The 57,671-nt window shown below is 40.4% G+C and carries 49 protein-coding genes and 1 other RNA gene (1 of these 50 running past the window's edge); 14 read left to right on the forward strand and 36 right to left on the reverse strand.

Features of this window, described 5'->3' with window-relative positions:
* Positions 1-50 precede the first annotated feature (50 nt).
* The 6 genes from J5X91_RS11440 to J5X91_RS11465 all read right to left on the reverse strand — a co-directional run bounded on the left by J5X91_RS11440 (position 51) and on the right by J5X91_RS11465 (position 7,520).
* Positions 51-2,570, reverse strand: a complete 2,520-nt coding sequence (locus J5X91_RS11440; RefSeq protein ID WP_208834896.1) for a hypothetical protein — start codon at positions 2,568-2,570, stop codon at positions 51-53.
* A 262-nt stretch (positions 2,571-2,832) separates the two neighbouring features.
* Positions 2,833-3,834 (reverse strand): TniB family NTP-binding protein, encoded by a 1,002-nt coding sequence (locus J5X91_RS11445; protein ID WP_208834897.1) that lies wholly within the window; start codon positions 3,832-3,834, stop codon positions 2,833-2,835.
* 2 nt (positions 3,835-3,836) lie between these two features.
* On the reverse strand, positions 3,837-5,660 hold the full coding sequence (locus J5X91_RS11450; RefSeq protein WP_208834898.1) for a Mu transposase C-terminal domain-containing protein: 1,824 nt from the start codon (positions 5,658-5,660) through the stop codon (positions 3,837-3,839).
* Entirely contained in the window at positions 5,653-6,282 is a 630-nt protein-coding gene (locus J5X91_RS11455) for a TnsA endonuclease N-terminal domain-containing protein (RefSeq protein ID WP_087530673.1), read from the reverse strand. The genes J5X91_RS11450 and J5X91_RS11455 overlap by 8 nt, the downstream gene beginning before the upstream one ends.
* A gap of 133 nt (positions 6,283-6,415) precedes the next feature.
* An RNA gene (gene ffs / locus J5X91_RS11460) (signal recognition particle sRNA small type) lies at positions 6,416-6,512 on the reverse strand.
* 138 nt (positions 6,513-6,650) lie between these two features.
* A complete protein-coding gene (locus J5X91_RS11465; RefSeq protein ID WP_086999367.1) occupies positions 6,651-7,520 on the reverse strand; it encodes a DUF3014 domain-containing protein in 870 nt (289 codons plus the stop codon).
* 172 nt (positions 7,521-7,692) lie between these two features.
* Between J5X91_RS11465 and J5X91_RS11470 the strand changes: the two genes are divergently transcribed.
* A complete protein-coding gene (locus J5X91_RS11470) occupies positions 7,693-8,838 on the forward strand; it encodes a patatin-like phospholipase family protein (RefSeq protein ID WP_208834899.1) in 1,146 nt (381 codons plus the stop codon).
* 38 nt (positions 8,839-8,876) lie between these two features.
* On the opposite strand, the gene J5X91_RS11475 is transcribed toward J5X91_RS11470, so the two are convergent.
* Positions 8,877-10,850, reverse strand: a complete 1,974-nt coding sequence (locus tag J5X91_RS11475; RefSeq protein WP_208834900.1) for a cation:proton antiporter — start codon at positions 10,848-10,850, stop codon at positions 8,877-8,879.
* 129 nt (positions 10,851-10,979) lie between these two features.
* Here J5X91_RS11475 and J5X91_RS11480 point away from each other — a divergent pair, with 129 nt between their 5' ends.
* Positions 10,980-11,876: a GGDEF domain-containing protein gene (locus J5X91_RS11480; protein ID WP_179807549.1), complete on the forward strand. Its 897-nt coding sequence runs from the start codon at positions 10,980-10,982 to the stop codon at positions 11,874-11,876.
* Positions 11,877-11,966: 90 nt separating this feature from the next.
* Here J5X91_RS11480 and J5X91_RS11485 read toward each other — a convergent pair whose 3' ends face one another.
* From J5X91_RS11485 to lpxB, 6 genes are all read right to left on the reverse strand, one after another.
* The gene (locus J5X91_RS11485) at positions 11,967-12,317 is read right to left on the reverse strand and encodes a hypothetical protein (protein WP_086995281.1); all 351 of its coding nucleotides are present in this window, start codon (positions 12,315-12,317) and stop codon (positions 11,967-11,969) included.
* Positions 12,317-13,624, reverse strand: a complete 1,308-nt coding sequence (tilS, locus tag J5X91_RS11490) for a tRNA lysidine(34) synthetase TilS (RefSeq protein ID WP_208834901.1) — start codon at positions 13,622-13,624, stop codon at positions 12,317-12,319. Before tilS ends, J5X91_RS11485 begins: the two co-directional genes overlap by 1 nt.
* 138 nt (positions 13,625-13,762) lie before the next feature.
* A complete protein-coding gene (gene accA / locus J5X91_RS11495; protein WP_011328672.1) occupies positions 13,763-14,722 on the reverse strand; it encodes an acetyl-CoA carboxylase carboxyl transferase subunit alpha in 960 nt (319 codons plus the stop codon).
* A gap of 16 nt (positions 14,723-14,738) precedes the next feature.
* Complete coding sequence (gene dnaE, locus J5X91_RS11500; protein WP_011328673.1) at positions 14,739-18,230, reverse strand: DNA polymerase III subunit alpha; 3,492 nt, start codon at positions 18,228-18,230, stop codon at positions 14,739-14,741.
* Positions 18,231-18,232: 2 nt separating this feature from the next.
* Positions 18,233-18,835, reverse strand: coding sequence for a ribonuclease HII (rnhB, locus tag J5X91_RS11505; RefSeq protein ID WP_011328674.1), 603 nt, complete (start codon positions 18,833-18,835; stop codon positions 18,233-18,235).
* A complete protein-coding gene (lpxB, locus tag J5X91_RS11510; protein ID WP_011328675.1) occupies positions 18,825-19,982 on the reverse strand; it encodes a lipid-A-disaccharide synthase in 1,158 nt (385 codons plus the stop codon). Before lpxB ends, rnhB begins: the two co-directional genes overlap by 11 nt.
* Positions 19,983-20,317: 335 nt before the next feature.
* Here lpxB and J5X91_RS11515 point away from each other — a divergent pair, with 335 nt between their 5' ends.
* Genes J5X91_RS11515 through cydC form a run of 5 tightly spaced genes read left to right on the forward strand, consistent with a single transcriptional unit; the run spans position 20,318 to position 26,717 of the window.
* Positions 20,318-21,901, forward strand: coding sequence for a cytochrome ubiquinol oxidase subunit I (locus tag J5X91_RS11515; protein ID WP_011328676.1), 1,584 nt, complete (start codon positions 20,318-20,320; stop codon positions 21,899-21,901).
* Entirely contained in the window at positions 21,898-23,037 is a 1,140-nt protein-coding gene (cydB, locus tag J5X91_RS11520; protein ID WP_011328677.1) for a cytochrome d ubiquinol oxidase subunit II, read from the forward strand. The genes J5X91_RS11515 and cydB overlap by 4 nt, the downstream gene beginning before the upstream one ends.
* Before the next feature lie 12 nt (positions 23,038-23,049).
* A complete protein-coding gene (gene cydX, locus J5X91_RS11525; RefSeq protein WP_011328678.1) occupies positions 23,050-23,214 on the forward strand; it encodes a cytochrome bd-I oxidase subunit CydX in 165 nt (54 codons plus the stop codon).
* Positions 23,204-24,985, forward strand: coding sequence for a thiol reductant ABC exporter subunit CydD (cydD, locus tag J5X91_RS11530; protein WP_208834902.1), 1,782 nt, complete (start codon positions 23,204-23,206; stop codon positions 24,983-24,985). Before cydX ends, cydD begins: the two co-directional genes overlap by 11 nt.
* Positions 24,978-26,717 carry a thiol reductant ABC exporter subunit CydC gene (gene cydC / locus J5X91_RS11535; RefSeq protein ID WP_192531573.1) on the forward strand — a complete coding sequence of 580 codons (1,740 nt, stop codon included), beginning with the start codon at positions 24,978-24,980 and terminating at the stop codon, positions 26,715-26,717. The genes cydD and cydC overlap by 8 nt, the downstream gene beginning before the upstream one ends.
* On the opposite strand, the gene J5X91_RS11540 is transcribed toward cydC, so the two are convergent.
* The 14 genes from J5X91_RS11540 to rpsB form a co-directional block, all read right to left on the reverse strand.
* Positions 26,714-27,103 carry a septal ring lytic transglycosylase RlpA family protein gene (locus J5X91_RS11540; RefSeq protein WP_089368555.1) on the reverse strand — a complete coding sequence of 130 codons (390 nt, stop codon included), beginning with the start codon at positions 27,101-27,103 and terminating at the stop codon, positions 26,714-26,716. The genes cydC and J5X91_RS11540 overlap by 4 nt on opposite strands.
* A 153-nt stretch (positions 27,104-27,256) precedes the next feature.
* Positions 27,257-28,027: an acyl-ACP--UDP-N-acetylglucosamine O-acyltransferase gene (lpxA, locus tag J5X91_RS11545; protein ID WP_011328682.1), complete on the reverse strand. Its 771-nt coding sequence runs from the start codon at positions 28,025-28,027 to the stop codon at positions 27,257-27,259.
* Positions 28,028-28,029: 2 nt separating this feature from the next.
* On the reverse strand, positions 28,030-28,482 hold the full coding sequence (gene fabZ / locus J5X91_RS11550; protein WP_011328683.1) for a 3-hydroxyacyl-ACP dehydratase FabZ: 453 nt from the start codon (positions 28,480-28,482) through the stop codon (positions 28,030-28,032).
* A gap of 27 nt (positions 28,483-28,509) precedes the next feature.
* Positions 28,510-29,532, reverse strand: coding sequence for a UDP-3-O-(3-hydroxymyristoyl)glucosamine N-acyltransferase (gene lpxD / locus J5X91_RS11555; protein WP_086995295.1), 1,023 nt, complete (start codon positions 29,530-29,532; stop codon positions 28,510-28,512).
* Between the two features lie 7 nt (positions 29,533-29,539).
* A complete protein-coding gene (locus J5X91_RS11560; RefSeq protein WP_041454497.1) occupies positions 29,540-30,058 on the reverse strand; it encodes an OmpH family outer membrane protein in 519 nt (172 codons plus the stop codon).
* Between the two features lie 11 nt (positions 30,059-30,069).
* Positions 30,070-32,541: an outer membrane protein assembly factor BamA gene (gene bamA / locus J5X91_RS11565; RefSeq protein WP_011328686.1), complete on the reverse strand. Its 2,472-nt coding sequence runs from the start codon at positions 32,539-32,541 to the stop codon at positions 30,070-30,072.
* A gap of 96 nt (positions 32,542-32,637) precedes the next feature.
* Positions 32,638-33,996, reverse strand: a complete 1,359-nt coding sequence (gene rseP / locus J5X91_RS11570) for a sigma E protease regulator RseP (protein WP_192531577.1) — start codon at positions 33,994-33,996, stop codon at positions 32,638-32,640.
* Between the two features lies 1 nt (position 33,997).
* Complete coding sequence (gene ispC / locus J5X91_RS11575) at positions 33,998-35,203, reverse strand: 1-deoxy-D-xylulose-5-phosphate reductoisomerase (protein WP_208834903.1); 1,206 nt, start codon at positions 35,201-35,203, stop codon at positions 33,998-34,000.
* Positions 35,200-36,066 (reverse strand): phosphatidate cytidylyltransferase, encoded by an 867-nt coding sequence (locus J5X91_RS11580; protein WP_011328689.1) that lies wholly within the window; start codon positions 36,064-36,066, stop codon positions 35,200-35,202. The genes ispC and J5X91_RS11580 overlap by 4 nt, the downstream gene beginning before the upstream one ends.
* Before the next feature lie 20 nt (positions 36,067-36,086).
* Positions 36,087-36,866, reverse strand: a complete 780-nt coding sequence (locus tag J5X91_RS11585) for an isoprenyl transferase (protein WP_011328690.1) — start codon at positions 36,864-36,866, stop codon at positions 36,087-36,089.
* Positions 36,867-37,031: 165 nt separating this feature from the next.
* A complete protein-coding gene (gene frr, locus J5X91_RS11590) occupies positions 37,032-37,589 on the reverse strand; it encodes a ribosome recycling factor (RefSeq protein WP_041454498.1) in 558 nt (185 codons plus the stop codon).
* Between the two features lie 14 nt (positions 37,590-37,603).
* Positions 37,604-38,353, reverse strand: coding sequence for a UMP kinase (gene pyrH / locus J5X91_RS11595; protein ID WP_011328692.1), 750 nt, complete (start codon positions 38,351-38,353; stop codon positions 37,604-37,606).
* 157 nt (positions 38,354-38,510) lie between these two features.
* Positions 38,511-39,362: a translation elongation factor Ts gene (gene tsf, locus J5X91_RS11600; protein ID WP_011328693.1), complete on the reverse strand. Its 852-nt coding sequence runs from the start codon at positions 39,360-39,362 to the stop codon at positions 38,511-38,513.
* Positions 39,363-39,465: 103 nt separating this feature from the next.
* Entirely contained in the window at positions 39,466-40,194 is a 729-nt protein-coding gene (gene rpsB, locus J5X91_RS11605; RefSeq protein WP_011328694.1) for a 30S ribosomal protein S2, read from the reverse strand.
* A gap of 271 nt (positions 40,195-40,465) precedes the next feature.
* Between rpsB and map the strand changes: the two genes are divergently transcribed.
* The 3 genes from map to dapD all read left to right on the forward strand — a co-directional run bounded on the left by map (position 40,466) and on the right by dapD (position 44,774).
* Complete coding sequence (gene map / locus J5X91_RS11610) at positions 40,466-41,251, forward strand: type I methionyl aminopeptidase (protein WP_058373790.1); 786 nt, start codon at positions 40,466-40,468, stop codon at positions 41,249-41,251.
* 64 nt (positions 41,252-41,315) lie between these two features.
* Positions 41,316-43,934, forward strand: a complete 2,619-nt coding sequence (gene glnD / locus J5X91_RS11615; RefSeq protein ID WP_208834904.1) for a [protein-PII] uridylyltransferase — start codon at positions 41,316-41,318, stop codon at positions 43,932-43,934.
* A 9-nt stretch (positions 43,935-43,943) separates the two neighbouring features.
* Positions 43,944-44,774 (forward strand): 2,3,4,5-tetrahydropyridine-2,6-dicarboxylate N-succinyltransferase, encoded by an 831-nt coding sequence (dapD, locus tag J5X91_RS11620; protein ID WP_011328697.1) that lies wholly within the window; start codon positions 43,944-43,946, stop codon positions 44,772-44,774.
* Between the two features lie 141 nt (positions 44,775-44,915).
* Here dapD and J5X91_RS11625 read toward each other — a convergent pair whose 3' ends face one another.
* Entirely contained in the window at positions 44,916-45,491 is a 576-nt protein-coding gene (locus tag J5X91_RS11625; protein ID WP_208834905.1) for a hypothetical protein, read from the reverse strand.
* A 199-nt stretch (positions 45,492-45,690) separates the two neighbouring features.
* Here J5X91_RS11625 and J5X91_RS11630 point away from each other — a divergent pair, with 199 nt between their 5' ends.
* Positions 45,691-47,718 carry a BCCT family transporter gene (locus J5X91_RS11630; RefSeq protein WP_086997940.1) on the forward strand — a complete coding sequence of 676 codons (2,028 nt, stop codon included), beginning with the start codon at positions 45,691-45,693 and terminating at the stop codon, positions 47,716-47,718.
* Positions 47,719-47,975: 257 nt separating this feature from the next.
* Here the strand turns inward: J5X91_RS11630 and J5X91_RS11635 are convergent, their stop codons facing one another.
* The 8 genes from J5X91_RS11635 to pspA form a co-directional block, all read right to left on the reverse strand.
* The gene (locus tag J5X91_RS11635) at positions 47,976-48,320 is read right to left on the reverse strand and encodes a 4a-hydroxytetrahydrobiopterin dehydratase (protein ID WP_011328700.1); all 345 of its coding nucleotides are present in this window, start codon (positions 48,318-48,320) and stop codon (positions 47,976-47,978) included.
* A 39-nt stretch (positions 48,321-48,359) separates the two neighbouring features.
* The gene (phhA, locus tag J5X91_RS11640) at positions 48,360-49,157 is read right to left on the reverse strand and encodes a phenylalanine 4-monooxygenase (protein WP_208834906.1); all 798 of its coding nucleotides are present in this window, start codon (positions 49,155-49,157) and stop codon (positions 48,360-48,362) included.
* A gap of 238 nt (positions 49,158-49,395) precedes the next feature.
* Positions 49,396-50,577 carry a methionine gamma-lyase gene (gene megL, locus J5X91_RS11645; protein ID WP_011328702.1) on the reverse strand — a complete coding sequence of 394 codons (1,182 nt, stop codon included), beginning with the start codon at positions 50,575-50,577 and terminating at the stop codon, positions 49,396-49,398.
* A 157-nt stretch (positions 50,578-50,734) separates the two neighbouring features.
* Positions 50,735-51,760: a YcjF family protein gene (locus tag J5X91_RS11650; RefSeq protein WP_208834907.1), complete on the reverse strand. Its 1,026-nt coding sequence runs from the start codon at positions 51,758-51,760 to the stop codon at positions 50,735-50,737.
* On the reverse strand, positions 51,757-53,178 hold the full coding sequence (locus J5X91_RS11655; RefSeq protein WP_086997937.1) for a YcjX family protein: 1,422 nt from the start codon (positions 53,176-53,178) through the stop codon (positions 51,757-51,759). The genes J5X91_RS11650 and J5X91_RS11655 overlap by 4 nt, the downstream gene beginning before the upstream one ends.
* Before the next feature lie 63 nt (positions 53,179-53,241).
* Positions 53,242-53,643 (reverse strand): envelope stress response membrane protein PspC, encoded by a 402-nt coding sequence (gene pspC / locus J5X91_RS11660; protein ID WP_011328705.1) that lies wholly within the window; start codon positions 53,641-53,643, stop codon positions 53,242-53,244.
* On the reverse strand, positions 53,640-53,873 hold the full coding sequence (gene pspB, locus J5X91_RS11665) for an envelope stress response membrane protein PspB (protein ID WP_011328706.1): 234 nt from the start codon (positions 53,871-53,873) through the stop codon (positions 53,640-53,642). Before pspB ends, pspC begins: the two co-directional genes overlap by 4 nt.
* A gap of 85 nt (positions 53,874-53,958) precedes the next feature.
* Positions 53,959-54,618, reverse strand: a complete 660-nt coding sequence (gene pspA / locus J5X91_RS11670) for a phage shock protein PspA (protein WP_041454499.1) — start codon at positions 54,616-54,618, stop codon at positions 53,959-53,961.
* A 185-nt stretch (positions 54,619-54,803) separates the two neighbouring features.
* Between pspA and pspF the strand changes: the two genes are divergently transcribed.
* The 3 genes in view from pspF to J5X91_RS11685 are tightly spaced (at most 48 nt apart) and all read left to right on the forward strand, a layout consistent with a single transcriptional unit that may run on beyond the window.
* Complete coding sequence (gene pspF, locus J5X91_RS11675) at positions 54,804-55,889, forward strand: phage shock protein operon transcriptional activator (RefSeq protein ID WP_208834908.1); 1,086 nt, start codon at positions 54,804-54,806, stop codon at positions 55,887-55,889.
* 48 nt (positions 55,890-55,937) lie between these two features.
* Complete coding sequence (locus J5X91_RS11680; RefSeq protein WP_011328709.1) at positions 55,938-57,545, forward strand: ABC transporter substrate-binding protein; 1,608 nt, start codon at positions 55,938-55,940, stop codon at positions 57,543-57,545.
* Positions 57,545-57,671: the beginning of an ABC transporter permease gene (locus tag J5X91_RS11685; protein WP_011328710.1), read on the forward strand. It continues 908 nt past the right edge of the window; the window shows 127 of its 1,035 coding nt (coding positions 1-127); it begins with the start codon at positions 57,545-57,547; its stop codon lies off the right edge, out of view. The genes J5X91_RS11680 and J5X91_RS11685 overlap by 1 nt, the downstream gene beginning before the upstream one ends.

The following is a 57,671-nucleotide window of genomic DNA, read 5'->3' on the forward strand; positions in this document are numbered from 1 at the left end:
TGCAAGCCTAGCCCTTGAGTTATTATTCAAAAATCAGCTGCCTGATATATTCATTTCAGATGAGGCTGAATAGTTACAAATTTATTAAATAAAACTCTTCCAACTATCCTTTTATCTTTCATTTCCTTTAAAGTTATAGCCTTAAGAAGTAGGTTTAGTGTTATTTCATCTTCAGCCCAGTTTGCATCAACAGATTCAAATAAACTTCTATACCAACTTATCGTTTCAGGAGTCCACTCTCTGAGCTTTGCCGCAATATCTGTATTTAACTTGTTTGAAGAAAAGCCCGTCATTAAAATATTAATCAAAGCACTTTTATGTTGATCGTATTCACAACTTTGAATAGTTTCATATTGATTATTTGCAATCTTTCTCGCCACAACAGCAGGGCATTTATTATCACCAAATGCTATCTCAGCGAGCAAGGTTTCTTTTCGCATTATCTCATATGGCTCACAGTCCAAACCATCAATAAAGCTAACAAGCTCCTCAGTCTCTGATGGTCTATCCAATAACATCACAAAACCCAAGAAAACCTCACGCCATTGATTATCAAAGATATACTTTTTTAAGTTAGCTTCTCTTTCTTTGAAAGATTGAGTAAAAAGATAATTGGCAGTTAAGAACTCTTGAAGGGCTCGATGAAAATACCCAATTTCGTTTGGGCTCTTCTTAATTAACAAGCCTATCTCTGACTCACCAATGTTAATAAAAGATTCTGCATACCTATTAGCCTCCCTCTTACTAAATCCAAATTCCTTATTTTCATCTGAGAGGAATTCACCAATCAATTTTTGAGCGACTGAAAGCTCGATACTCCCATGAGGGAACTTAACATGCATCATGAAAGCTAAATATGAAAAAATACTTATTAACTCTGATTCATTAAAAGTGTTTACATCATCTAATACTTGCGCGGCAGTTTTACGCCTTTTAGGTTGTACTTTAATTAAATCGTTTATTAATTCTCTGTAAACACTAAACCTCGAATGAGGCAATGAAATGCTTTTAGATTTCAAATGAATAAGCATATAAAGCAAAAGAGGTATTGTTGCTAATTCTGATAGATCTTGGCTCGCTAAAATCTCACTAGACAACTCATGTGACTGCTTCTTTAATTCAAATTCGAAAGATGGATCTTTAATACCTAATTGATGTGTTAACCTATACTTTATACAGTTATTTAATAACTCTTCTTGTTGTTTATCTGATAATCCCTCTAAATATGCTGCTGACCAATTAAGTCCTTCTGGGCTAAGCTTCTCTACACCAGACGGTCTGCTTGAAATAATTGATGATGCATTTTTTTCAGTTAAAAAAACCGATAACTTATTGATACAAATAAGAGCAGACTGCTCACTTTTCCACTCATCAATACCATCGACAACCAAGAAGAGACGATTATCACTTATTGCTGTTTTTATAAGAGGCCACAAATCATTTCTATCCATACTAGAAAACCAGGATTCGAGACACCTTGTAAGACTCGAATCCGGGTTATTAACCAAGTAATTAGACCAATACCCAAAAGGCAACCATACTGGTATTAATAAATTTTTACTTTTTATAAAATTATGATTTTTAATTTCAACTTGTTCAAGAAGACCCAAAACTATATATTTTAGTAATGCACTTTTACCAGAACCAGGTCCCCCAACAACCAATGAATTACTCTCAGTTCCTAACCAATCTAAAGCAGGCATTACATTTTGAATACTAGTTACATTATCCGTACTCATTAAGCTATTTTCATTTAAGCTTTCCAAATCTGTATCGATATCATCTATAAAATCATAGGGTGATGAACTTAGATTACTCTTAGCTGAATATGAGTCTTCAAAATTTTCAAAAGTAAAATTTAAGTTAATGTTAGGCGGAATATAACGCTCTACAAATTTCGGGGTTGTGTTTTCTCCAGAAAGATTTCTTAAGCTGCTTTCATGGCTTTCAAATAACGTACAGTAAAACCGACCAAGCTTTGCACGATATTCACTTATTTGATGGGGTTCTAATCTACTTTTTAAATTTTCTAAAAAGTATTCTCCACAAAATAGTCTAGTCCATTCTTTGCCAAAAAAATCGTAGACGACTTTTGGCATTTCTTTTAATTCATTAGACAACTTAATTTTATCTAAGATGTGAAGTTCAATTCCAAGCTCTTTTAGTTTTGCTCTTTGAATTTCAATCTCATCACTGATTTTTTTTTCACTTAAGTCAGTGGAAGTGCAAATATAAAAATGATTAGTTTTATTAATCCATTCACCTGCTATAAAAGTACTTATAGCAGCTTTTAAGTTTGCAACAGTATACGTTTTATACCGTTTACACTGGTATACAGAATACTCAACTTCAGAGTGAACTCTTGCAAATAAATCTATCCCTTCTTGTTTTTGGCCTGCTTTACCATATAGATGGCAATGTTCAACACTTTTAACTTGCTCTACAAACCTTAAAATAAGACGTTCAAAGTTTTCCCACGTTAACGAATTAAATGGTAGTTCCTGTAATTGACTTTGTACGGGGGGCTCAATGCCATTTGGTATGGTATATAGATATTCAGGTATCGACATAAAAATTTATCTTCCTATTTTGCAGTCCATTGCTGAAGCATTAAATCTATAAACTCTTTAACACCTAATCAGCAAATATTGTCGATAATCAGCGAAGGCTGACTCGAGCAAGTGATCCCAACAATATGATTTCAGTAGAATTCGCTTAGATTCACTCCAGTTCATCATACATGATAAATTCCCACTATTAACACCAATGCGACATTTAAAATTAATCTTTTCAAGCTATTAATCAAGTATAAAACTATTATGCCAGTTAGACCTATTTCCTCAACAACTGACTAATCGGCATCCGGTCAGTAAACTTAGTCGCTATAAACGGATCTTCATCTTGGGCGCTTTCAGGTTTGTATAGTGAATAGCGCTCGACTTCGCTTGCTGTGATTTCTGAAACCGGCAAGGTAAATAGGTTTGATACATCAGGAAACAGTACTTCAAATGCTTTAATCAAGTGTTTGGTCGTGAGAGTTTTTGCATTATCCATTAATGCATAAAGTACGGCATCATCTAAAAAGTATTTGAGTGTTCTAAAGCAGCCTTTTGAAAGTGAGAACAAAGCAAATACTGTAGCTTGATCACTTAAGTTTGGCTTTTCGGTAAATGGCATTCGGTTGGCTAAGCCAATTATTAACTGCACAAAATGCTTTGGGTTTTCTGACAACTTAAAATAAGGCAGCTGCCGCCTTACTAATAAACGCGATGACCACTGAGGCTCGTCTGCTATTTTTTCTGCCCACGGCATACCTACCAATACAATTGATACACCCGCTTCGTCGTTAATATATTTTAATCGGTTGGCAATCTCGCGGCGCTTTTTACCTTGGTTGTGCTCAATTAGCTCTTGAAACTCATCAATAATTATAAGCTCTGTGCCACACGTTTTTAGGCATTTTATTAATGATGTCGTTAACCGAGTACCGTTTACTCGCAGTTTCCGCTCTGTACTACCTACTTGCCCTAAGTCTTTGAGTAGTTCAGCTAAAGTAGACTCTAATGTCGGATTGCTAGGTATGCGGCTGACTAATACAGGGTGATTCATAATACCATTAATAAATTGCGGTAAATGGCGTTCTTTATACTGTTTTATTAGTGCTGTTTTACCTGTGCCTGTATCGCCATTTAAAAGCATACAAGGCTTTTCACCTGTTAGCCCTTTACCAAGTCTTAATCTATCGAAGTCGTTAAATACAGTAGTTATTATTGGGTATTCGATAAATACATCGCGAAATTCATTAAGCTTTTCTTTTTGTTTATCGGTCAGCATAATTAAAATCCATCTAGATCTGAGATAAAGTCATCCCAACTATCAGCTGGCTGCTCTTTAGGTGTAACCTTTTTGGGTTCTACTGGCTCGCTCTGAGCTATTGATTTTTGTGAGTCACTATTTACATTTTGATGTTTAGCTAACGCTTTACCACCTTTTACTTTTGAGCTTCTTGGCGCATTTTTTAACTCTTCAAACTCATTTTGAATTTTATTATGAATAAACATGCGCGCTTTAGCTAAGCCTACATTATCGATAGAGCCAGAAATAAAATCACGATGAATGCGTATATTTATTTTATGCTGATTCAAACTTAAATTTTGGGTATAACCGTTTGGATCTATGCATGGCACTTTTATGTAATGCTCTAGCTTATCGAGGTAAACGTATATATAAGAAATATCATCGGGGTTTAATTTAATTAAAACTTCTTGAGATACTTTATGGCTAAACTGCTTTCTATAGTTCGCCAGTTCAGTACTGTCGTAGCTTAGGTTTTCTAGCCGTATCCCACCTTTACGAAGCACCCTATGGTTTGAAATACTGAGTACAACATCTAGTTGCTGAAGATCAGCATCACTTAGCATTGTTGGTGGTAACGTACTAAAGCCTTGCTCCCATAGTTGGCTAGGTATGTACTTAAAGCGGCTGTCGGCATCTTGATGGTAAACGTCTACTACCCATTTATGAAATAACTGCATAAAGGTTGTAAAACGCATGATTGCATCTTTTTTGGGATTGTATTCATGCTTTTGTAAAATGTTAGAAAAGGTTTTGCCTGGGATCGGATCTAGTAACTCAGTGTTAATAGTGCCAAACATACGTTCTACAAAAGGTTTAAGCCAAGGCTTCTTCGTTGGGTTATATTGAATGTTAACTCCAATTTCACAAACAGCAAGCTCAAGATTGTTACCCCAAAACTCTCTTCCATTATCAGTAACGAGCGTTTCAATTTTACCTGCACACTTCCACTCATTTACCGTATCAGGGTATAGCTTTGCCACTTCACTTTTAGGTTTCATGGCATTCATCATCGCTCGCCTTACTGCATCATAACAGGGTTCGCTGAAGCTAAAGTAGTAGCCAACAATACAATGGCTATATACATCTACTAACATGGTGAGTGTTGGCCGACCAAGCGGGATATGTAGCTCATCATCTAATAAAATAAGATCAAGCGGTGTATGGTCAATTTCAACTTTTTCGAGTACTCGGGTTGGCCGTGTATGCCCTTCTACTTTATTAAACGCAATATCAGCAAGGCGCTTACCATAACGAGCAACCATAACGTCGTATTGCGGTAAATTATCGATTCTATTTTTAAATGCTTTGTATGTTAGAGGCTTTAAAACACTGCCTAAAACACTGTCGTTTTCAATAACAACTAAGTCTGCATAATACTTATAAGCCGAAGCCACCGATGGTTTTTCTTTTACTAAGTAACGCTCAAGTGCCTTTTCAAAAAACTTATCGGTGGCGGTCTCGCGCTCCCTGTTCCCTTTTTTTTGGTGGCTTGGTATTAGCGCCATGATATTTTTATCTGCATTTGTATAAGCGCTATACCATCGTGCGGCGGTTCTCCAGCTGGGCTTTTTTTCTCCCTCAACTTCGGGCATTACTTTTAATAAAGGCTCAAGATTTTTTTGTGTCCAACCGCCTTGAATATTAGCCTCAAGCCATTGAATATATTTAAGCTTAGCGAATGTTGTTATTTTTATTTTTTCAGGAAGGGCTTGTAAATCTTTGGCATAATTTTGAGGTAGTTTGGCCTCTACTTTTGGTAATGGCTGATTAAATTCATCATCAAACAAACCATCTTTAAACATTGTTAGACCAAATCGCTGTTTCTATTGATATCTCATTTGTAGTTAAATCGGCAAATAACTGCCCTAATGATAATAAGCGTAACACCGTAGCAAGTAGCTCACCGGCAGTTACTTTTAAAAAGTTAACTAACTGGCCCACTTTAATAGAGCCGTATTGCTTAACAAGTTCTAGCACCGATGCTTGCAGCTCTGTTAAAGACTGAAAACCAGAGTAGCGATGCAAAAGCTTTAAGTTATTGAGTGTTGGGTATACACGGATTTGCTTATCAGTAACCAGTATTAAATCGCGTCCATCTTGCTTAGCGATGGCTTGCTTTTCAATAAAACGTGCACGAAAGTCTTCATCGGCAATTTTGCTTTGTGGTTTTACTTCGATAAATTTTTGCGTGCCGTCTGTGTGGATAAGTAAAAAGTCAGGCGTGTAACGACAAATACGGTTATCAAACTGATATTCGTAACCGAGTGGTTGTGCTTCAAATGCGGCTATTGATGGTGAAAATTCAAAATGGAAACAAGCATCAAACTCTAAAGAGGATTCAACTAAACAGGTAGATTTATTTTTTTGACTAGCAAATTTATGGAGGTTTTTAACACGGGAGTGTTTGAGTTTTCTTCTGTACATGTGAGTCAACCATCTAACCATTTGGTTAAATACTAGACTATGCCACCTTATACTTCCAATTTATGCCATCTTTTAGTACAAATATGTCAACTTATACTTCAAACAACATAAATTAAAATAGTTTGGGTGGCAGTCTTACCAGCCACATCTCGGCACACACGTCACAAACTGTGGCTGCTCCCTTCCGGGCCTGACCAGGTTCGCCTGCTAGTGTTGCGAGAGGACCAATAAGACTACCATTGAGGGCCTTGGTTGGCGCGGGAAGGATTATCTCTACTTTTGCTACGTTATTCAAGGGATAATCGAAAAAGAAAGTGCGATTGCATACTTCATATACAATCGCGGCCTTTTAAACTGTTTTATGTTTACTATTTGCTCTCTAACTGCGCTTTAATATTACGCAGTGCCGCTTTTACTTTTTTCATGTTCTCTGGGCCCATACGTAAAAGCTGTTTTTGTGCAGCGGGTAATTGCTCCCACTCTGCAAATGCATATTGGTAGGTTACTGAATCGCGCAGTAATGGTAAGTTACCTTCTGGCTCTGGTGTATCGAGTAATAAGTCGATTGCATCTTCAAGCGTTTGCGTAAACTCATTATCGCCGTAACCAATTTCTGTATAGGCATTATTAATAAGCGGTTTATATTCTTCAAATAAACGCACGGCTTGGGCGGCGCTCATACTAGTAAATATTTTTACATACGGGGTGTAACGTTCATAACTATTAGGATCGATAGTTAAAATATCACCTTCTGTGACACTAAATTTTTCTTCTGGCTTTATTACTGGTGTATGTTTTGTAGCAACTTTGCCCTTTGCTAAATTATCAACAAACACGACACCACGGCGAATAACATCATCGGTAATCATTAGCTCCATTACCGAATCACTTAAGTATTCATCCATTTTTGCCACAACGACTGCATCACTTTCATCAAGTGGTGGTAATTGCACGGCTGCTGGCTCGGCATCACGCTGCGCTGGCATTTCATAATCTTGCGGTTTATCTGGCAATACTGATGGAACATCTAAAACAGGATCATTCTCTGGCTTTAACTCCATCATAGGCTGCTCTACTGGTGCTGGCTCAACCTCAGTAAGCACTTCTGCTTCGTTGCTTGGCTTAAGCAATACAAATGCAGCGGCGCATACGAGTACCACTAAAATAATAATGGCAAAAAGTAGATTGTTATTAGGTGGACGTTTTTGAACATCTGACGCTGATGGTTTATCTGACATACGAACTCCATTAAAATTAAAATGCAATATCACTTAGAGTATTCTAAATGAGTTTAATTCATAGCTTACAGTAAATAATATTAAAAGCAGCTAAGGTATCCTTTGATTCTTCTAGCTTAAAGACTTAAAGTAAATAAATAAAGTAAAGACGTAGAACAGTTTAGTCCCTTATATGAAAATCAAGCAAGTTGATCCTAACAAACCCAAAGTTGCCCTTCTATTAACAGGAGGTGGCGCACGCGCTGCTTATCAAGTAGGCGTACTTAAAGCATTAGCTCATAGCATGCCTAGAACAGCGCCTCTGCCATTTAGAGTAATAAATGGTACATCTGCTGGGGCTATAAACTCTGCGGCGCTAGCTTGCTATGCCTCCTGCGCGCACTTAGCAGTTAGAAAGCTCGAGTCTGTATGGAAGAACTTTTCTACTTCTATGGTGTATAAAAGTGATTTTTTAAGTGTATTTGGTCATATTACTCGTAATATTTTAACCAGTTTTCAGTCAGAACATATAAATCATCCGCCTGCGAGTTTATTAAACAATCGGCCACTGCGTAAATTATTAAACGAAATATTAGATTTACATCGCATTGAACGCAATTTACATCACAATTACTTAGAAGCGCTTTCGATTACCGCCTCTAGTTATACTACTGGTGATTCGGTGGCGTTTTATCAATCTAATACACGCCTACCATGGCAACGCGCTAAACGTGAGGGCCGCGCTACGCGTATTAATGTTGAGCATTTAATGGCTTCGAGCGCCATTCCTATGGTGTTTCCTAGTGTAAATATTTATAACCATTACTTTGGTGATGGCTCTATACATCAGTTATCGCCTCTAAGCCCATCAATACATTTAGGCGCTGAAAAAATATTCATTATTGGTGTTGAGCAGCCTAAAGAGTTACATCCTGTGGGTTACTCAGCTCATTACCCTGGGCTGTCTTCGGTTGCAGGGCATTTACTCGACAGCGTGTTTACCGACACTATGCAATCTGACTTAGAACGGCTAGAGCGAATTAACCGCACCTTAGGCTTGCTGCCAGCTCGCGATAAACACCAAGAACTTAAGCGCATAGAAACTTGCGTGATCAACCCATCACAAAACTTTAATGCTATTGCCGAGCAGTACTACGACGATATGCCATGGGCAATTAAAGTGTTGCTTAGGATCATAGGGGTTAAAAAACATTCGCAATCGAGTTTAACCAGCTATTTATTATTTGAAAAACGTTATACTCAACATTTAATACAAATTGGTTATGAGGATGGCATGAAAAAGCTGCCTGAAATACGTAAGTTCTTAGAGCTAGATTAGGGCGCTGATGCATGCTCGCCCTGCATCATCTAAGTAACTTACTCAATACCATCAAATAAATAATGCTCTACTCGCTCTACGCGCCTTGGTTTACCTTGCAGTATTAAAATATCGTTGGCTAGTAATATAGTGTGATCTGATGGGTTCTCTATTTCATTATTCTGTCGGCGCAGTGCTTTTATAGACACTTTTCGTTTTGCTAAATTAAGCGCCGCAATACTTTTATTAACCGCAAAAGCTTTATCGGGTAGCGCTATTACATGCAAGTATTCAAGGCGTTCATGCGCGCCTTCGTCTACATCAAGGTACTCACCGGTAAAAAAGCGTTGCAATAATTGATAACGGTTATGCCTTTCGATGCTAACACGGCGAATAATACGGCTCATTGGTACCCCCGACATAGACAAAACATGCGAAACCAACATTAAGCTAGCTTCAAGGGTTTCTGGCACAACTTCGGTAACCCCCAGTTCTTTTAAACGCTCCAGCTGACTGTCGTCTTTGGTTCTTATTAGTATTTTTACCTCTGGGGCAACTTGCTTGATTGCATCTATTACTATTTGCGTTTGCTCAAACTCAGTAAAGGTAATAATGACTAAACGTGCTCGTTCTACTCCCGCACATTTTAAAATATCTTTTTGTTTAACATGGCCAAATAATATAGGCTCACCAGCCGCTTTACCTTCTTGAACTAAAATTGGATTACTTTCTATTGCTATATAATCAATGGCTTCTGGTTTTAAAAAACGTGCAACCGTTTGCCCCACCCGTGAAAAGCCACAAATAATGACATGATCACTATACAGTGTGCTGCTTTTAGGTTCACTTTCCCACGCTTGGCTTGCACGATCTAGCACGCCAATACGCTTTAAAATAAAAGGTGTTTTATCAATTAAAAAGGGCGTAAGCGCCATAGAAAGCACCCCTAAAGCAATTAAAAACGATACTTGCTGATTAGTTAGTAACTGATGCTGAGCGCCTAGCGCTATAAGTACAAAACCAAACTCCCCCATTTGCCATAGCATAAATGCACATGCTAGCGCGTCTTGTTTTCGCTCGCCCATTAGCTGAGCACTTATTGCCATTACCGCTATTTTTAATACTAATAACCCAACTAATGCGCCAATAATAAGTAAGCTATTATTAAGCACATACATTACATTGAGCTGCATGCCGACAGTGACAAAAAACAACCCCATTAAAATATCTCTAAATGGCCTTATATCTGCCTCAAGCTGATGCCGATAATGGCTTTCTCCTAGCATCATGCCTGCTAAAAAAGCGCCCAGTGCCATAGATAAACCAAATGAGTAGGTGAGTAAGGCAGCAAATAAAGCCACCAGCAAAGTGGTAAGCATAAATAGCTCGTCGGTACGTACTAACGCAATTTCATTAAATACTTTAGGCAAAATCCATTTACCTATAGCCCAAAGTAGTAAACAAACAAACGCCCCTTTCGTGAGTGCTACTGCTAACGCCCAGCTAATACTTTGCGATCCGGTAGCGGCTAATAAAGGTAAAATAATCAGTAAAGGCACAACCGCAATGTCTTGCAATAAAAGCACTCCAATGGCGAGCTGCCCACGGCGTTTATTTAACTCTCCGTTTTCTTTTAATAGCTTTACAACCACAGCAGTTGAGGACAGCATCATAATAACGCCAATTGTAAAACTGGTGAGCAAACTAAAGTTTAAGCAATATAAAATCACAATAAGCACTGTACTGGTTACTACAACCTGCAATGATCCTAAGCCAAATACTATATTGCGCATTGCCATTAGGCGTGAAATAGAAAACTCGAGCCCCAAACTAAATAATAAAAATACTATACCTAGTTCAGCTACTAAATCCATTTCGTGAGTTTGCGTCATCCAGCCAACACTGTGACTACCCGCTAAAACCCCTGTTGCTAAATAAGCCAATATAGGAGGTAGCCCTACGCGCTTAAAAATCCATACAAATAAGACAGCAGCGACCAATAAAGTAAAAATTTGAGTATTAATATTTTGCAAATATTACCTCGTTACTTATAAAAACAGCCATGCTTAACTATAGCAATCACCAATTTATCGGCCAGTTTTTAAATGTGGCATAAAATTCGCTTGGTATTATAAGATCATATACTCGGGGGAAATAAATCAATGGAAAATGTGCATATATTGACACAACGTATTGCTGGACGCGGAGAGTTTTTGCCGTTTTCGGCTGAGCATTATCGTAAAAATGAACCGGCAGCAACGCAAGAGCTAGCTGCAAAATTACAAACCAGTTTAATACTCGAAGATATATTAGCTATTTATGCAAAATTTGCAAAACAACTGCTAAATTTTTCAGGTATACAGTTCAAGTCTGCGCTAGGTACAGTGCAAACACCTGATTGCGATATTGATACGCTTTCTTATACTTTTGATTTAATTGTCGAAAATGATAATTTAGGGCAACTAATATACTTTAGTAAATATCCGCTGAGTGTTGCCATAGAACAAAAACTACAATATTTTCATAGTGCGCTGCTCTACCCTTTACGTAATGCGATAATGTATAACCGGGTATTAAAACTTGCCACAAAAGATGCATTAACGGGACTAAGCAATAGAAGTCAATTTAATGACACCTTACTGCAAAAGCTTGAAAACTGCCGCCGTTACCAGCGCCCATTTAGTTTAATGTTGCTTGATTTAGACAGTTTTAAACAAGTAAACGATAACTTTGGTCATAAAGTGGGTGACGATGTACTTAAAGAGTTTGCCTTAGTACTTAATGGCTCTATTCGAGGCACTGACTCTGTATTTAGATTTGGTGGCGATGAATTTGCAATACTAATTGAAGATCCTGAGTTTACTACTAATAAAGTAATAGCTGAGCGCATTATGCAACGCGTTAAAAACTCAAAGATAATGGCGCAGTACTTAGTTACTACCAGTATTGGCTTTACTTTAGCGAGTAGCCAAGACACCGAAAACGATGTTTTTTCGCGAGCTGATAAAGGTTTATATAAAGCCAAAGCAGCGGGACGAAATTGCGCCAAAGCATATTAAGTACAGCAATTAATATTGTTGTAAATAAAAAAGCCTAGCTTCCCCCGCTAGGCTTTTTTATTGCTGCCTAAGTAGTTTTAATAAGTCTACCTACTTAGGCAACCACTTTGCCGATAAAAACTTATACATAACCAACGCAATGCAAAAACCAAAAAAGAAACCACTGAGTAAATTAAGTAATGCAGCAATGCTAGCAAGTGGCGTAAATAACACTAACAACAGCGGTACACTCACTCCTAAAATAAAAAACAGCCCACCTTTACCTAACCAATAAGCCAGTAAAATACTAGCGCACACTATTCCACCCGCTATAGCGCAGCCTAATGTCACTATATCAAGCGTTAAAAAATAATTAGCAAGCACAGCAATAACCGCTGTAATTAGCATACCTTGTGGTGCTTTATTTACTAACGATAAGCCTACATGCGGCTCCTTACTCATTATTTACACTCCCAATAAATACCGTTTTCATCACTATGGTTAGCACTTATAAAATAGCCTACCACTTGTACTAGGTCATCATTATAAAAAATTAACGGCACATTAGCACGCAGCCAAGGAGCCACTTTTGCATCTTTAAACCAATGCTTGAGCGTATTACTTCCTGGTTTTTTTAAAGGTTTGATGCGCGCACTATTACAATTAAAACGCACGCTTACTTGCTCATCTGCAGTTGGCGCTCTGACTCCTACGCCACTGTGTTTTTTTAGTAAGCGACCATCGGCAAGCTTTAGCTCACTGCGAGTAATTAGTGTGTTGTTTAATATTTGCGTACTTGGTACAACAAAATATAAATGCCCTTGATGGCGGCGTATTTGTCCATCACTAAGCTCAATAAGCATTTGTGCATCGGTTTTAGCTGCAATAGCCTGATTAATTATTTGCTCCAGCTGCTTTTGCGATGGTAATACATGAGTAAATAGCTCTAGCCATGCACGTACTACATTGGCTGTTCTAATCGGAGTAAATTTGGCAATAGCACTTATATTTAACGCCTGCTGAGAATTAACGCATTGCGTTAAATCAATGTGAGTATATTCGTTGAGTAAAGCGTGTTGCTGCTGCAGTAAACTAATACTGCGAGCGGTACATTGTTCAAAACCTTTAAAGCGCGCTGCTAATATTGGCACAACTTGCTGGCGCATAAAGTTACGCTCAAAGCGCTCATCAGTATTAGAATCATCGGTAACATGGTTAAGTGCATATTGCGCCGCAAAGGCTTCTATATCACTGCGTTTTACCGCTAACAGCGGCCTGAAACATAATCGGCCGCTGGTTAAAGTGCGCTCGCGCTGCATTGCACCTAAACCTTTTAAACCCGAGCCACGTTTTAAGCGCAGTAAAAAGGTTTCTATTTGGTCGTTTAAATGTTGCCCAAGTAAAATAATGCTGCCATGTGGGCTTAGCTCATCTAATGCTTGGTAACGAGCATCGCGCGCTTGCGCCTCTAGGCTCGTGCGTGACTGCTGCTCTATATTTACTTTAGCCGTTTGAAATGGCACATTTAGCTCATTGCACAGGGTTTGACAAAAAACCTGCCAGTCGTCGGCATACTGGCTCAAACCATGGTGTATATAAATAGCAGAAACTTGCAGTGCAGGATCCTGCACTCGTAAAGCATGCATTAAATGCAGTAACACCACAGAATCAACGCCACCAGAAAGTGCCACAGTAAACACCCTATGACCTTGCTCAATATATTGACCCAATGATTGTTTTACTTGTTGATAAATAAGCGATGTGTGCATTAATTTAACCTGAGCTCCAGATAATTTAGCCAATAATTTTAAAATACTAAGTTTTAGGTACTTGATTTTAGCCATTTTAAAACAAAAAAACCGCATAAGCGGCTTTTTTAAATATTTATTGCTAATTATTAAAAGAATTTAAGAGCAATAACCAAACGACATTAAGCGTTTGTAGCGCTGATCAAGCATCTCTTCAAGCGAAAGTGCTTGTAGGTCGGCTAAGTCACGCTTTAATCGCACTTTTAAATTACGTGCCATAGCATCATAATTACGGTGCGCTCCACCTAATGGCTCATCTACTAAGTTGTTAATTAGATCTAACTCTTTAACTCGCTTAGCAGTTACACCCATAGCTTCAGCTGCAAGTGGGGCTTTATCGGCGCTTTTCCATAAAATAGACGCACACCCTTCAGGAGAAATTACTGAGTAAGTACTGTATTGCAACATGTTAACACGATCGCCAACACCAATTGCTAACGCACCACCCGATCCACCTTCACCAATAACCGTACAAATAGTTGGCACTTTTAAAGAGGCCATTACTTTAAGGTTACGGGCGATAGCTTCTGACTGGCCACGCTCTTCAGCACCCACACCAGGATAAGCTCCAGGGGTGTCGATAAAGGTCATAATTGGCATTTTAAAACGCTCAGCCATTTCCATCAAGCGCAATGCTTTACGGTATCCTTCAGGCTTTGGCATACCAAAGTTACGTTTAATTTTTTCAGCGGTACCACGGCCTTTTTGTTGGCCAATAACCATTACTGGTTCGCCATCTAAACGCGCTATACCACCTAAAATTGCCGGATCATTAGCAAAAGTACGATCACCTGCAAACTCGTCAAACTCCGTAAAAATACGCTCGATATAATCTCGAGTATAAGGACGCAACGGATGACGTGCCAGCTGTGATACTTGCCAAGCGCCAAGTTCAGAGAATATTTTCTCTTTTAATCGGTCGCTTTTCTCTTTTAGCTTGCTGACTTCCTCTTCTAATTCAAGGTCTAATTCGCCAGCGCGGCTTACATTTTGTAATTCTTCAATTTTCACTTCTAATTCTGCAATCGGAAGCTCAAAATCAAGATAATTGAGGCTCATGCTCTAAACTACCTAATTAGTTAAATTCTAGTTCTACATCTTGCGCTGCCATTAGCGATAACTTATGAATTAAGTCGTCACTTGGCGTAACACACCATTCGATCCCTAGGGTTAATTGCGCCAATGCATCTGGGCGTTGGTAATAAACCTTGATCGGACACGTTCCCATTTTATATGGTTCGAGTACTTTTTGTAATTTATCGAAGAAACCTGCCTCGACTTGCACCATGTTCAGCGTCATTTTAATCGCTTTAATACGTTTTTCACGCGCTTGAGCAATGGTGTTTATTTCTCTGGCGGTCATTGTAATACCACCAGAGAAGTTATCAAAGCTGACCTGTCCAGATATCACCAAAATATTATTAACTTGGAGCATATCTTGGTATTTTTCAAACTCATCTGAATATAAGCGTACATCAATCCGGGCGCTCTTGTCATCTAAAGTTATTAATGCCCACCTATTTCCTTTTTTATTAATAAGCACTCTGGCCGAAATTACAAGCCCTGCAGCTGTAGATACTACATCGCGATTAGTAGGCTGTAAATCGACCAATTTACCACTGGTATAATATTTTAGCTCGCGGCGATATTGATTTATTGGATGACCAGTTAAATAAAGACCAAGGGTTTCTTTTTCGCCATCGAGCCATTCGTTATCGGTGAGTCCTGTGGCTTTAATAAAGGCTTGCTCTACTTCATCGGGTTCAGTGGCTAATAAGCCAAATAAATCACTTTGTCCTAATAACTCTGCTTTATTGTGCTGATCGGCGGCGCGCATGGCACTTTTTAAGCTTGCCAATAACGTGGCGCGCCCTGATTGAGTTTTTTCAGGGCCTAGCTGATCAAGTGCCCCTGAATAAATAAGTTTTTCGGTTACACGTTTATTTAACCGTTTTAAATCAACACGGGCACAAAAATCAAATAAATCTTTAAATGGTCCGCCCTTAGCGCGTGCTTCTAAAATAGCCTCTACAGGTGCTTCACCTACTCCTTTAATAGCACCAATACCGTAAACAATTTCGCCTTGCAGGTTTACAGTAAATTTGAACTCGCCTGCATTCACATCAGGCGGGAGCAAGGTGAGTTTCATGTTTTCACATTCATCCACCAAAATAACTATTTTGTCGGTATTATCCATATCGGCCGACATTACCGCAGCCATAAACTCTGCTGGATGATGGGTTTTCATCCACAGTGTTTGATACGACACTAATGCATACGCAGCGGAGTGCGATTTATTAAAACCATAACCTGCGAACTTTTCTACCAGATCGAAGATCTTAATTGCTAGTTCGCCGTCAATGCCGTTATTTCGCGCACCATCTTCAAATGTTGAACGTTGTTTTGCCATTTCTTCGGGCTTTTTCTTACCCATAGCACGGCGCAGCATATCGGCGCCGCCTAGTGTATAGCCTGCTAATACTTGGGCTATTTGCATTACTTGTTCTTGATACAAAATAATGCCGTAGGTTGGCTCTAAAATAGGTTTTAAGCTTTCGTGCTGATACTGCGCATCGGGGTATGAGATTTCTTCGCGGCCTAATTTTCGGTCGATAAAGTTATCTACCATGCCCGATTGCAGCGGACCGGGTCGAAACAAGGCTACTAAAGCAATCATATCTTCAAAGCTGTCGGGCTTTAAGCGCCTTACTAAGTCTTTCATGCCCCGTGATTCTAGCTGAAACACCGCAGTCGTTTCGGCGCGCAGTAGTAACTCAATACTCTTTTTATCATCCAACGGAATAGTATTAATATCTACTGGTTCTTTACCGGTGCGCGCTAAGCGCTCGTTGGTCATGTCGAGCGCCCACTGCAATATAGTCAGCGTTCGTAAGCCTAAAAAGTCAAACTTAACTAAACCGGCAGTTTCTACATCGTTTTTATCAAACTGAGTAACCGGAAACTTACCTTCGTCATCGCAATAAAGAGCAGCAAAGTCGGTAATTGTGGTGGGCGATATTACTACCCCACCCGCATGTTTACCGGCGTTACGTGTACACCCTTCGAGAATACGACACATGTCGATTAAATCTTTTACTTCATTGTCGCCATCGTAGGCTTCTTGCAAGCGTGGCTCTATATCAAATGCCTTGGCAAGTGTCATCCCAGGATCGCCTGGGATCATTTTTGAAATACGATCAACAAAACCGTACGGGTGACCTAGCACTCGGCCAACATCGCGTATTACCGCTTTTGCCGCCATGGTTCCAAAGGTAATAATTTGCGATACCGCGTTACGCCCATACAAGGCCGATACATGATCAATCACCTCATCGCGCCTATCCATACAAAAATCGACGTCGAAGTCGGGCATTGAAATACGTTCTGGGTTCAAAAACCGCTCAAACAGCAAGTCAAATTCCAATGGATCAAGGTCGGTAATTTTAAGCGCGTAGGCTACCAGTGATCCTGCACCTGACCCACGCCCAGGGCCAACTGGAATATTGTTATCTTTGCTCCACTGAATAAATTCCATTACGATTAAGAAATAACCTGGGAATCCCATTTCGTTAATTACACCAAGCTCTATATCTAGACGCTCATCGTATTCAACGCGTTTTTCTTTACGCTCTTGCTCATCAGGAAATAAAAACTGCAATCGCTCTTCAAGACCGTCTTGTGACACCTTAACTAAAAAGTCTTCAATTTTAAGTGAGCCGGTCGGATAATCTGGCAAAAAGTAAGTGCCAAGCTGCACCGTTACATTACAGCGTTTGGCTATTTCTACGGTGTTTTGTAATGCCTCTGGAATGTCGCTAAATAACTCAGCCATTTGCTCTGGCGTTTTTAAGTATTGCTCTTCTGAAAATCGTTTAGGGCGGCGTTTATCATCCAGTGTATAACCATCAAAAATAGCCACGCGAATTTCGTGTGCTTCAAAGTTTTCTGGTTTTAAAAACACCACTTCGTTAGTGGCCACAACGGGTAATTGCTCTTTAGCAGCAAGCTCTACCGCCATATGTAAGTAATCTTCTTCAAGCGGTCGATTAGTTCGAACCAGCTCAAGGTAGTAGTTATCACTAAAATGCTGTTTATAAAAGCTAACAACCGATTCAATAACACTCGGGTTATTTTTTAATAACGCTTTACCTAAATCGCCGTCTTTTGCACCAGAGAGTATTATTAACCCGGCTTTAAGTTCTATTAGCCAATCACGATCAATCACCGGGCGATGAAATACATGCCCGCGCTGATATGCTTTAGATATTAATAAAGTGAGGTTTTTATAACCTTGATTGTCTTTTGCTAAAATAGTAATGCGGCTTGGCTCGTTTTCAAACTCAGGGCTGCGTAGCCAAAAGTCAGCACCCACTATAGGTTTTATACCTGTGCTGTGGGCTGTTTCGTAAAAGCGCACTAAGCCACATAAGTTCATTTGGTCGGTAATAGCAATTGCCGGCATTTGTAGCTCTTGTGCTTTGGCTACAATTGGCTTGGTTTTGGCAAGGCCATCAACCATCGAAAAATCAGAGTGAACTCTTAAGTGAACAAAATCTGGAGCTGCCATGTTTACGCCTCACCTTTGGCTTGCGCTAATACACGTTGCACTGGTTTAAAGCTTTTACGATGCTCCTTTATTGCGCCATATTGCTCAAGTGCTGCAAAATGCGCTTTGGTTGGATAGCCTTTATGCCCTGCAAAACCATATTCTGGGTGGCGTTTATCTAGCTCTACCATTTCGTTGTCGCGCGCTACTTTAGCTAAAATAGAAGCGGCTGAAATTTCGGCTACTAAGCTGTCGCCTTTTACTATTGCTTGCGCTGGCATGGTTAACTTAGGTAGGCGGTTGCCATCTATAAATACAAATTCAGGTTGCGTGCTTAGCCCCTCTACTGCGCGAGTCATGGCAAGCATAGTGGCGTGCAGAATATTTAGTTCATCAATCTCTGTTGGGCTGCAACGACCATACGCGTAACACAATGCTTTTTCTTGAATTTCAATGGCAAGCGCTTGGCGTTTTTTATCCGTTAATTTTTTTGAATCTGCTAAACCTGCAATAGGCTTTGAGGGATCTAAAATAACGGCAGCAGTAACTACGTCGCCAACAAGGGGGCCACGCCCTACTTCGTCAACACCGGCAATAAGGGCTACATTGGGTCGTTCAATTTGCATTTATTAACTCCGCTACAGCATTGGCTGCTTGTTCGCTGGCATTTAACCTAATTTTTTTGTGGATCGCTAAAAAGCGTGCTTTTAATGCTTGGTTATCGGTATTTAGCATAGGCGTAAGTGCTTGCGTTAAATTAGCTACATTGCACTCACTTTGCAAAAACTCGGGTACGAGTTCTTCATCGGCCAATAAATTCGGCAATGAAAAATACTTTATATTAAAGGTAAATAAGGTTTTAAAAATCCAATAGCTCAGTGGTTTAATTTTATAACCCACTACCATGGGCTTTTTATACAGCATGCCCTCAAGCGTGGCAGTACCCGACGCTAATAAAATAGCATCGGCTGCTTGCATAGCTTGTTTTGATTGTCCATCCAGCAAACTAATTTTAAGCGTTGGCGCAGTAGCATTTAAAATTTCAGTAAACTGCGCTTTGCGTTTGGCGTTAACCAATGGCACCACAATTTTAAGTGCTGGGTTTTGCGCTTGTAACTGCACGGCTGTTTTAATATAGGTTTCGCTTAATAAGCCTACTTCTGAGCCGCGACTACCAGGTAGCAGGGCAAGTACTTTATCATCTGGGCTTAAACCTAGCTCTTTGCGGGCTTTGCTATCGTCGTGCTCAAGCGCTATATCGTCTGCTAATGTGTGCCCTACAAATGTACAAGGTACTTGGTGCTTGTCGTAAAATTCTTTTTCAAACGGTAATAATGCAAGCACTAAGTTAGTAGCAGCACTTATGGTATGAATGCGTTTTTCTCGCCATGCCCAAACCGAGGGGCTTACGTATTGTACTGTTTTTATTCCGGCGTCTTTAAGTGGCTTTTCTACGCGCAAGTTAAAATCGGGCGCATCTATGCCAATAAATACATCAGGTGGGTTATCAATAAAATGTTGCACCAGTTGTTTACGTATTTTAAGTAAGCGTGGTAGGCGCCCTAATACTTCAACCAACCCCATTACCGACAATTCATCCATGTCGTAAAGCGTGTTACAGCCTTGCGCCTGCATTTTAGGGCCCGCTATACCTTCAAAAATCGCATCGGGAAAATGCTTTTTAAGTGCTTTAATTAAGCCTTCACCTAAAATATCGCCCGACAGTTCACCTGCCACAATACCAATTCGTAGTTGTTTTTGATCTTTATTCATTTGATTTTTTCACACGTAAACTAGGGCCTGTTTGCCTTTATGGGTTAACAGACTCTGGGCGTTAATTGAACCTAGTTTACCGCGTTTTCGTATTGGATTAAATGCTTAAAACTAAGTGCTTAAATTTGCTAAAAATAGCCCAGGTACTGTATGCTTTTGATACTGATTAAGCACTAACCGCTTATATTGAGTTTTACTAATATAAATATTGACTTCAAATGGTCAAAAGTAAATACTAACGAAACTTTCAGTAATTACTGAAACCTTATAAAACCAACGCACCCGTCAAATTATTGCTTTGTGCTGTAACTACATCACATATTTAGGAGCTAAACATGATAGATGAAACCTTTGTGGATCTATCGCGATTGCAGTTCGCTGTTACCGCCCTCTTTCACTTCTTATTTGTACCTTTAACTATAGGTATGACTTGGATCTTAGTTATTATGGAATCGGTTTACGTTATGACCGGTCGTGAAATTTATCGCGATATGACTAAGTTTTGGGGGAAATTGTTTGGTATTAACTTTGCAATTGGTGTGGCTACGGGTCTTACCATGGAGTTTGAGTTTGGTACCAACTGGTCTTATTACTCCCATTACGTAGGTGATGTTTTTGGGGCTCCATTAGCAATTGAAGGGTTAATGGCATTCTTTTTAGAATCAACTTTTGTGGGGATGTTCTTTTTAGGTTGGGACCGGCTCTCTAAACGCCAGCACTTAGGTGCTACCTTTTTAATGGCAATTGGTACTAACATGTCGGCGTTATGGATTTTAATTGCCAACGGCTGGATGCAAAACCCAGTAGGTGCCGAGTTTAATTACCAAACCATGCGCATGGAAATGACCAGCTTTGCAGAGCTGGTATTTAACCCTGTAGCACAGGTTAAATTTATTCATACCGTATCTGCAGGTTATGTTGCTGCATCTATGTTTGTGCTCGGTATTAGTGGTTATTATATTTTAAAAGGACGCGACTTAGCCTTTGCTAAACGCTCGTTTTCAGTCGCCTCTGGCTTTGGTTTAGCCTCTATTTTTTGTGTTATTTTGCTCGGCGATGAATCGGGTTATGAAGTAGGCGAAGTGCAAAAAGTAAAACTGGCCACCATTGAAGCAGAATGGCATACCGAAGAAGCTCCAGCAGCGTTTACACTTATAGGTTTCCCAGATTCAGAAAAGCAGGTAACTCACGGCGCTGTAAAAATCCCGTATGCATTAGGGCTTATTGCAACTCGCTCGCTCGATGAGCAAGTGACCGGTATTAACGATCTAGAAAAACAACACGAAGTGCGAATTCGTAACGGTATGATTGCGTACGAATACCTAGTAAAACTGCGCGCTGGTGATGACACGCCTGAAAACGTCGCTAAATTTAACACCCTAAAAGACGATTTAGGCTACGGCCTATTACTGAAGCGTTATACATCTGATGTAGTAGATGCCACAGAAGAGCAAATTCAAAAAGCAGTTAAAGACTCTTTTCCTAAAGTGGGCCCAATGTTTTGGTCTTTTCGTATTATGGTTGGCTGTGGCGTATTAATGTTGGGTGTGTTTATTCTTGCTTTTTACTATAACGCGCAGCGAGTTATTGAGCAAAAACGTTGGCTGTTATGGGCTACTGTTTTAAGTATTCCACTGCCGTGGATAGCCATTGAATTTGGTTGGATTGTGGCCGAATATGGTCGCCAGCCTTGGGCTATTTCTGAAATATTACCAACCTTTTTAGCAACTTCTACGCTAACGGTAAACGATATTTTAATTAGCTTAACTGGGTTTATTGTATTTTATACCGGCTTAGCCATTGTTGAAGGTTGGTTAATGCTACGCTTTATTAAGCAAGGCCCAAGCTCACTACATACCGGTAAGTATCACTTTGAACTACCTAATAACACCACTGAAGGTAGAGGAGAGCAATCATGATTTTTGATTATGAAACATTAAAAATGCTGTGGTGGTTGATCATAGGCATACTGCTAATTGGCTTTGCAATTACCGACGGCATGGATATGGGCGTTGCTATGCTGCTGCGCCTAGTGGGTAAAACTGATTCAGAGCGCCGCACCGTTATTAATACTATTGGCCCGCATTGGGATGGCAACCAAGTATGGTTTATTACCGCCGGTGGTGCACTATTTGCCGCGTGGCCTATGGTATATGCAGCGGCTTTTTCAGGCTTTTATTTTGCTATGATGCTGGTATTGTTTGCATTATTTTTTAGACCACTTGGGTTTGATTACCGCAGTAAAGTAGATTCAAAACGCTGGCGTAATAACTGGGACTGGGGCCTATTTGCTGGCAGTGCCATTCCTGCATTAGTATTTGGTGTGGCCTTTGGTAACCTCTTTTTAGGTGTGCCTTTTAGCATTGATAATTTTTTACGAGTAAGTTACCAAGGTTCGTTTTTTGCACTACTTAACCCATTTGCACTGTTAGTAGGTGTAATTAGTATTACTATGTTAATAGCTCATGCAGGTATGTGGCTACAATTGCGTACTGCTAGCTTAGTTGCAGAGCGCTCAGGGCAATATGGTCGTTATGCACTTATTCTATTTATTGTGCTATTTGCAGCAGCTGGTTTTTGGGTTGCTAATTTAACGGGTTATCAAATTGTATCTATGCCGGATACACAAAGCCATGCCGACCCACTGGCAAAAGTAGTTACAACTGCGCAAGGGGCTTGGCTAACTAATTACAGTGAGCGCCCTTGGACTATGACCTTCCCTATTTTAGCGTTTGCAATGGCACTCAGTGCATTGTTGTTCTCTAAATTAAATAAGCCCGCATTAGGGCTTGCTTCAACTAGCTTAATGTTAATAGGCATTATTATGACGGCAGGCGTATCACTGTTCCCCTTTATTATGCCATCGAGTAATAACCCAAATATTAGTTTAACTATTTGGGATGCGGTGTCGAGCCATATGACGCTTAACGTTATGTTTGTTGCCGTAGTTATTTTTGTGCCAATTATTTTATCTTACACCACCTGGTGTTACGTAAAAATGTGGCGCCGCGTTACGGTAGAAGAAATAGAAAACAACCCTCACGGTAGCTACTAAGGAGACTAAACTATGTGGTATTTCGCTTGGATTTTAGGTGTACTTTTAGCCTGTACCTTAGGTGTAATAAATGTAATGTGGTATGAGTTTCAGCAAAATAAAGACAGTATTGCTGATGACGAGCAAGTAATGCATGATTTATTAAAAGAGACTAACACAACTAAAAATGACGACTAACACCCGCCCTGATCGCGCGCAACAGCAGTCTTTGCGCGCTTTTTTAAAGCGTCAAAGTAAACCCGCTGCAATGCTATTAAAGCTAAGCATTGCACTGGGTACTGTTAACGCATTACTCATGATTGCAGGTGCTTATTTACTTGCTCAAGCTATTCATAATGTAATTTTTGAACAGTATAGTTTGGCTGAAATCACCTACTTATTATGGCCTTTGGCCGGTATTATTTTACTGCGCGCGGTATTTTTAACACTAAGTGAACGCTTTAGCGCTTATGCTGCACTTAAAATAAAGTCGGCAATGCGCCAAACCCTACTTAATAAGCTCAGCCTGCTTGGGCCAAGCTATGTAGAGCAACATGGCCAAGGTGCTACCCTCAATACATTGCACAATGGTGTAGAAGCGCTACACGATTATTATGCTAAGTACCTACCTGGCGTTGCCTACAGTGCGCTTATTCCGCTGGCTATATTAATCGTTATTTTTCCGACAGATTACAAAGCTGGGCTAATATTTTTATTAACTGCGCCCCTTATTCCTTTTTTTATGATTTTAGTTGGCTCAAAAGCCGAAGCGCTTAATCAACAACGTTGGCAACAACTGGCGGTATTAGGAAATTACTTTTTTGATCGCGTACAAGGGCTTACCCAACTTAAACTATTTAACGCCACTCGCTTAGAGCTAAAACAAATTGCTAAAATATCTGATGACTTTAGACACGCAACACTTAGCGTATTAAAAATTGCTTTTTTATCATCATTTGCATTGGAATTTTTGGCAACCATTAGTGTGGCATTAGTAGCGGTTATTATTGGTTTTAGATTGTTTTTTGGCACACTTGATTTTGCCACTGGTTTTGTGGTTTTACTGTTAGCGCCTGAATTTTATTTGCCGCTGCGTCAATTAGGCAGCCACTATCATGCGCGCTTGCAAGGTATAAGTGCCGCCGCCGACATGCTAATAATTTTAAATGCCCCATTGCCTGAGCAACAAAGCGAACACACTACTGACAAAATTAGCGCTACTATTAGCTCAATTACAGTTAATAACCTTAGCTTTACCTACCCAAATAGTGACGAAGGAATAAAAAATATAAACTTATCTCTACCCAACAAAGGGTTAATTGCCGTTGTTGGTGCCAGTGGCTCGGGTAAAAGTACCCTGTTTGATTGTTTATTGGGGTTTCACCCCGAGGTCATTAAGCATATAAGTATTAATCAGCAAATTTTAAGTACTGCACATATTGGGCAATTACAAAGCCACATTGCGTGGATACCGCAATCAGCCACGTTATTTTACGACACTATTGCTGCCAATATTAAATTAGCAAAGCCTAATGCAACGCAACAAGAGCTTGAGCTTGAGCATGCAGCAAAGCAAGCAGGCGCTTTGGGCTTTATAAAGGCACTGCCTGATGGTTTTAATACTTTAATTGGCGAGCAAGGTGAGGGACTTTCTGGTGGTCAAAAGCAACGCATTGCCCTTGCGCGTGCTTTTATAAAACAAGCACCTATATTGGTACTTGACGAACCTACTGCGCACCTTGATAGCGAAACCGAACAAGTTATTCAACATGCTATAGCTGATTATGCAAAAAATAATTTAGTGCTAGTTATTGCCCATCGGCTCAATACAGTCAAAAATGCTGAGCAACTTATTGTAATGCACAATGGCAAAATAGCTCAGCAAGGTTGCTTTAATAGCTTAGCGGCTGAAGATGGTGAGTTTGCCACTTTACTGCAAACAGCACAGCAAGGAGCAGTTCATGCATAATTTTATTCGCTTACTAAAACTGTGCCGTCCTCACTACAAAGCTATGTTGTTGGGTACCTTTTTAGCCACAATTACAGTACTTGCTAATGTGGGGTTACTGGCTATATCGGGCTGGTTTTTAGCCTCAATGGCGGCAGCCGGTATTGCCGGTACACAAATGAATTACTTTACTCCAGCAGGTACTATTCGCTTTTTAGCGATTGTACGCACCGCATCACGGTATGGGGAACGCTTAGTAACTCACAATGCTACGTTTTTAATGCTAAGTGAAATTCGCGTTAGTGTGTTCTCTACCCTCAGTAAACTCAATAATGTTGACTTAGCAATGAGCCGCAGCGCCGATTTAGTTAATCGGCTCCAAAACGATGTAGACGCGCTAGATAAGTTTTACTTAAACGTATTATTACCTATGTTAGTTGCGCTATTAAGCGTGCCTATTATTATGCTGTTTATGTCGGCATACAACGCCGATGTCGCACTTATTTGTTTTACTGGCATTGTTCTGATTGGCGTCGTTTTACCCGCTTTTCTTAGCGCTAAATTAAATAAAAACAGCCACAAAGAAACACAGTTAAGTGCACAGCTGCGCTCTGAGCTTTCCGACACTTTATCCGGCCTTAGAGAACTAAGTATTTACCAAGCTCGGGAGCAGCAAATTGCTAAGTGCGATGATTTAAGCGAGCAGTATAATCAGCAACTGTTTATTCGCCACAAGGCGCTGGCTAATACCGATGGTTTAAGCTTATTAGTTGTACAACTGGCCATGATCGCAAGTATTGTGACCATAGCGCCCCTGGTTTACAGTAATGCCATGGTTAATGTTGAGCTGGCAATGCTAAGCCTATTTGTGCTCGCCAGCTTTGAGAGTGTGTTACTCCTGCCAAATGCGTTTATTGAATTACCAAATGTGTTAAAAGCAGCTGAACGTTTATTTACGCTTGAAGATAAAGCCGTAAATGCTAATACGCAATATGATGCCGCTATAAATAATAATTTGGCTTTGCAAAATCCCTCACTAACACTTAAGAACATTAGTTATTGTTACGATAAACACCCAGCATTAAATGACGTGAGTTTTGAGCTAAAGCCGCAGCAAAAAGTGGCCATTGTTGGTAGAAGCGGCAGCGGTAAAACCACCTTAGTTAACTTACTCACCGGTTTATGGCCACTGCAACAAGGCAATATTACCTTGAGTGAGCAAGGCAACTGCGTTGATTTGCATTTATTAAGTAATGATAATCGAGCAAGGTTAATTAATATTTTGGCTCAACAGCATCATATTTTTGATGGCACTTTAAAAGAAAACCTATGCTATGCAGCGCCTAATGCAACTAAAGCGCAAATGCTAGATGCACTAGCGCATGCACAACTTAGCCCGTGGTTTACTGAGTTAAAATCGGGATTAAATACCCGCTTAGGTACCGGTGGGCGTAATGTGTCACAAGGTCAGTCGAGGCGGATTGCGATTGCGCAGGCTTTATTGCAAAACCCCGCTATTTTAGTGCTTGATGAGCCAACAGAAGGGCTAGATAATCAATCTAAACAAAGTGTAATGCATGCCATTATGCAAGTTATGAGTAACGCCAGTGTACTTACTATTACCCATGATCCAGCCCTGCTTGAACATATGGATAATATTATTTGGTTAGAGGATGGGCGCGTAATAGCACAAGGCACCCATCAGCAATTACTTAGCGATCCTGCTTACACGTCACTTACTATCCGTTTTTAATTCGCTTTATCTATTACGGTAACTTGTACATCAATAACGCCGACTTTAGGGTCGGCTATCTTTTTAAACATACTGCTCGATAAATCTATAATACGCCCGCGTATATAAGGACCTCGGTCGTTAATTCTCACTATTACCGACTTATTATTTGCTAGGTTTGTTACTTTCACTTTAGTACCAAAGGCCAGCTTAAGATGCGCTGCCGTTGCTGCTTGCTGATCAAAGCGTTCGCCATTTGCGGTGGTTCTTCCTTGGTATTTATCGGCATAAAATGATGCTTTGCCAAGCTGTGTCAGCTCCCCTGAGCTTGATTTTACAAGTGGTTGACTACTACAACCTGCAAGGATAATAGCAATAAAAGTAACAGTGAGTTTTTTAAGTATCATTTAATAGCTTATGTAATTGATATAATTAGCAACTAGCCTACAGCTACTTGCCTGAGCTGATCCTGAATTACTCACTAATAATTATAAATAATAAGCAATAAAAAACCACCATCGATTACTCTTAGGTGGTTTTTTATATAAGCTAAAAGGCGTTTATCGTACGATACCGCGCTCTGAGCTTTTAACAAAATCTATCATTAACTGTACTGCTGGATACTTTTGCGCATCTTCGCTAAGTGACTCAATTGCTTCATCTACACCTAGGCTTTTACGATAAAATACTTTATAAGCACGGCGTACAGCCATTATCTCATCGCTTTGAAAACCACGGCGTTTCATGCCCTCAGTATTAATTGCAACTGGACCTGCAGGTATACCTATAGTGGTAACAAATGGTGGTACATCTTTATTAATAGCTGAATACATGCCTACAAATGCATGTGCGCCTACCTTACAAAACTGATGTATACCTGAGTTGCCCGCAAGAATAACCCAGTCACCAATATGTACATGCCCTGCTACACTGGCGTTATTAGCAAATATAACATTATCGCCAATCACTGCATCGTGAGCAACATGGGTATAGGCCATAAACAGGTTATTACTACCTATAATGGTTACGCCCTGATCTTGAATTGTGCCACGGTGAATTGTAACGCATTCGCGAATAATATTATTGTCACCAATAGTGAGCGATGTTGGTTCGTTGTTGTACTTTTTGTCTTGGCATGCTTCACCAACCGACGCAAACTGAAAAATATGATTTCCAGAACCGATAGTTGATGGGCCTTTAACTACAACATGAGACTCAATAATACAGTTATCACCAATGACAACATCATTGCCAATATAACTATATGGTCCCACTGAAACATTGCTGCCTAGTGTCGCGCCTGGTTCGATTATTGCCGTTGGATGAATCACAATTAAAACTCTCTTCTCGCACACATAATTTCGGCGCTACATACTAGCTTGCCATCGACTTTTGCTTCTGCTGCAAACTTCCATAAATTACGACGTTCTTTTAAAAACTCAACATGTAAATGCATAGTATCACCAGGAAGTACTGGTTTTTTAAAACGTGCATTATCTACAGCTGCAAACAAATACAATTCATTTTCGCTACGGTTTTCAACCGTTTTAAAGCCAAGTAACCCAGTTGCTTGAGCCATGGCTTCTAATATTAATACACCCGGAAAAATTGGCTGATTTGGGAAATGCCCGGTAAAAATGGGTTCGTTTATAGTCACATTTTTAATAGCATGCAAAGATTTGCCAGGTGTAAAGTCAATTACTCTATCAACTAATAACATCGGGTAGCGATGCGGTAATAAACTTAAAATTTCTTGAATATCAAGGCTATTTAATTCGTTTGCCAAAATAGCATCCTCATTAGTGTTCAACGTTTATGGCTTATTTAATTGCTCAAGTGCTTTAATACGGCTTTTCATTTCAGAAAGGTTACGCAAGTGAGCGATTGATTTACGCCATTCTTTGTTTGTAGTATGAGGTATACCAGATGAATAGATACCTGGCTCGGTGATTGATTTTGTCACCATACTCATACCCGTAATTATAACACCATCACAGACGCTCATGTGACCATTAATTGCTGTCATGCCGCCAATTTGGCAGTTTTTACCTATGGTGACGCTACCAGCAAGTACAGTACAACCAGCAATAGCTGTGCCTGAGTTAACTTCAACGTTATGTGCTATTTGGCATTGGTTATCAATAATTACATTACTATGGATAATAGTATCGTCAAGTGCACCACGATCAATTGTAGTACTTGCGCCAATTTCAACTTTATCACCAATAATAACAGAGCCAAGCTGAGGAATTTTAATCCATTGCCCACGCTCATTAGCATAACCAAAACCATCACTACCTATAACGCTATTGGCTTGCAACAAACAATCTGAGCCAATTTCAACATTATGATAAATAGTTACATTCGACCAAAGCTTAGTGCCTGAGCCTATTTTAACACCTTCACCAATAAAACTGTTCGGACCAATTTGTACGTTATCGTTAATTATCGCATTGCTTTCAATTACCGTATTAGCGCCAATAGCGGCACTTTTACTTACTGTCGCATTTGGGTGAACAACCGCGCTTGGATGAATGCCTGTTGCGGCAGAGCGTGGCGTCGTATCCATTAATTGCGCAAGCTTGGCGTAACTTACATACGGATTTGAAACTATTAGTTTATTGCCGTTAAAGTAAGGAGCATCTGCTTCACTAACAATGACAGCACTGGCTTGAGTCGCTTCAAGTTGCGAGCGATATTTCTTATTCGCTAAAAATGCAATATGCCCTGAGCGGGCATGTGCAAGTGTTGCTATTTTTGTTATTTCTAAAGCGCCATCACCTTGCAGCTCGGCGCTTAGAAGTTCCGCTATTTGCGAAAGCGTATAATTTTGCATAACTTAATTATTTCTTACTCACTGCAGCAACTACTTTATTAGAAAGATCAGTTACTTTTTTAGGGTTAAAGTAAATAGTTGTATCTTTAACTTTAACTTCATCAAAGTCGCCATCTTTAGCAATGTCTTCAATTGTTTTGATAATTAAACCCTGCACTTTTGCAAGCTCTTGGTTTTGGCGTGCTTTAATTTCTTGCTCAAGAGGACGACCTACTTCAGCAAGGTTTTTTTGCATACCCTGAATTTTGTCACGCAGTTTATCTTTTTGCGCTTGGCTCATAGTGGTACTTTCACGCTTGAATTTTTCAGCTTCAAAGCGAATATCGCCTTGTAACTTTTCTAACTCTTGACGGCGCTCTGCAAACTCAGTTTGTAGAGATTGCTCAATTTTAGCCATTTGTGGTATTTGCTTGTAGATTTCTTGCATGTCTACAATACCTACTTTATGTGCAAATGCACTTACCGAGGTGCCCATCATAAGTGTTGCTAAAACAGCTACTGCCGTTGATTTAAATAATTTATTCACAAAAAACTCCTTTAAAAGCTGTTACTAATATTAAAACTGATGGTCTTCGTATCGTCATCTTCTTCTTTTTGCAATGGATACGCAAAACTAATCAGCATTGGACCCATTGGAGAGATCCACTGTAATGATAAACCGGTTGAAACCCTAAAACGCATTGGATCAGAGTAATCATCTAATTTAGCTCGCTCATCGGCTGCTAAATTTTGGTAACGGTCTACGTTAAACTCGGTATCCCATACGTTAGCAGCATCAACAAAGAAACTGGTACGTACTGAACTGGTATTTTCTTCATCTAAAAACGGTGTAGGTACAATTAATTCCATACCTGCTACCGCTTTAGCATTACCACCAATTCGACCTTGTGGTACTAGCACATCAAATTCAGATGAGCCGCCTATATTACCTGTGGTTGAGCCATCTGGTAAAGGTGTACCCGGAATTGATTGCGGTATACGTGCAATTGCGCGTGGTAAAATTGTATTTCGGTCAAAACCACGTAGTTCCATTTCAGTAATACGGAAGTATTCTTGGAATGGCAGTACTTGGTCGTAGCCGTTAGTTGAACCATAACCATTACCGTAACCTAACGCCGCACGGGTTGAGAACACCCAGCGATGGTCGTTCGATATTGGCCAGTAAAAACGCGAATCATAGTTTAACTTAAAGTATTTCAAGTCAGAATTCGGCGTTGTTGCTGTTAAGTTTAGCGTTTGACGTGAGCCCGCTGTTGGGAATAAACCACGGTTTACCGTAACGCGAGACCAGCCAGCACTTAACTCATATTTAGTAAAGTCAAAACCAGCATCTGGGTTGTCTTGGTCTAAGAAGGTTTCACGCAGTACACGCGTTTGCTCGTACTCTGCAATATCTGAAAGCTCTTCTTGAATCCAACGAACACCAAAGTTAATGCGGTTAACCGCATCAATTGGGAAGCCTATATTAGTCCCCAATCCATAGCTTTTCGACTTATAGTCGATCAAACTAAACTTACTTGCATCGTAGTTACTGTAAAAAATACTGCTACCTTGCGATACGCCATCTGGCGTGAAGTATGGGTCGGTATAAGACACGCTCACACGCTCAGAACCACGCGAGGTATTAATATTAAAGCCTATTTGATTACCAGTACCTAAAAAGTTAGATTCTGTTACACCAATATTAAACTGTAAACCTAGGTATGAGCCGTACGCTAAGCCGGCATTAAAGCTACCAGCCGACTGCTCTTTTACAGTAAAATCAACATCTACTTGGTCATCAACACCTGGGACTGGCACAACGTTAAAATCAACTTTTTCCATATAAGGTAAACGCTGAATTTGTAATTTTGAACGCTCTAAGCTTTGGTTAGATAACCATGCGCCTTCAAGCTGTGTCATTTCGCGGCGTAGCACTTCATCTGCAGTACTTTGGTTACCACCAACAATAATCCGGCGCACATAAACACGCTTACCAGGGTTAACCGATAAGGTTAGTTGTACTTCTTGATTTTCGTCATCAATTTGCGGAATTGTGCGTACTTCAGCATTGGCATAACCAAAACGCGCTAAGTAGCTTTTTATAAATTCTTCTGAAGAGGTAACCACTGAGCCGTTATATAACTCACCCGCTCGTAGTGGAATAACACTTTTAATTAAGTCTTCGCGACCAAGTAAGTCACCAATAAAGTCAAAACCTTTAACTTTATATTTAACCCCTTCAGTTAAGTTAGCAGTAACGTATACAGACTCACGCTCTGGGCTAACCGACACTTGGGTAGAGTCTATGTTAAAACGTAGGTAACCACGGTCTAAATAAAAGCTACGAATTTTTTCTAAATCGCCTTCAATGGTTTGTTTTTGGTAGCGGTCGCTGCCCATAAACTGCCACCAAGGTAAGTCTTGTTGCGACTCAGCCAGTTGTAATAGCTCTTCATTAGAAAAAAGTTCATTACCTACCAAGTTAATTTGACGAATTGATGCAGCATCACCTTCATCAAATTTTAATTTAAGTTTAACCCGGTTACGCGGCAGTTTAGTGATACTAATATCAACTTTAGCGTTGTATTTACCAATACTGTGGAAAAATTCAGTTAAGCCTTTTTCTATATTATCAATAACGGTTTTATCTAGTGGCTCGCCTTGGCGAATATTTTGCTGATCAAGTGACTGATTAAGCTGCTCATCTTTAATATCTTTATTGCCATCAAACTCAATAAAGCTAATTGTTGGGCGTTCAGTTACTTTAAAAACAACGTTATTACCGTCGCGTAGCGCTTTTATATTGTCAAAGTGACCTGAGCGGTAGAGAGACTTGATTGTTTTTGAAATCGTGTACTCATCAACATTATCGCCCACGTTAATAGGAATATGCGTTAATGCAGCACCCAGTGCTACACGCTGTAAACCCTCAACTTTGAGATCTTCAACAATAAAGGAGTTTTGGCCTAGGGCTGCAAAGCTTGCACCCAATAAACTTGAAACTACCAAATGTTTTTTTATAGCCATTTTATTATATTTATCCTTTACAACTGTATTACCGCTTAGCATCGAAAAGTAAATTTACGAGCTGTACAATCGTGGTTCTAATTAGTCATTGTCACGTTAAAACGACAAACGCGATACATCATTGAACAAAGCGAAACATGTTAAAAAAATGAGTAGTAACGCACCCACTTTAAAACCAAACTCTTGTGTCTTTTCAGAGACTGGCTTTTTACGAAAAAGTTCAATTATGTAATACATTAAGTGTCCGCCATCAAGCACTGGCAAGGGCAATAAATTAAATACACCCAAGTTAACACTGATCAGTGCTAAAAAGCTTAAAAACGCAACGAAACCGTAGCTTACGCTAGTCCCCGCGCCTACGGCAATGCCTACTGGGCCACTTAAATTTTTAACCGAAATCTGGCCTGTAATTAAATTACCTATCATATCAAAGCTAAGGGTAATTAATCGCCACGTTTCTTTACTACCTCGCACAATACTATCGAGCGGGCCATAATGTCTAGTTTCTATATAACCTTGCGGCCATTTTTCTACTATTGGTGCAACCCCTAAAAAGCCTTGCTCTATGCCCTGAGCGTTAACCCTAGCTTGAGGTATTACCGATATTATTTTTATAGTGTCCTGTCTTTTTACACTAAATTGTAATGATTTGTTAGCCGATTGGGTAATAAGATTAACTAATTGCTGCCAATTGCTTATTGTTTCGCCATTTACAGCCACAATAGTATCATTTATTTTTAACCCTGCCAGCTCTGCAGCAGAGCTTTTAGTAACCGCAGCAATACTAAGTGTTGCTTGTGGCCTAAATGGTACTATGCCTAGAGAGCTCAATGGTGGCACGTCTTGCTGATCAAGTTTCCAGCCGTCTAAATTGAGCATTTTTGTTTGCTGCTGATAGTTTTCGTTACGTACAGTTACTGCAACGCTTTTATCACCTAAACTCGACATAAGCGCAAAGGTTGCGTCTTGCCAGGTGGTAATTTCATCATCACCAATTTTAGTAATTTGTTGGCTCGGCATTAATCCCGCTTGCGCTGCACGACTGCCTTCAACCACACTGCCAACAACAGGTTTTACTGATTGCACACCCACCATATACATAACGGCAAGTGCAAATATAGCAAATATAAAATTAGCAACGGGCCCCGCAGCAACAATCGCTATACGCGCTTGTACCGACTTAGCATTAAACGATAAATGACGCTGATTTGCAGGTACTTCATCAACCCGCTCATCGAGCATTTTTACATAACCACCCAAAGGTATGGCTGCTATAACGTACTCGGTATCGTATTTATCACGCCATTTTAGCAATGGTTTACCAAAGCCGATAGAAAAGCGCAGCACTTTAACGCCGGCTTTACGCGCCACCCAAAAGTGGCCGTATTCATGTACTGTAACTAAAATGCCCAGCGCTAAAATAAATGAGCCGAGATTCCAAAAAAAATCGAACATATTAATGCGTCACTTTTGTTATAAACTGCGATGCGCTTAAACGCGCTAATCTATCGCACTCTAAAATTTCATCTAAGCTTTGCACATTGGTGTACGTGGCCGCTTCGAGAGTCTGTGCATTTATTGTGTATATATCGGTAAAACCAATTTCACCATTTAAAAATGCACTTACCGCGATCTCGTTTGCGGCATTCACTGTCGTTGTTGCGCCTTGCCCTGCGCTACACGCATCAATCGCTAGTTGTAAATTAGGGTAACGAGAAAAGTCTGGTTTAGTGAACGAAAAGTCACTAATATCTGAAAAGTTTAACGGCTTAACCCCTGCATTTATGCGCTCAGGGTAAGCTAATGCATGGGCAATTGGGGTACGCATATCAGGGTTACCCATTTGCGCTAAAATTGAGCCGTCGTGATATTGCACCATAGAATGAATTATACTCTGTGGATGAATAACCACATCAATATCACTCGGGTCGCAGTTAAACAGCCATTTAGCTTCAATAAACTCAAGCCCTTTGTTCATCATGGTGGCTGAATCTACCGATATTTTTTGTCCCATAGACCAATTAGGGTGCGCCACGGCTTCTGCTATGGTTACATCTTTAAGGGTATTTATATCACGGGTTAAAAATGGGCCGCCTGATCCGGTAAGTAATATTTTACTTACGCCATGAGATTGCAGGTGTTGATCGCCTTGCGCATTTTGTAGAGAATACGGTAAACATTGAAAAATAGCGTTATGTTCACTGTCTATTGGTAGCAATGTCGCTTTGTGTTGTTTTACTTTATCAATAAACAACTGACCCGACATTACCAAAGATTCTTTATTGGCGAGCAGTACTTTTTTTCCGGCTTCTACTGCGCTTAACGTCGGCAATAACCCTGCAGCGCCGACAATTGCCGACATGACAGCATCAACCTCTGGATGCCCACACAGCTCGCTCATAGCCTGCTCACCATGCATTATCCGCGTTTTACATGGCGTATTACTTAAATATAACGACAATTGCTTAGCAGCGCTTTGTGTTGCCATAACGCCATAGCGTGGCTGATGCGCAATACATAGCTCAGCCATTTTTTTAGCATTTTTCCCAGCAGCTAATGCAAAAACACTAAACTGCTGAGTATTTCTTGCCACAACATCTAAGGTATTAAGGCCAATAGAGCCTGTAGCCCCTAGAATTACCAGTTGCTGCTTTTCACTCATAAACTCAAAGTCCACGCATAACACATTACAAACATAGGTGCGGCTGCGGTTAGGCTATCAATACGATCTAAAATCCCGCCATGTCCTGGCAAGCAATTACCGCTGTCTTTAAGTCCTGCTTCGCGTTTAAACATGCTTTCAAGCAAATCACCCACCGCTGAAAACAAGGCAATAAACACAGTCATAATGGCGTAAATTGGCCATACAATTAAATCTACGTCGGTAAAATGACAAAATGTAAGCACAAATATAACTGCAGCGACAACGCCGCCGGCTAAACCTTCAATAGTTTTATTTGGGCTTACTTTTGGCATGAGCTTACGCTTACCAAAGCTTTTACCTGTAAAGTAGGCACCAATATCGGCGCTCCATACGATTCCTAAAACCACTAAAATAAGCATAGAGCCAAAATGACTAGATTCGGTATATTGCGCACTGCGCAGCGTATTTAGGGCTAACCATAAAGGCACTAACGTTAGTAATCCGGCAATACCGCGCATTACTATGCCTTCGTTCCATGCTTTAGCCATTTCTGGGTAGCGCCATACTAAATAACTAGCAACAATCCACCATGCAAACGACAGCGTAAATAAGTAATTTGCATCACCAACTAATTTTCCATCTTGCCAAAGTGATTCGATTGGCCAGTGCAGGTTTAGTAACGCTAGCAAAGCGGCAACTAAAAGTACAAAAGCGCTGCGCTTAAGTTTATTGCACAGCCCCATAAAAGCAGACCATTCCCATGCGCCCATTAATACAATTGCACCCGCAAAATAACTAAATAATGTCAGTGGGGTGTAAAAAACCAAAGCAAGCGCTAATGGTGCTAGCACGAGTGAGGTTAGAATGCGTTGTTTTAACAAAATTATGACCCTTATTCTATTTAGGTTTGAGCGAGTAATTGTTTTATTTGTTCGCCCGTACAACCAAATCGTCGCTCTCTGGCAACGTAACACGCTATGGCCTCAGCAAATGCTGCTTCATTAAAATCAGGCCACAGTGTGTCGGTAAAGTAAAGTTCAGCGTAAGCTGCTTGCCAGAGTAAAAAGTTACTAATTCTGACATCGCCACCAGTACGAATTAGTAAATCAGGCTCGGCCTGATCTGCCATACTCATGTACTGTGCTATACGCTCTTCTGTAATATCGGCTGGGTCTAATTGCCCCTGTGCAACTTGCTCTGCAAGTTGTTTAGCAGCATTAGCCATATCCCAACGTCCACCGTAATTTGCAGCAACATTTAAATGCAGCCCGGTATTATTTGCTGTAAGCTTTTGAGCAGTATCTACTTTACTGCGTAAGCTTTCAGAAAACCGCGATAAGTCTCCAATAATGGTCAGTTTTACATTGTTTTTATGCAGCTTTTTAACTTCTTTACTAAGTACAAATAAAAAAAGCTCCATTAACGTTTTTACTTCGTCTTCAGGTCGACGCCAGTTCTCACTACTAAAAGCAAATAAGGTTAACGATTGTATCCCTAATTTAGTACAAAACTGTACAGATTGACGAACTGCGTCCACACCTTTTTTATGCCCAAACACACGCGGTCTATTTCTGGCTTGCGCCCAACGCCCGTTACCATCCATGATGATAGCTACATGTTTAGGTAAACATTGCTGTGAAATTGTGTCAGCATCTAGAACCATAAATATTGAGTATTCCATAAAAAAACGCCGCCTAGTATACCCCAGCCGGCGTTTCAAAACTAATAAATTTAACCTGTACTCGGGATAATAAATCTATTTCAAGTGGCTATTTTTAACGCTAACTGCGTTGAATTTACTTGCAATAGGTTCAATCTATTACCCCAAGTGCAGCGTATTAGTTTCTTAGATTTCCATCAACTCAGCTTCTTTAGCTGCTAATTGAGTATCCATTTCTTTAATGAATTTATCGGTCATCTTTTGAATTGCTTCTTCAGCTTGACGCGCTTCATCTTCAGAAATATCTTTATCTTTCAATAAGTTTTTAAAATCGCCATTCGCGTCACGACGAATGTTACGTACTGCAACACGACCGCCTTCAACTTCACCACGAACAATTTTAATTAAGTTTTTACGACGTTCCTCAGTCAATGCTGGCAATGGTACACGAATAACTGAACCTGCTGACATAGGGTTTAAACCTAAGTCAGATGCCATTATTGCTTTTTCTACCGCTTGCGCAAGTGACTTATCAAATACACCAATAGCCAGTGTACGTGAATCTTCAATTGTTACGTTAGCAACTTGGTTTAACGGTGTTGGCGAGCCATAATACGACACCATAATACCATCTAGCAATGCAGGATGAGCACGACCAGTACGAATCTTAGATAACTGGCTGCCCAGTGCTGCTACACTCTTTTGCATGCGCTCTTGCGCATCTTTTTGAATATCGTTAATCACAGTTTAATCCTAATCTATTTAATTACTTCATCTGAGGCTTGTGAAGAAATAAGGGTTCCCTCTTCTTCACCCATAATAACACGTTTTAATGCGCCTGATTTATTCATATTAAATACGCTCAATGGCATATTATGATCGCGTGCTAATGTAAATGCCGCTAAATCCATTACTTTCAATTCTTTCTCAATTATCTCATTGTAACTTAAATGACGATAAAGTGTCGCATCTGGATTTTTAACTGGGTCATCGCTGTAAACGCCATCTACTTTAGTCGCTTTAATTACCGTATCGGCTTCAATTTCGATACCACGTAAACAGGCTGCTGAGTCGGTAGTGAAAAATGGGTTACCCGTACCGGCTGCAAAAATAACTACGCGGCCCGTTTTTAATAAACTAATTGCTTCAGCCCAATTGTACGCATCACACATACCATGAAGTGGAATAGCCGACATTAAACGACAGTTTACAAATGCACGATGCAGCGCATCACGCATTGCCAAACCATTCATTACGGTTGCAAGCATACCCATGTGATCGCCAACAACACGATTCATGCCTGCTTCTGCTAACGAGCCACCGCGTAAAAAATTTCCACCGCCAATAACTAAACCCACTTCTACGTCGAGCTCTACGAGCTCTTTAATTTCTTGAGCCATGCGGTCTAACACTTTAGGGTCGATGCCAAAGCCTTCATCTCCCATTAAAGCTTCACCGCTTAATTTGAGAAGAACGCGTCTAAAAATAGGTTTACGATTGATAGTCATAGTATTGGGGCCAACTTTTATAAAAAATGGATAAAAAATAACCGCGCTTATGTTAAACATAAAAGCGCGGTTATTTTAAAGAATTTCTAGCTGTGAAGCAAAAGCAAATAACACATTAATTGCATGTCTTTTTTACTCCCTACACAAATAGTTAATCTTATTTAGCTTTAGCAGCAGCGATTTGTGCAGCAACTTCAGCAGCAAAATCTTCTTCTTTTCTTTCGATACCTTCACCAACTTCTACACGTACGAAGCTAGTAACTGTTGCGTTTTTCTCTTTAAGAATTTCGCCAACAGTTTTCTTAGGTTCCATGATGAAAGCTTGACCAGTAAGAGAAACCTCACCAGTGAATTTTTTCATGCGGCCAACAACCATCTTCTCAGCGATTTCAGCAGATTTGCCTTCATTCATCGCGATTTCGATTTGTACTTGTTGTTCTTTAGCTACAACATCAGCAGGAACGTCTGAAGGAGTTAAGTACTCAGGGCTTGATGCAGCAACGTGCATTGCAACGTGCTTAAGTGTTTCTTCATCAGCAACACCAGCAACAACAACACCAATACGATCACCATGACGGTACTCAACTAGGTTTTCACCCGTGATGTACTGTAGACGACGTACGTTAATGTTTTCACCAATTTTAGTTACTAGCTCAACGCGTGCTTCTTCAAACTTAGCTTGTAAGTCTTCGATAGTCACAGTGTCTGCAATTGCAGCTTCTGCTACTTTATCAGCAAACGCTAAAAAGCTTACGTCTTTAGCTACGAAGTCTGTTTGACAGTTAACTTCAACTAGCACTGCAACATTACCATTTTTCTTGATAATGATAGCGCCTTCAGCAGCGATATTGCCTGCTTTTTTAGCTGCTTTAGCCGCGCCACTTTTACGCATGTTTTCAATCGCTAACTCGATGTCGCCATCAGTTTCAGTTAACGCTTTTTTACAATCCATCATGCCAGCGCCAGTACGCTCGCGTAATTCTTTAACTAGGGCAGTAGTTACAGCCATTAGTAATTCCTCAAATCTGAATCAGGTTTAGATAAGCGGGTTACCCGCTCTACAAGAATAGCAAGTCTTCACCTTTAAAAGATGAAGACTTGAAGACAGCTAATTACTCAGCTTCTACGAAATCGTCTTTTTCAGCTTGAGCAACAAGTGTGTTCTCACGGCCTTCAGTGATCGCAGTTGCAACAGCGTTAGTGTAAAGACTTACCGCACGGATAGCATCATCGTTACCAGGTACGATGAAATCAACGCCATCTGGGTTCGAGTTAGTATCAACAATTGCAACAACCGGAATACCTAGGTTGTTAGCTTCACGGATAGCAATGTGCTCGTGGTCAGCATCAATAACGAAAAGCGCGTCTGGAAGACCGCCCATGTTCTTGATTCCGCCAAGGCTCTTCTCAAGCTTTTCCATTTCGCGGTTAAGCATTAACGTTTCTTTCTTAGTTAACTTCTCGAAAGTACCGTCTTGGCTTTGTATTTCAAGGTCTTTAAGACGCTTGATTGATTGACGAACTGTTTTCCAGTTAGTCAACATGCCACCTAACCAACGGTGGTTTACATAGTACTGGTCGCTTGCGATTGCAGATTCTTTCACTGCTTCGCTTGCTGCACGCTTAGTACCAACGAAAAGAACTTTACCTTTGTTTGCAGCAGCACCAGATAAAAACTTAAGTGCAGTGTTGAACATTGGTACAGTTTGCTCAAGGTTGATGATATGTACACGGTTACGTGTGCCGAAGATGAAAGGCTTCATCTTAGGGTTCCAGTAACGTGCTTGGTGACCAAAGTGAACACCAGCTTGAAGCATATCGCGCATTGAAACGTTTGCCATTTTATAGATCCTCTATAGTTGTTTAGGGTTAGGCCTCCACATATCCCATAGCACCAACACCGAAGTATTTAAACTTCTAATGCACCCAAGTGTATGTGACGATACGTGTGTGTGTTAAAATAAAATTGTGTTTGCCTTAAATACAAAAAATCATTAAAGAATTTATTTGTAAAAAGACGGCGCGCTTTATACCATATTAAAATTAAATACTCAACATCGCGTGCAAAAATTGTGCGACGATAAATGTTAAAAACTCAACTTTGGAGCTTCAATGAGCGCTATTATTAAGACCCCTGAAGAAATAGAGAAAATGCGCGTAGCTGGGCGCTTAGCGGCAGATGTACTTGAAATGATCGGCCCATATGTAGTGCCGGGCGTGACCACCGATGAGCTAAATACAATTTGTCATGATTATATTGTTAATGTGCAACAAGCAATCCCTGCTCCATTAAATTATCATGGTTTTCCAAAATCAGTTTGTACCTCTGTAAACCATGTTATTTGCCATGGTATTCCAAACGAAAAGCCATTAAAAGATGGCGACAGTATTAATATTGACGTTACCATAATTAAAGATGGCTACCACGGCGACACTTCTAAAATGTTCCATGTTGGTACCCCTAACATTCAAGGTAAACGCCTTGCAGAAGTAACACAAGAAAGCCTCTACCTTGCCATTAAAATGGTAAAACCAGGTGTGCGTTTAGGCGATATTGGCGAAGCAATTCAAAAATATGCTGAAAGCTTCAACTACTCAATTGTTCGTGAATACTGTGGCCATGGTATTGGCGCAGGGTTTCACGAAGAGCCACAAGTAATGCACTATGGCAAAGCAGGTACTGGCGAAGTATTAAAAGCCGGCATGTGTTTAACTATTGAGCCTATGGTCAATGCGGGCAAACGCCAATGTAAACTACTTAAAGATGATTGGACTGTGGTTACACGTGACCGTAGCTTGTCAGCCCAGTGGGAACATACTTTGTTAGTAACTGAAAATGGTGTTGAAATTTTAACGCTACGATCAGATGATACAATCGACAGGATCATTGAGCATTAAAATACCCGTTCAACTTGATAGCTATTTATCAAAATGAACTCGTATAAATAAGGAATCAGCCCCGGTGGCATTACCCAACAAAGTAAAAAAGTTGCTTAGCGACGCAGAGCAACTTAGTGATTATCGCGATTGTTCTAGCTATTTTTATAAATGGCTTTTTAATGAGTTTTCTAAACAACCGGTTGGTAATTTAATTAATGCCAGGGCTGAATTCATAGATCGTTTGCTGATCAAACTGTTTCATGTTTATGATTTAGCGCACGAACCCGACTTAGCACTTATAGCCGTAGGTGGTTATGGACGAGGTGAATTACACCCCTATTCCGACATCGACTTTTTGCTACTAGTAACACAACAACCAAACGCTGAAATCAGCGAAAAAATAGGTCAGTTTGTTACCATGCTTTGGGATCTCAATTTAGAGATTGGGCACAGTGTTCGCACTATAGCGCAAGCCATAGAGCAAAAGCGTGAAGACGTTACCTTTGCCACCAGCTTATTAGAAAGCCGGCTTATCTTTGGTAATCATATAGAATTTGAAAAGCTAAAAAACCACATAATTGACACGCCAGTGTGGCGCTCAAATGAGTTTTTTTTAGCCAAAGTACAAGAGCAACATTTACGCCACCGAAAATGCCACGGCACAGCGTATAATCTCGAACCTAACATAAAAGAAAACCCCGGTGGCCTGCGCGATCTGCAAACCATTATTTGGGTTGCTAAAAAACACTTTAGAGCAGAAACCCTACAAGAGCTTATTAGCCATGGCTACCTTACTCACGAAGAGTTTCAAGAGCTTTCAGAGTGCCTAGAAAACTTATGGAATATTCGTTTTGCGCTGCATTTGGCTGCTGGGCGTTCAGAAAACCGCTTACTGTTTGATCACCAACCGCAAGCCGCCGAAATTCTGGGGTTTGGTAGCGATGGTAAATCGTCAGTTGAGCGCATGATGAAGCGTTTGTTTAGAATAATGAGCCGCGTACGCGAACTAAACCTGATGCTGCTAGCGTACTTTGAACAAAGTATTTCGCCAAAACACCATCAACCTATTATTCAAGAGCTTGATCGCAATTTTGAGCGTATTGGCAATCAAATTAAAGTAAAAAGCCCATCGGTATTTTTTAGGCGCGATCAGCTTTTTATGTTATTTGAGCATATTGCCGACAACCCAGAAATAACGCACATTTATCCCAGCACTATTCGCACTATTCGCCAAGTGCGCCGCCGTTTACTGGGCGACTTACAAGATTACGCTGCCTGTCGCGAAGCTTTTTTACGTCTTATAAAGCACCCCAATGGTATGGGCCGTGCGTTTACCTTAATGCATAAACACGGCATGCTGGCTGCTTATTTACCGCAGTGGCGAAACATATTTGGGCAAATGCAATTTGACTTATTTCATGCCTACACAGTAGATGAGCACACCCACAGATTAATAAATAATATTTATCAGTACTTTGATAAAACCGGTGTCAGCGAATTTCCTATTTGTAGTGAAATAGTCACTCGTATGGATAAACCTGAGCTACTTTATTTAGCGGGTATATTTCATGACATAGCCAAAGGCCGTGGTGGCGACCACTCAGAGCTGGGCGCTGTTGACGCACTAGCCTTTGCAAAGTTACATGCCTTTTCTGTCGCCGATGGTAAACTAATCGCATGGCTGGTTAGTAATCATTTACTTATGTCGGTTACCGCACAACGTAAAGATATAAACGACCCTGGAGTTATTAAAGACTTTGCCACACGAGTAAAAACAGAGCGCCAACTTGATTATTTATATTGCTTAACCGTTGCCGATATACGTGCCACCAACGACAATTTATGGAACGATTGGAAAAACACCCTGCTGCGTGAGCTTTACTTACATACGCAACACGCACTGCGTTTAGGGCTTGAAAATCCAATGGATCAACGCGACCAAATTCGCGACAAAAAGCATCAAGCTAAACAGCGATTACTCAACTTAGGCTACATGGAAGACCAAATTGATTTAATTTGGAGCCGCTTTAAAGCCAATTACTTTACCGCTTTTAGCGAACAGCAAATTTCATGGCACAGCCAGCATTTAGTTAATAGCGAAGATTTAAGTCAACCGAGTGTTATCGTATCAAATAAAGCGATGCACGGTGGCACCCAAGTATTTGTATACAGCCCTTACTCTGGGCCTTTATTTGCCCGCTTAGTGAGTGTTATTGGTTCTAAAAAGGCGCAAATACAGCACGCGCAAGTACTTACCACCAAAGATGGCTACGTACTATTTAACTTTGTTATTTTAGAAGTAAATGGCGAGCCAATTGCCAGTGGCAGAGCACATTCAATTAAACGCGCCCTAGAGCAAGCCTTGTTTGAGCCGCGTAAAAAAATTCGCTTCAAAAAGAATCGCTCGCAACGCTTTAAAGACTTTAATATAAAACCTAAAATTGTGCTGCGCCCGCATCCGCGTAAAGATCGCAGCCTAATTGAAATCCAAGCAATTGATATACCCGGTTTATTGACTAAAATAGCCGAAGTTTTTCAAGCACACTTATTACACATACACGCTGCGCGTATCACCACAGTGGGGCAGCGCGCAGAAGATTTCTTCGTGGTCTCTAATAACGAGTACCAAGCACTTACAGACGAAGAACAAGCCAAAATTCATCAAGCATTGCGTAAAAAACTCAACGCAGAAACCGAATAAGAGGACACTATGTCAGATTTAAAAACGATGATCGAAAACGCCTGGGATAACCGCGATAGCATTAGCCCAAGCACAGTATCTGTTGAAGTAAAGCAAGCCATTATTGACGCGCTTGACCTGCTAGACAGTGGCGCAGCACGCGTTGCTGAAAAAATATCGGGTGAATGGGTAGTACATCAATGGCTTAAAAAAGCGGTTTTACTGTCGTTCCGTATTCGCGAAAACCAAGCAATGGACGATGGCGTAAATCAGTTTTACGACAAAGTACCACTTAAATTTAGCGACTACACGCCGGAGCAATTTAAACAAGGCGGCATGCGCGTAGTGCCTAATGCTGTTGCGCGTAAAGGCAGCTTTGTAGGTAAAAACGTGGTACTTATGCCATCGTATGTAAACATTGGCGCATACGTTGACGACGGCACCATGGTTGATACATGGGCTACTGTAGGCTCGTGTGCACAAATTGGTAAGAACGTACACTTATCGGGTGGCGTAGGCATAGGCGGTGTTTTAGAGCCATTACAAGCCAACCCAACCATCATCGAAGACAACTGTTTTATTGGCGCACGCTCTGAAATAGTAGAAGGTGTAATTGTTGAAGAAGGCGCGGTAATTTCAATGGGCGTTTACATCAGCCAAAGTACCCGTATTTATGACCGTGAAACCGGTGAAATTCACTACGGCCGCGTACCAGCAGGCGCAGTAGTAGTCCCTGGCGCACTACCATCAAAAGACGGTAGCCACAGCCTGTACGCTGCAATTATAGTGAAAAAAGTAGATCAGCAAACACGCGAAAAAGTAGGCATCAACGCCCTGCTTCGCTCAATTGATGATGAATAGTTAAGTAGGTTGGGTAGAGCGCAGCGAAACCCAACGACACTTTAAAGTTAAGTGTTTTAGCTGAACTTTAATTGTATATTTAAAAGCGCTAAGCCCTTGTGGGTTTAGCGCTTTTTATTTAGCCGGCATTGTGTATTACAATCACCCATTACAACTCAAGCCATGTAAGTCTATTTGTTTTACCTGCTGATTTTTCGTTTTAAAATCATAATAACTAATAATTAGCTGATTGTTTTTCTCATAAAATGACATGTCCCGTAACCAATCGATAGTGGCTATTGGCATGTATGTATAAAAACCATATTCACCCACACACTGATAACCAAAGTGATGATACGCACTGCCAAATGCACCTACATCGCTGGTATACGCTACTATATTTTCCTGCTGCTGATAAAATTGCGCTTGACTGCCAACAATGGCATACCAAATACATGTAAGCCCAAGTGCTACAATTTGCAACCCTGCCATTATAAACAATAGCAAGCTAACTAATTTTGCTTGAACAGTATGTTTGCTTGTTTTACTGATGCTTTTTATCAACACATAAGTAGCAATACTTACCAATATCTGCTTTATCCAAACTAGGTAAGTAGACAACTCATAGGTAAATTTTTGGCTGTGCCACTGTATGCCAAATACAGGCGGAATAAACATCGAGTCTATAAAGGTCACTGTAATAATTAGCGCTGCAAGGTGATAACGAGATAGGGTCATTAAGGCTGTTTTTTTAATTGTTTTAACCATGCTATTAAATATGTAATAAAAAAGCAAAAAGGTACTTTGAATAAATAATGCTTAGACCAGTTTACTTTACTTGAAGTAGCTAAAAGTAATTAAATTAGCCAAGCACACCCAGAATATAATAAGGTAGTTAAGCATACATTAAAGTTAGCAATAAATATTAAGGACTAATATGACAACAAAAGCTTTACGCTCAACTATTTTACTCCCCGTATTTTTGCCTGCCGTATTCATCATTCTCCTTTTAGTGATAGGTACGAGCAGTAACCCTGAACTTGCTGGTAAAGCATTCAGTATCGCCCTTACTTGGATAACAGAAACCTTTGGCTGGTTTTATATGTTATCTGTCGCTATATTTTTAGTATTTATAGTCTCTGTTGCCGCCTCTAGTTGGGGAAACATAAAACTAGGGCCCGATCACTCAGAGCCGCAATATAGCTTTGCAGAGTGGTTTGCTATGTTATTTTCTGCAGGCTACGGTGTTGCACTGCTCTACTTTGGTGTTGCTGAGCCTGTATTGCATTATGCATCTCCACCTTCGGGTGCGGCAGAAACAGTTAACGCTGCTAAACAAGCAATGCAAATTGCATTTTTCCATTGGGGATTTCATATATGGGCAATATACGGAATTGTAGGTTTAGTACTTGCCTACTTTGCTTTTCGTCATGGTTTGCCCCTATCAATTCGCTCAGCGTTATATCCTTTAATTGGCGATAGAATTTATGGCCCAATTGGTCACGCGGTCGATATATTTGCTATTTTAGGTACTCTATTTGGTATAGCCACGACCTTGGGGTTATCGGTAACGCAAATAAATGCGGGCCTACATTATTTATGGCCAAGCATTCCTATAAATACCACAGTGCAAATATCAGCCATTGCCATTATAACCGCAGCAGCAACCCTCTCTGTGGTAGCGGGTATGGATAAAGGCGTTAAGCGCTTATCTATTTTGAATATGACCTTGGCAATATCTTTAATGATGTTTGTATTTTTTATTGGTCCTAGCATTCATATTTTAGAATCTTTTTTACAAAATACTGGCAGTTACTTAAGCGGTATTGTTGAGCGTACCTTTAACTTGCAAGCTTATAGTCGCAGCGACTGGATAGGTAACTGGACCTTATTTATATTTGGCTGGACAATTGCCTGGGCACCTTTTGTGGGTATGTTTATCGCAAAAATTAGCCGTGGTCGCACCATCAGGCAATTTGTTGTTGGGGTAATGTTAGTGCCCACCATATTCACATTTTTATGGTTTTCGATATTTGGTGATACGGCTCTCAATTTAATCATGAATGAAGGCTTAGACACTTTAATTACTGATGTGCAAGCGAACCATGCCGTAGCACTATTTCAATTATTTGAAGTATTACCTTGGTCATTCTTTATTTCGCTATTAACGGTATTCTTAATTATCACCTTCTTTGTTACCTCGTCTGACTCTGGCTCACTCGTTATTGATTCATTAGCTTCAGGTGGTAATGCAAACACTCCTGCATGGCAGCGGGTATTTTGGGCGGTTCTTGAAGGTGCGGTTGCTGCAGCTTTATTACTAGCAGGCGGGCTCAGCGCACTGCAAACTATGACAATAGCCAGTGCATTACCCTTTGCTATTATTATGCTAATTGCCACTGTTGGCCTATGGCGTGCACTTGTAATTGAAGGGCATCGCGATACCAGTTTACAAGCACATACTTTAAACGGCAGAAACTTAAATTTATCGCATTGGAAACGCCGTTTAGCAGCCATGATCGACTACCCAAACAAAAGCAAAGTACATAACTTTATTGACCAAGTAGTGACTAAAGCGATGAAAGAAGTGCAAGCCGAATTAAAATCTCGACAATGGCATGCTGAAGTAGTATTTGATGCCGACTTATGTCGCGCGCACTTAACTGTTTTACGCCATGAACATATGGACTTTGTATACGACATAAGGTTAACAGAGCATGCAATGCCTAGTTTTGTTCACTCTGAGCTAAAACCTGAAACAGATAACACTGAAACGTATTGTCGTGCAGAGGTATACTTACGCCGTGGTGGTTTGTCATATGATATTTTTGGCTATAGCGAAGATGATATTGTGAAAGATATTCTCGACCAATTTGAAAACTATTTGCACTTTTTAGATAACAGCCCAGGCGAGCTTCCTTGGGATATGACTGAGCATGATGAAATGCTAAACACCGACAAATAATTTGCGCTAACCCAATTTAGCCCTTATCTGCATCACATAGTTAAGGGCTAAATAATCCAAAGCGATCGTAGCCAAGCTGGCTTTATCACTAACCAGGTTTATCGTTTGCTCTATGCCTTAAAAACAACCCTAATTTGCTCACTACCCACATCCACCTGCTAGCCTAAGCTCCCTGTGTTTGGTCTTTTATTTTCCCTAAAAAGCAAAAAGGCACTTAAAAATAAGTGCCTTTGTTGGTTTGCTCAATTAGTTTGGTATTACAGCGCGTTAAATACGTCATCTGTTTTAGCAGCGCAAATAAAATCGTTTTTGTGTAGTCCCTTAATTGAATGGCTCCACCAAGTAACTGTTACTTTGCCCCACTCGGTTAATAAACCTGGGTGGTGGCCTTCGTCTTCAGCCATATCGCCTACTTTGTTAGTAAACGCAATAGCTTGTTTAAAGTTTTTAAATTTGTAAACACGCTCAAGCTGCATAATGCCATCGCGTACTTCAGGTACCCAATCAGGGATTTTGGTAATTAATTGCGCTAGCTCTTCGTCTGATACTTTTGGCGCATCGGCATGACAGGCTTCGCATTTTTGTGCACTTAATGAAGACATTTTAAATCCTTATCTTTAGCGTTACTTTTTATATTAAAGTTAACTAGCTAATTTTTCTTTTGGTGAAAATTTTGGGTCGTGCAAGCCAAGTTCTTTTGCTTGTTCAACCAAAGCCATTATATCCATTTGCGATATATCAAACAGATCATGAATCGAATTTATGGTGTAGTACTGCGGTTGCATAATATCAATTCGGTACGGGGTACGCAGCACATCTAATACACTCATTGGCGTAACTTCTGGCGTGCTTGAGTATACGTACTGGGTTTCTCCTGGGCTTGATAAAATACCACCGCCGTATATACGCAAACCATTATCGGTTTGCATTAAACCAAATTCAACGGTAAACCAGTACATGCGCGCTAGGTATACACGATCTTTTTTCTCTGCCGCGTAGCCAAGTTTTCCGTATTTATGCGTAAACTCTGCAAAATCAGGGTTAGTAAGCATAGCGCAGTGACCAAATATTTCATGAAACACATCGGGTTCTTGTAGGTAATCAAACTCATCCCGGCTACGAATAAAAGTCGCTACCGGAAATTGCTTATTGGCCAGTAACCGAAAAAACTCATCAAAGTCGATAAGTGCCGGCACTGGCGCTACTTGCCAACCGGTAGTGGCTAGCAGTACTTCGTTTAGCTCACTAAGTTGCGGAATACGATCGTGTGGCAGGTTTATTTTTTTTAAACCTTCCATATATTCGTTACAGGCTTTGCCTTCAATGCACGCAAGTTGGCGCGCTACGAGCTCAGACCAAATTTTATTTTCTTCATCGCTCCAATGTATAACGCCATTTTCATCTGGTGTTTTGGAGGTGTATTTACTTGCTTTAGCCATTAGTACCTTCTTTGGGATTAACCCGAAACCGGTGTCAGGATGATACCCAAGTAACTTGGATACCGATTGCAGCCATACTATGCAAAAGTGAACAAAAGTTTAATAGCTTGGGCTACATCTGTATTAGCCACGATCAGCCATCTTGTACACTTAAAATTACACGCAAGTAAATAATTTAAAACAACCTAGCAATTACAAGCTTTAAAGATGCAAAATATCGTACACAATTAAATACACTCTAATTTATTTGAGTAAATGCCTGATGAAGATCAGCAATAATATCGTTAACATCTTCAAGTCCAACCGAAAGCCTAATTAATCCATCGCTAATACCTGCAGCGAGTCTTTCCTCTGGTGTGTAAGGTGAATGGGTCATAGAGGCTGGATGTTGAATAAGTGTTTCAGCGTCGCCTAAACTTACGGCAATTGTACAAAGCCGCATACTATCAATAAATTGCGCCCCCTGCTGCAAACTACCTTTTAGCTCAAAAGCAATAACACCGCCTGCCGCTTTCATTTGTTTGCCAATAAATTTATATCCAGGGTGCGATTTAAGCCCAGGATAGTAAACTTTACTTACTTGTGGGTGCGCTTCTAAGTATTCGGCAATTGTTTGTGCGCTGATACAGTGGCGCTCAATTCTTATGGCGAGGGTTTTTAAACCTCTATTAATAAGCCAAGCATCGTGCGGGCTTATAGTGGCGCCAATGTCTTTAAGCACCGTCATTTTTATTAGCGTTATATGCTCCATAGATCCACATACAATGCCCGCTACCACATCGCCATGGCCGTTTAAATATTTGGTAGCACTGTGTACTATAATATCGATACCGTACTGCTTAGGTGATTGTAGTAATGGCGTTAAAAAGGTGTTGTCGACCACGCTAATTAAGTTGTGCTGCTTTGCAACGGCGCCAATTAATGCTAAATCGATAACCGCCATAGTGGGGTTAATGGGCGTTTCTACAAATATCATTTTTGAATTGGGTTTAATTGCAGCGCGTAGTTCATCCTCGTTGGTCATATCAACAAAGGTGACTTCTATTCCCCAGCGCGGCAACATGTGCGAGAAAAACGCAAAGGTACACCCATATAAAGCACTCGATGCAATTAAATGATCCCCTTGCGATAAAAAGCTAAGTACTGAGGCCGATACCGCCCCCATACCAGTTGCCGTTGCTGCAGCCGCTTCACAGCCCTCTAATTGCGCTACTTTTTGTTCAAGCTCGGTAGTAGTTGGGTTGCCTAGGCGGGTATAAATATAGCCCGGCTCATCGCCAGCAAAACGTGCTGCACCTTGCGCTGCATTTTCAAAATGAAAAGTTGAGGTTTGATACAAAGGAGAAGTGAGTGCGCCGTGAGGGTCGTTTGCTTTTTGCGGGCCGTGAATACATTGGGTGTTTATATGATGCTTGCTCATTGAATACTCTCTTATTTTGATTGTTATTGGGTATTAGCCTTCAATCAAAACGTATGGGCATTCAAAGCACAAGCATCCCGGATGCTCAGATGGCTACTTGTGCAATATTTATACTTTTAGCTGTACATAAATATTGCCAAGTATTTCTTAATACTGCTTACTCCGTTGTCTCGGGCTTTTTACGGCTAATAATTTTACTAGCAATATTTTGTACCGTACTTTTTAATAAATTGCGTTTATTTTCAAGCCGAGGTAATGGGCGGCTTAGTTCCATTGCTTTGTAGCCAATGCGCGCGGTAAATATACCGGCACTTAAGCCCTGTGCTGCTCGCCCTGAAAGCTTACCTAATAACTCGGCGCTTAGCGCGGTTGCAGCTAAATCAGAAATAAGCTCGGCACTGCCCACAAACATTACTTGCTTTATTAGCATGCGATACAGTTTTATGCGACTTGCGTAACCAAAACCAATCCCGTAAATTTTTCCTATTTGCTCTATTAACTTAGTACCACGCCACAGCACAGCCATCATATCCACCAGCGCCAGCGGGCTAAGCGCAACTAGTAACGCCGACTCGGTTGCAAAGCGATTAATTAGCTTTTTAGCTTGGGTATCTTGCGTTATTAATAAACTATTGGCGTACAGCGTCATTATTTCTTTATCGCTGTGATGCGTTGCCACTTGATTTTTAAAAATTTCAAAGTTATCAAGTTGCTGATGTTTATTTAGTTTTTCAAGCCAAGGTAATGCGCCGCCTACTTGCTCGCTATTTAACAGCCTGTCGGCTTCATGGCGATGTAACTGGTTACGTTTTAAACTGCGCAGCATTCGGTATTCGCGCCATAATAAGCGCCCTATTAGCAACACCCCACTCACTACAGCGGTTAAATATATACTGCCTAAAATAATCGACTGTTGAAAAGCCAGTACCAATGAAAAAGCAAACTCTAGCAATACCAGCACTATAAAACTAACAACAAAAATGTCTTTGAGCGTTTGCCATTTTGACTTTTTATATACTGGCGCTAGGTCAATTTCTGGCTCTAGCGCTTCGTCATTATCTTCTTGGTAATCACTTTGTCCATGTTCAATTATTTTTGCAGGCGCCAATTCAGGTTCGTTTTGCTCCATACTCTGGGTATTTATACGACGTCCTACTTGAAACTCTTGGTTTGATTCACTCATGCTAACTTGTCTCCTAACAGGTACTGCATCACATGATCTAATCGAATATGTTTTAACTGCTTATCTGGGCTTGGCATTGGCGAAAACGATAAAAACTCAAACCCTTGCGCTGGCCATTCACTTTTATTAAGCATTCTATTAGGCGGCTGTGGCGGTAAGTAGGTTAGCCAATCAGGCTCGTTAAGTGGCTTGCCATAAATGCAGTCTAGCGTTTGGCCTTTGTCGGTTACTTGGCGCGGCTGTGTTGCGGTAATTGACGACATAGCCATGGTTTCTATTTGCACACCATCAAACTTTAAATGATTACTTTGCTCGTGCACTAATGAGTCAAGTAATAGTGCTAAATCTTTATGATGCTTAGCGGTTATATGATCTGATTTATTAGCGGCAAATAATATTTTATCTATATTAGGTTTAAATAAGCGTTTAAAAAAGCCCGATTCACCATAACTAAAGTGCGCCAATAACTGATTAATAACACTACTTTGCTCTTGCAAGGTTGCATGCCCTTCGTTTAAGGCACTAAGTACATCCACTAACACTATTTGGCGATCAAAATGGCGAAAGTGTTCATTATAAAAAGGCTTTACAACTTCTTTAACGTAGGCGTTAAAGCGTTTAATTAAATGCGCTAAGTTAGAGCCTGCAACTAGGTTATTACTATTTATCTCACCCGATACTGGAAAAAACAATAGCAATGGCGCGCCTTGTAAATCGCCTGGCATTAACATGCGCCCAGGTTGCAGCATAGCTAATTTAGTGTCTTTTTTAAGCCCTACCAACATGCTTTGATAAAGCTGTGCAATATGCGCAAGTGCGCTTTCATCTACCGGCGCATTTAGGTCGAGTTGCTCAACGGCTGTTAAAAACTCACTTGAGGTATGCACCCGCAAATGCTGCGTTAATAGCGGATATTGCAGCTCGCACCACTGTGCATAACTTTGCTCCAGCATAGGTAAATCAAGCAACCACTCGCCGGGGTAGTCAATAATATCTAAATAAAGTGTTGATTGCGGTGAAAAATGGCCACGCAGCCCAGCGTTACTTTGATACTTAATAGCTAAACGCAGCGTATTTATGCGCTCGGTTGAAGGCGGCCATGTTGGCTCGCCGTCACTGGGGAGTAACGCATTTAATGCTCGAGTATAATTAAATGTGGGCACTTTAAGTGCCTCTTGAGGCACTACTTTAGTGGCAATGTGACGGCGCTCGCGCATTACATCAAAAAAAGGCAGGTTTTTATCACTCGCTTGGCTTGTTAAGTGTTTAACTAATGCGGTAATAAACGCTGTTTTGCCGCTGCCACTCAAACCTGTTACAGCCAGTTTTACATGCTGATCTAAGCTGCGATGCAATGCTTTTTGTGCTTTGCCTTTAATACTGGTAAAGGTCTTTTTTGCAAATGAAGTACGACTCATAATGGTTTAGCACTTAGCACTTCACTTACTGTTTAATGTGTAGTTGCCGTGCTATTAAATCCTTTAAAGTTTGTTAATTTCACGGCTCACCGTAAATTCAGTAGAAGTAACATAGCGTTCTATATTTTGTAGGCGCGTATCTACGCGTGTTAAACGCTCTTTTAAGTCTTGCAATGCGCGGCGCGGTGGCTCGCCTTTTTGCCATACTTTAAATTTCACTTCTAGCGGATCGCCATAGTTAGTTGAATTTGTTTTATAGGCGCTAGTGGGTTCTTTTTTATCTAAAATAAACCAGGCTGCAATATACGCTACCACAAATAAAGGGCCGCCAGTTAGTAATACCGCACTAACAAATATAATACGAACTAACCATAATTCCATATTAAAATAATCGCTTAGCCCAGCGCATACGCCGGCTATTTTTCCGCGCTGCGGATCTCTTAATAATTCACGTTTGGTACTCATACTTTACGCCTCCACTGTGGCGACTCTTGATCAAGTAATGCTTCGAGTGTTTCGACTCGGTCTGCCATTTTTTCGGCTTTTTGAGCAAGCTCTAATAACTGGCGATGCTCGTGTTCACTTAACCCTTGGCTTACTTGTTTTTTGCTACGGTAGTGCAATATTAACCACAATGGCGCTACAAAAATCATAAATAAAATAAATGGTGCTACGAGTATTTCTGGATCAAACATAACCCTCTCCTGACTATCCGTATTAGTGTTTTAAGTAGGGGCACATGGGCCCCTTATATTATTATTGGTATGCGTTAGCTATACGTTACTTATCTGCTAGCTTCTTTTTAAGCTCAGCTAACTCATCGTCTACCTTTTCGTTTTTTTGCAGTTCGGCAATTTCATCTGCTAAGGTTTTTTTGCCTAAATCGTACGACTCTATTTGAGACTCTAGTCCATCTATTTTAGTTTCGTAACGCTCAAAACGATTAAGTGCATCTTCTACCTTTGAGCTATCAAGTGCTTTTTTAACTTCAAGGCGCGACTCAGCCGAACGCTGACGTAATATAATCGCTTTTTGACGAGCTTTAGCATCTGCTAGCTTTTCTTGTAGCGTGGTTACTTCTTGTTGTAACTTTTCGATGTGTGAGCCTACATGCTCAAGTTCACCCTCGACTGAGGCTACAGCTTCGGCTGACTTTTGCTTTTCGAGTAAAGCGGCACGTGCTAAATCGTCACGATCTTTGCTTAGCGCTAGTTCAGCTTTGTCTTGCCAATCATTCATTTGCGCTTTAAGTGTATCAACGCGACGTACTAATTCTTTTCGCTCAGCGAGTGTTTTAGCTGACGTAGAGCGAACCTCTACCAAGGTGTCTTCCATTTCTTGAATAATCAGACGAACCATTTTTTCTGGGTCTTCTGCTTTATCTAAAATGGCATTGATATTAGAATTAACAATGTCTGCAAAACGTGAAAAAATTCCCATAACATTTACCTCTATAATTTAAACTTAGTTTGTCTGCTATAACTGTATCAATATGCTTGCCAACTTTATAAAAGTTAAAATACATAATTTATTCATAGAGTTAAACTCAAATTACAAATTACTTTAGTTATCTCCCATTATGAAATACACTAACTGTTAGTAAAAATGACTAAGAGTTAGGAAATATGAGCCAATATCGCCAACAAGATAACTTACTCGGCCAATCTGATAGCTTTTTATCGGTACTTGATCAGGTATCGCAGTTAGCTAACCTAGATAAACCAGTGCTTATTATTGGTGAGCGTGGCACAGGTAAAGAGTTAATTGCAGCGCGTTTACACTTTTTATCTAAACGTTGGGATCAAAGCTATGTAAAACTCAACTGTGCGGCGCTTAACGAAAACCTGCTCGAAAGTGAACTATTTGGCCATGAAAGTGGTGCTTTTACTGGCGCTAGCAAACGCCACGAAGGCCGCTTTGAACGTGCAAACAGCGGTACTTTATTTTTAGATGAGCTAGCAAACACCTCCGAAATGGTACAAGAAAAATTGCTACGCGTAATAGAGTACGGTGAATTTGAGCGTGTAGGCGGTAAACAAACAATAAAAGTAGATACGCGTTTAGTGTGCGCTACTAACGAAGATTTACCTTATTTAGCACAGCAAGGTGAGTTTAGAAGCGATTTGCTCGACCGCCTGGCTTTTGATGTAATAACCCTTCCCCCACTGCGTGAACGCCAAGGCGATATAATGCTGCTTGCAGAGCAGTTTGCAATGAATATGGCGCGCGATTTAGAGTGGCAATTGTTTAGCGGTTTTACCCGTAGTGCCACAGAAACACTGCTTAGTTATGATTGGCCTGGTAATATTCGAGAGCTAAAAAATGTGGTTGAGCGCAGTTTGTATCGCCATGGGAGTGAACAGATCCCCGTTCATCAGATTATTTTAGACCCATTTGAAAGCCGTTTTAGGCCAAAACCACGAGTAAAGCCCACTGCTTTTGTTAATAATAACATTAATACTCCTGAGCCAGCGGTTGCCGCAGCGCCGGTTGCTCAAGCACTACCAAGTGCAGCGCCTATTAATACTGAGTTTCCATGTAGCTTAAAAAAACTCTCTAACGACTTTGAAATTTTAATGATTAACAAAGCTTTAAAGCATAGCCAATTTAATCAAAAGAAAACTGCAGAAGTACTGGGTTTGACGTATCATCAATTACGTGGCTATCTGAAAAAATATAACTTGCTATACCCAAGCGACACCAAGGGGTGAGTTTCAGTTTACTTAGTTATAGTTCAATAATAGTTAGAGGTTACGCAGGTGCATAAATTATTACTTGCTTTGCTATCAACCAGCCTTATAGGGTGTATAGATAGTAAAGAAGAAATCTTAAAAGAAAAAAACCAAGGCTTAGTTTATTGCGCTGAAGCAAACCCTGTGTCGTTTAATCCGCAGGTAACTACAACAGGCTCAACTATAGATATTATTGCCAATCAATTATACGACCGCCTAATTAGTATTGACCCTGTTACAGCTGAATTTCAAAGTGAATTAGCCACCGATTGGAAAACGAGTAAAGACGGTAAATCGATTACTTTTACCTTACGTAAAGACGTAAAATTTCATACCACAGCTTATTTTACGCCTAGCCGTGACTTTAACGCTGACGATGTTATTTTTACTTTTAGCCGCTTATTTGATGTTTATAATCCGTATCACTTTGTTGGCGATGCTAATTATCCTTACTTTCAGAGTGTAGGAATTGATCAGCTTATTCGTAAAATTGTACGTGTGTCTGACTATCAAGTACGGTTTGAATTGTTTAATGCCGAAAGTAGCTTTTTAGCCAATATGGCCACCGATTTTGCGGTTGTATTATCACAAGAATATGCCATGCAACTAAAAGCCAGCGAACAAACCAATTTGTTTGATCACTACCCAGTAGGCACAGGCCCGTATATTTATAAAGAGTATAGGCGCGACCATTTAGTGCGCTTTTATAAAAACCCAGTTTATTGGAAACACGACGTGGTACTGGATCAATTGGTTTACGACATTACCCCTAACGGCACCACGCGTATAGCTAAAATGCTCACCAAAGAATGTGATGTCACCGCTCATCCAAGTAGCGCGCAATTGAGTATTTTAGCCCAGCGCGACGACATTAATGTAGAAAAAGAAACTAACTTAAATATTGGCTACTGGGCATTTAATACTGAGCGCCCCCCTTTTGACGATATACGAGTACGACAAGCACTCGCTCATGCAATTGACGTAGATAAAATAATGCAGGCTGTGTATTACGGCAATGGTATTCGCGCTCAATCAATTTTACCACCCACCTCGTGGGCGTTTGAACCACAAGCTAACATTCCAAATTTTGACCCTGCTTTAGCCAAAAAATTACTTATTGAAGCTGGCTTACCTAATGGCTTTAACATGAACATTTGGGCCATGCCAGTGAGTCGTATTTATAACCCTAATGCCCGTAAAATGGCCGAGCTAATGCAAAGTGATTTACGTAAAATAGGGGTTAAAGTGAGTATTATAGAATACGAATGGAATACCTTTATTCAGCGTGTTGGCGAGCACCGACACGACAGCGTACTACTTGGCTGGGCTGCCGATACGCCCGACCCTGATAACTTTTTTAGCCCTTTGCTAAGTTGCACGGCCACCTTTAGTGGTAAAAATGCCGCAAATTGGTGTAACCCACAATTTGACTCTTTACTTAACCAAGCGCTTAGTACAACCGATATAGCACTGCGTAAACAATATTATGACGCTGCACAAAGCATGATTATTAATGAGCTACCTTTAATACCAATAGCCCACGGCATGCGTTTTCAGGCAAGCAGTGCTGATGTAGAGGGCATAACGCTCGGCCCATTTGGTGCTATTTCGCTTGCTAATGCGAGGAAAAAATAATGCGCTTAGATTATATTTTACGCCGCATTGGTTTATTTGTTTTTATGGTATTAATGCTTAGCGTTTTTACTTTTTTACTGAGCTTTTTATTTCCTGGCGATGCATTAAGTAATTTAAGCGGTATTC

The organism is Pseudoalteromonas sp. K222D, assembly GCF_017653575.1.
GTDB classification, from domain to species: domain Bacteria; phylum Pseudomonadota; class Gammaproteobacteria; order Enterobacterales; family Alteromonadaceae; genus Pseudoalteromonas; species Pseudoalteromonas nigrifaciens.

Excerpts from the sequence above, each read along its gene's own strand:
- J5X91_RS11440 (WP_208834896.1), bottom strand. The coding sequence starts at position 2,570 with ATGTCGATACCTGAATATCTATATACCATACCAAATGGCATTGAGCCC.
- J5X91_RS11445 (WP_208834897.1), bottom strand. The coding sequence starts at position 3,834 with ATGCTGACCGATAAACAAAAAGAAAAGCTTAATGAATTTCGCGATGTA.
- J5X91_RS11450 (WP_208834898.1), bottom strand. The coding sequence starts at position 5,660 with ATGTTTAAAGATGGTTTGTTTGATGATGAATTTAATCAGCCATTACCA.
- J5X91_RS11455 (WP_087530673.1), bottom strand. The coding sequence starts at position 6,282 with ATGTACAGAAGAAAACTCAAACACTCCCGTGTTAAAAACCTCCATAAA.
- J5X91_RS11465 (WP_086999367.1), bottom strand. The coding sequence starts at position 7,520 with ATGTCAGATAAACCATCAGCGTCAGATGTTCAAAAACGTCCACCTAAT.
- J5X91_RS11470 (WP_208834899.1), top strand. The coding sequence starts at position 7,693 with ATGAAAATCAAGCAAGTTGATCCTAACAAACCCAAAGTTGCCCTTCTA.
- J5X91_RS11480 (WP_179807549.1), top strand. The coding sequence starts at position 10,980 with ATGGAAAATGTGCATATATTGACACAACGTATTGCTGGACGCGGAGAG.
- J5X91_RS11485 (WP_086995281.1), bottom strand. The coding sequence starts at position 12,317 with ATGAGTAAGGAGCCGCATGTAGGCTTATCGTTAGTAAATAAAGCACCA.
- tilS (WP_208834901.1), bottom strand. The coding sequence starts at position 13,624 with ATGCACACATCGCTTATTTATCAACAAGTAAAACAATCATTGGGTCAA.
- accA (WP_011328672.1), bottom strand. The coding sequence starts at position 14,722 with ATGAGCCTCAATTATCTTGATTTTGAGCTTCCGATTGCAGAATTAGAA.
- dnaE (WP_011328673.1), bottom strand. The coding sequence starts at position 18,230 with ATGGCAGCTCCAGATTTTGTTCACTTAAGAGTTCACTCTGATTTTTCG.
- rnhB (WP_011328674.1), bottom strand. The coding sequence starts at position 18,835 with ATGCAAATTGAACGACCCAATGTAGCCCTTATTGCCGGTGTTGACGAA.
- lpxB (WP_011328675.1), bottom strand. The coding sequence starts at position 19,982 with ATGAATAAAGATCAAAAACAACTACGAATTGGTATTGTGGCAGGTGAA.
- J5X91_RS11515 (WP_011328676.1), top strand. The coding sequence starts at position 20,318 with ATGATAGATGAAACCTTTGTGGATCTATCGCGATTGCAGTTCGCTGTT.
- cydB (WP_011328677.1), top strand. The coding sequence starts at position 21,898 with ATGATTTTTGATTATGAAACATTAAAAATGCTGTGGTGGTTGATCATA.
- cydX (WP_011328678.1), top strand. The coding sequence starts at position 23,050 with ATGTGGTATTTCGCTTGGATTTTAGGTGTACTTTTAGCCTGTACCTTA.
- cydD (WP_208834902.1), top strand. The coding sequence starts at position 23,204 with ATGACGACTAACACCCGCCCTGATCGCGCGCAACAGCAGTCTTTGCGC.
- cydC (WP_192531573.1), top strand. The coding sequence starts at position 24,978 with ATGCATAATTTTATTCGCTTACTAAAACTGTGCCGTCCTCACTACAAA.
- J5X91_RS11540 (WP_089368555.1), bottom strand. The coding sequence starts at position 27,103 with ATGATACTTAAAAAACTCACTGTTACTTTTATTGCTATTATCCTTGCA.
- lpxD (WP_086995295.1), bottom strand. The coding sequence starts at position 29,532 with ATGCAAAATTATACGCTTTCGCAAATAGCGGAACTTCTAAGCGCCGAG.
- bamA (WP_011328686.1), bottom strand. The coding sequence starts at position 32,541 with ATGGCTATAAAAAAACATTTGGTAGTTTCAAGTTTATTGGGTGCAAGC.
- rseP (WP_192531577.1), bottom strand. The coding sequence starts at position 33,996 with ATGTTCGATTTTTTTTGGAATCTCGGCTCATTTATTTTAGCGCTGGGC.
- ispC (WP_208834903.1), bottom strand. The coding sequence starts at position 35,203 with ATGAGTGAAAAGCAGCAACTGGTAATTCTAGGGGCTACAGGCTCTATT.
- J5X91_RS11585 (WP_011328690.1), bottom strand. The coding sequence starts at position 36,866 with ATGGAATACTCAATATTTATGGTTCTAGATGCTGACACAATTTCACAG.
- pyrH (WP_011328692.1), bottom strand. The coding sequence starts at position 38,353 with ATGACTATCAATCGTAAACCTATTTTTAGACGCGTTCTTCTCAAATTA.
- tsf (WP_011328693.1), bottom strand. The coding sequence starts at position 39,362 with ATGGCTGTAACTACTGCCCTAGTTAAAGAATTACGCGAGCGTACTGGC.
- rpsB (WP_011328694.1), bottom strand. The coding sequence starts at position 40,194 with ATGGCAAACGTTTCAATGCGCGATATGCTTCAAGCTGGTGTTCACTTT.
- map (WP_058373790.1), top strand. The coding sequence starts at position 40,466 with ATGAGCGCTATTATTAAGACCCCTGAAGAAATAGAGAAAATGCGCGTA.
- dapD (WP_011328697.1), top strand. The coding sequence starts at position 43,944 with ATGTCAGATTTAAAAACGATGATCGAAAACGCCTGGGATAACCGCGAT.
- J5X91_RS11625 (WP_208834905.1), bottom strand. The coding sequence starts at position 45,491 with ATGACCCTATCTCGTTATCACCTTGCAGCGCTAATTATTACAGTGACC.
- J5X91_RS11630 (WP_086997940.1), top strand. The coding sequence starts at position 45,691 with ATGACAACAAAAGCTTTACGCTCAACTATTTTACTCCCCGTATTTTTG.
- J5X91_RS11635 (WP_011328700.1), bottom strand. The coding sequence starts at position 48,320 with ATGTCTTCATTAAGTGCACAAAAATGCGAAGCCTGTCATGCCGATGCG.
- phhA (WP_208834906.1), bottom strand. The coding sequence starts at position 49,157 with ATGGCTAAAGCAAGTAAATACACCTCCAAAACACCAGATGAAAATGGC.
- megL (WP_011328702.1), bottom strand. The coding sequence starts at position 50,577 with ATGAGCAAGCATCATATAAACACCCAATGTATTCACGGCCCGCAAAAA.
- J5X91_RS11650 (WP_208834907.1), bottom strand. The coding sequence starts at position 51,760 with ATGAGTGAATCAAACCAAGAGTTTCAAGTAGGACGTCGTATAAATACC.
- J5X91_RS11655 (WP_086997937.1), bottom strand. The coding sequence starts at position 53,178 with ATGAGTCGTACTTCATTTGCAAAAAAGACCTTTACCAGTATTAAAGGC.
- pspC (WP_011328705.1), bottom strand. The coding sequence starts at position 53,643 with ATGAGTACCAAACGTGAATTATTAAGAGATCCGCAGCGCGGAAAAATA.
- pspB (WP_011328706.1), bottom strand. The coding sequence starts at position 53,873 with ATGTTTGATCCAGAAATACTCGTAGCACCATTTATTTTATTTATGATT.
- pspA (WP_041454499.1), bottom strand. The coding sequence starts at position 54,618 with ATGGGAATTTTTTCACGTTTTGCAGACATTGTTAATTCTAATATCAAT.
- pspF (WP_208834908.1), top strand. The coding sequence starts at position 54,804 with ATGAGCCAATATCGCCAACAAGATAACTTACTCGGCCAATCTGATAGC.